Raw genomic sequence first — 56726 nt, forward strand, 5'->3', positions numbered from 1 at the left:
GGGCGGTCGTGCGCAGGGTGTCCAGTCTGTCGGGGGTGTCGGTTCCGGTGGCGGGCGCGTAGACGACGATGCGGAGGTCGGAGCCGGGGACCGTGAGGACGTCGAGGTCGAGAGTGAGGTCGCCGACCAGAGGGTGTTCGACGGTCTTGCGGTCGCCGGTGTGGAGGCCCGCGGTGCCGTTGGACCACAGGCGGGCGAAGCGGGGGCTGGTGTGCAGGAGCCGGTCGACGAGTAAGGAGAGACGGGCGTCCTCGGGGTGGGCCACCGCCGTGACCCGCAGGTCGGCCACCAGGGACTCCTCCTCGGCCTCGTCGCCGGCCCAGGACCGTACCGGCCAGGCGCCGATGGCGTCGACCCGGTGGCCGCCGGCGGAGCGGAACATCCCGGCGACGAGATTGCCCTGGTCCCAGCCGTAGGCACGGGGGTCCCCTATGACGGCGGTCCACATCCGGTTCCAGCTGAGCAGCGTCCAGTCGGCGGCGTAGACCGCGACCGGTGCGTCGCCCAGTTGCCGGACGAGCCGGTGGACCCTCGGCGGCACCTGCCGCGGCACCTCGCCGGTGGCGGGCGGGGTGAGCCTGGCGCACCGGAACAGGTGGTCGCGCTCCTCGGCGTCCAGGCGCAGGGCCCGGGACAGGGCGCCGACGACCTGGGCCGAGGGGTTGCGGGCGCGGCCCTGTTCGAGCCGCACCACGTAGTCGACGGACAGCCCGGCCAGCCGGGCCAGTTCCTCGCGGCGCAGACCCGGGATGCGCCGGTCCGCATCGGATGCCGGCTCGCCCGTCAGGGGTGAACGGCGCTCCCGCCAGCCGCGCAGGGCGATGCCGAAGTTGTTCGTCGTTGCCATGCGGGCATCATCGTTCGCCATTGTTTGGATGAGCCGCGCGCAGTGGAACTCTTGTGCCACATCTGGGTAAAGGCCTGCTTGTGGCGGCGGTCAGGACCCGAGGGCGGCCTCGGCGGAGGTCCGGGCGGCCGTCCAGTGGGCCCGAGTGAAGGCGGCGGCGGACTCCAGCGCCTCGTCGGCCTCGTCCAGCATGACCGCGAACGACTGGAAGACGTGCGGGACTTGGGGCCAGACCTGGAGGTCGACGCGGACGTCGGCGGCGGCGGCGCGGGCGGCCAGCCGCACGGCGTCGTCCAGCAGGATCTCGTGCGAGCCCACCTGGACGAGCAGCGGCGGCAGTCCCGTCAGGTCGGCGAAGACCGGGCTGGCCAGCGGTTCGGTGCCGGGCGTCGTACCGAGGTAGTCGCGGGCCCGGGTGCGCAGGGCCTGCGGGGTGAGCGCCGGGTCCAGGGCGGCCTTGCCACTCGCGCTGGCGCCGGACACCGTGAGGTCGGCCCAGGGCGAGAACACCGCGGCCGACGACGGCTGGGGCAGTCCTGCCTCCTTGAGCGCGACCAGCGTGGCGACGGCCAGGCCGCCGCCGGCGGACTCGCCGACGAAGGCGGTCCGGGCCGCGGGGACGCCCCGGTCGAGCAGTGCGCGGTACGCGGCCACGGCGTCCTCGACGGCCGCGGGGAACGGGTTATCGGGCGCCAGCCGGTACTCGACGCAGACGGCGCGGGCGCCGACCCGCCGGGACACGTCGGCGGCCAGGCCCGCCGCGTCGGCGGCGGATCCGATGGCGTAGGCGCCGCCGTGGAAGTACAGCACCACGTCGGACGGGTCGCCGCCGGGCGTCTCGACCGTGACGACGGGGACGCCGCCGAGCCGGCCGGGCGTGGTCGTGACATCGGGCGGCAGCGGTATCGAGGTCATCATCGTGTGGAAAGCCGCGCGCGCTTCCGCCACGTCGCCTCCGACGTCGAGCGGGGCGTGCCGGAGCATCTCGTCGAGGTCGCTGCGTTGCTGCCCGGACATGGCTGTGCCTTTCGTAGCTGGGCGGACGTGCCGGTGCCGACGCTCAGCGCGGCGGGCCGACGATGATCTGGCCGTACATGTCGGCCGCCTCGGCCATCAGGTCCTTGGATATCTCGAACCCCTTCGGCCGGGCAGTCGACAGGTCGCGCCCCGCGTGCCGGAACATGCCCTCGATGCCGCCCGGAGTGCAGATCATCAGCAGGTCGGCGGTGTCGGAGGTGATCCGGTAGCCGTGCGGGACGTTCTTGGGCAGGTAGACGATCCCGCCCTCCGACAGCTCCAGCTCCTGGTCGTCCGACCACACCAGCGCGGTGCCCTTGATCAGCATGAAGATCTCGTCCTCGCGGGTGTGCATGTGGTACGGCGGCGCCTCCCCCTTGGCGACGCTGAACCGTCCCACGGTCAGCTGTCCGTCGGTGGCCGCGCTGTCCAGGAGGACGGCGAACTGCCCGCCGTCGAGCCATTCGAGCTTCTGCTGCTGATCGGGCTGAGCGAGGTACATCATGCTCACGGCGACGTCCGTTCGGTGTGGGTGACCGGTGTGGGGTGACCATCCCGCGCCGATGATCCTCTTCCGGTACCGGCCGCCGCCAGATACGGGGGTGGGACCAGCAGTACCACCGGCAACATCACCGGCAGGGCCTCCGGCCGGCCTTTCGCATACGATTCAGATGCGTGGTCCGTTATGCGAGCATATGGGGAGCTCTGTCATGGACGGTCTTGCTGATCTGGGCGGCACACCGGGATGGGGCCCCGTGCACCCCCCGCCCCCTGACGAACCGGTCTTCGCGGAGCCCTGGCAGCGCCGGGCCTTCGCCCTCGCGATCCTCTCCAGCCGTGTCGCGTCCGGCGGCGTCAACACGGACGCCTTCCGGCACGCCCTGGAGCGCCTGGACCGGGCCGCCTACTTCGACGACGGCTACTACGGCCGCTGGCTCAACGGCGGGGAGCTGATGCTCGCCGACAGCTCGATCCTGGCGCCCGGCGCCATCGACGCCCGCGCCCGCAACCTGCGCGGCGAACACGTGCCCGAGCCGCCGGTCCCCGAGCCCGCCCGGCCCGACTACGCCCCGACCGCCCCCGGCTCCCTGCGCTCCCTGGACACCGCGCCCGCCTTCGCCGCGGGCGACCGCGTCCGGGCCCGGGCCACATCCGTCCCCGGGCACACCCGGCTGCCGCGCTACGCCCGCGGCCGCACCGGCGTCGTCCAGGCCGTGCGGCCCGCCTCCGTGCTCCCGGACACCAACGCCCACTTCCGGGGCGAGAACCCGCAGTACGTCTACTCGGTGCGGTTCGACTCCCGCGCACTGTGGGGCTCCGACGCCGAACCCTTCGCGATCACCGTGGAGATGTACGAGAGCTATCTGGAGGCCGCCGCATGACCACCGCCGGACCAGAGGAGCGCCTGCCCCCGGCCCTGCGCACCGAGGCGCTGGAGCAACTGCTCACCGAGCGGGGCCTGATCGACCCGAAGGTGATGAACGGGATCATCACCGAGTACGAGACCAACGTCGGCCCGCTCAACGGCGCGAAGGTCGTCGCCAAGGCGTGGACCGACCCGGAGTACCGGCGCCGGCTCCTCGACGACGGCACCGAGGCCATCCGGGAACTCGGCTTCTCGGGGCCGCAGGGCGAGCACATCGTCGTCGTGGAGAACACCCCGACCACCCATCACGTCGTCGTCTGCACGCTCTGCTCTTGCTACCCCTGGCCGGTGCTCGGCCTGCCGCCCGGCTGGTACAAGGACCCCGCCTACCGCGCCCGCGTGGTGAAGGAACCGCGTCCGGTGCTCGCCGAGATGGGCCTCGACCTGGACGACGACGTGCAGATCACCGTCCATGACTCCACCAGCGAGGTCCGCTGGCTGGTCCTGCCCGAACGCCCGGCGGGCACCGAACACCTCTCCGAGGAGGAACTCGTGCCCTTGGTGTCCCGGGACGCGATGGTCGGCGTGGCCAAGGTGGCGGCACCGTGACCGCGCCGCTGGAGGTCGAGGGCCCGGCCGCGCCACCGCGCTCCAACGGCGAACTGGTCTTCGCCGAGCCCTGGGAGAGCCGTGCGTTCGGCATGGCGGTCAGCCTGTACGAGGCGGGCGCGTTCAGCTGGCCGCAGTTCCAGGCCGCGCTGATCGCCAGGATCGCGGCGGCGCCGCGCGACGAGCCGTACCGCTACTACCGGTTGTGGCTGGCCGCGCTGGAAGACGTGCTGGTCGGCGTGGACGCGGTGTCGAGGGCCGAGATCGCCGCACGCGCCCAGGCCCTGGCGCGGCGCCCTCCGGGCCACGACCACGGGGTTACTGCTTGACGCCGTCCACGAAGGCGGACCAGGCCTCCGGCCGGAACGCGAGTGTCGGGCCGTGGGGGGCGGTTTTGGAGTCTCGGACGGGGATGAGGGTGGGGTGGGCGTGGGTGATTTCGAGGCAGTTGTCGCCGCCGCCACCGCTGTAGCTCGACTTGTGCCATATGGCCGCAGTCAGGTCGTGGTCAGGGATGTTCCTCATGGGTGTAATCCTGCGCCAACTCCTCGATCAGGACCAGAGACTTCTCCTGCGAGAGCGCCGAGGCCACCAGGAGATCGAACACGAACCTCAGTTGGGTGAGGGTGGCAGGGTCGTCCTCGAGCCTGCCTGTGCGTACCCCCTCGAAGTAGACCAGTGGAGGGGCGTCCTCAAAGTCCATCAGCTTCAGGGCGCCCTGCATCGCCGTGTGCCCACCCGCGCTGAATGGCAGCACCTGAACAATGACCCGGCTCTTGCGTGCCAGACGCGCGATGTGGAGCAGGGCCTCCGCCATCACCGCGCGGCCTCCGGTCTCCCGGCGCAACGCGGCTTCGTCGAGCACCGTCCACAACAGCGGTTTTGTTGGGTGGTCGAGCAGGTGGGTCCGCTCGATCCGGCCTTCCACCCACTCCTCCACAGTCTCCTCCGGTGTCGTCGGGTCGTATGCCCGGTTCACGGCCCGTGCGTACGCGGGAGTCTGTAGTAGTCCTGGGATCAGAAGCGGCGTGTACTCCCTGATCGCTGTGGCTTGGGCTTCCGACTCAGCCACTTCCGCGAAGTGTTCTGGATACCTCGACTTGGCCGCCGCCCTGCAGTTGCGCGTGAAAAAGCCCCCAGTCCCCAGGACTTCGTCCAGCATCCGCGCGATATCGGGCAGCATCCGCCGCGTCCCCGCCTCCAACTGCCCGATGAACGACCCGCTCACGAAGAGCCGTTGCCCCAGTTCCGTCTGGCTGAGGCCGGCCTTCTCGCGTGCGTGCCGTAACTCGGCCCCCAGCAGCGCTCGCGGTGACGACGACGGGTCCAGGTCCTTCGGTGCCGCCATGGGCAACCCCCTGTTCCACGGACGAGGTTGTTGGGATGTCGTATCTAGCCAGGTTAGAGCGATGGCCGACACGCTGTGTTGCGAATGGTGAACTCAGCGTGGAGGTGGGAAAGGTGCGGCCGACCGAAGAAGTCGTGGAGTCGTTGCGGATGGCCCTGAAGGGCGCCGGGGTCGTGCTGCCGTCGTTGTGCGTCGATCCGGTGACCGGTGCGAGTGACGAGCCCTTCGCCCTGGTCGAGCTGGGGCGCTGCAACGTCCGGGTGGCGGAGCGGCTGGCCTCGGTGGTGCGCGGTGAACGGCCCCCCGTCGGGACGCGTGTGACGGACGTACGGGACGGTCGGATCGGCGAGGTCATGGGGCACGTCGGCGGCAAAGTACAGCTGCGGCCCGTGGCCGGTGGGCGGGAGTGGGACTGTCCGGCGGAGTCGCTGGAGCTCACGCCGCCGGACGAGGTGCTGCGGGAGCAGGTGCGGTGGGCCAACCGGGCGCGGGGGATGCACTGTTGATGGCGGTCAGTTCGGTTTCGAGTCGCGTGTCTCGGAGAGCAGCTTCGCGGCCTGCCGACGGTGTCTGCGTCCGAGGGTGGCGTCACTGATGAGCTCGCTGAGGACTGTCCGTGCTCGCTGCGGGTCGATCTGTGAGAGCCACCGCGCGGCCTCCAGGCGCTGGGCGGCCTCCGTCACGGGGTCCCGGGCGATCCTCTCGTGCAGTGCGGTGGCCGTGTCGTGGTCGGCGTCGTGCAGCACCCATCCCACGGTGATGCGGTGGCTGATGGGCAAGGTGGTGTCGTCGGCGAGGGAGCGCAGCAGTGCGGCGTGGCCGGACCTCCCGTCGAGCATCTTCACGACGAGCACTGCCTGCGCCCGTTCGTGAAGCGGCGCACTGGCGTCGCGGGCGAGTTCGTGCAGTCGTCGGAGGGCGGCTCCCGGATCGAGTGGGGTCAGAGCCAGCGCCGCTTCCAACGCGTTGGACGGCTCTGCGCCGCCTGGCGTGTCCTGGGCGCGATCGCCGAGGAACCGGGTGGGTTCCGCCTGCGCGAGATCGGCGAACATGGTTGCCGCGATTGCTCGGATGTAACCGTCCGCGGTGGGGTCTTCGGCGAGTTCTCGGAGGGCTTCGTTGCGGGCCGTCGGGTCGACGTCGTTCATTACCGCGATCAAGCGCAAGCGGGTGAACGCGTTCAGCGACCGGTCGCCGCTGAGCCGACGGAGCACACTCACTGAGTCCTTGATCAGGCCTTCGGGCAGCGAGGTTCCCGAACGGGCCTGCTTGAGCAGGAACTCGTGGCCCGCGAGGCCCGCACGCCCCGAGGCGATCAGGGTGAGGAACCCGGTCTTGAGCGGATGGCCGTCGGGTGTGATGTCCAGGAGGAAGCCGCCGAACGGGTCGTGGTCGGGCGGCGTCCAGTGCTTGCCGAGCCGCCGCCGCGGCCGGGTCGTACGCAGGAACGTCTTCCGGAAGACGGCCTGGAGTCTCTTCTCGTCGCCGACGGCATGGCGGGCGGCGAAGTACTCCAGGAAGGTCTGGTGGGTGAAGACCAGGTCGTCCGAGCGCCGGGTCAGCAGTCCGGTGCCGGACAGGACCGACTCCAGGAACTCCCGCCAGCGTCTTTCCGGTACCGCCGCCGGCCGTTCGGCGCACTCGTGATCCTGCACGGCGTCGAGGACGGCCCGGCTTTCGTGTTCGTCGGCGAAGAGCAGCCGGTGGGCCAGGTCGGCGAGGATCGGCCGGAGGTTCTGGACGGTCCGTTCCGCCCCGGCCTCGGCGTCGGAGCCGTACTGCCGCAGGGCGGCCCGGGCCTGTTCCACGGCGCCGGCGGCGTACTGGCGCTCGTGCAGCAGGTCCACGAACCTGCGGTAGAGGTCGCCGCGCCCGCGAGGGGGCGGTTCTGCCGGGGCGTTGGCGCGGAGCTGGCAGAGCATGGACATGGTGAGGGGGACCCGGGCGAGATCGATCAGCCCCATCGCGTGAAGCGTGTCGAGGAACCCCCTTACGGTCTGATCGGGTTCGGTGACATCCAAGGCGCGGAACCAGCCGGTCGCGACGCGGTCCAGCTCGTCGGTGCGGAACGGTTCCAGCTCGTAGCAGGGGACCTGCGGATCGAGAACGCCCTGTTCGGCTTCGCGCACGGGGCGGGTGGCCACGACGAACGCGTACTGGTCGCCGGCGTGGGCCACGGTCCTGAGGACGTCCTCCCGGCCGGAGGCGCTCGTGATCTCGTCGAGGCCGTCGACCAGTACCAGCCAGCCGTGCCCCGGGGCCGGACGGTCTTCGAAGAAGGTGTCGGGGAGGGGGGACGTGAGGCCGTACTGCCGGAGTTGGGCGTTGACGGTGTCGGCGAGGGCTCTGCTGAGGGGAGCGCCGACCAGGGCGGCGGCCGGCACCAGGACCGGCGCGGGGCCCGGGTCGGCGGTGCCGTCGAGCCACTGTGTGGCGCCGTGGGTGAGGCGGGTGCGCAGCAGGCTCGACTTGCCGCCGCCCGGTCCCCCGACGACCAGACAGACTCCGTCACCGGTCAGGACCTCGTCGGCCGTCCGTGGCGGGGAGGCGGGGAGCAGGCCGCCCGCCATGAGAGCGGCGTTCCCTGCGCTCTCCTCGGTGGGCGAGTTCCGGCTCACGACCCGCTGGCGCACGTAGACGTGGGACAGCGGCGGCATGGTGCCGGGCACGACCCCGGGGTACGGGTGCTGGGTGGCGGCGAGCCGGGCGGCACGCAGATAGCGTTCCAGGTCCGTGCCGACCTGGCTCAGCCGGGGACGGCCGTCGCCGTGGCGGTCCAGTACGTCGGCGAAGCCGGGGTCGTCCACGAACGACCGGGCGGGACACGCGTGCAGCCGGCGGTTCCGGAACGCCTCGTCGTCGTGGATGACGACCCCGACGAGATGGTCCCGGCAGAAGACCGCGCTGCCGGAGGCGCCGGACCAGGCCTTGCCGCCGGCCCCGGGATCCGCTTCCGGTGCGGGGCCCTGGTCGAGGACGTACCGGTCCAGGTCGCCGGCGCCTCCGCCCAGCACGGGCAGCTCTCCCCGCAGGTGCTCGACGCCGTACTGCCCGTTGCTCGTCGTCGCCGCCGGGAAGCCGAGCGCCTCGTAGGGGAGGGGGTCGTTGCCGACCGGGCGGCCCCAGCGGACCGTGCCCGGTGCCTCGACGGACTCGTCGAGCAGGAGCAGGGCGACATCGCGACCGTCGGGGTGGGTCCAGCAGACCTGTGCCGCGCAGCGCCGTGTGTCCTCCTGGGGGTGCCCCACGCGTACGTCGATGCGTGGCCAGGCGGCTCCCGGGTGCTCCTCGACGACATGCCGGGCGGTCAGTACCAGGCGCGGTGCGATCAGGTACCCGCTGCCGATGCGGCGGAACCCGGTGTCCGCTCCGCCCCTGACCAGGGTGAGACGTCGGCGGTCCACCTCAGTCCTCGTCGTCCCAGGAGCCGGACCGCGAGCCGCCGATCTCGGGGCTGCCGCCGCCCGTCGCCCGGTCCCTGACCCGGAGCTTCAGCGTCAGCTTGTGCGACCGGGCCGACGAGTGTCCGGCGCCCGCGCCCGCCGTGGCCACCCCGAACTGGAGTTTGCCCTCGCCCTTGACGTCGTCGCGCAGTTCCAGCAGCAACTCCAACTGGGCTTCCTGGATCTCGAAGGCGAACTGTTCGTGCGTGCCTCGGTCCTGGGCCTCGTACAACTCCTGCCGCAACTCCTCGATGGCTGCCGCCAACCCGATCGTCGCCATGGCAACTCCCCCTGAATGCACGCCTCGTACCCGGAAGTGTGCCCTCACAGTGTCAGGGACCGCTGAAACTGGCCAACTTCCGTGTCGCGACTCTCTCCCGACCAGGCAGTGTTGACAATTTTGGCGGCAACTCACGGCGCGACAACGACCCCGGGGACTTCATCACGTGGATCGCGCAGGTGTCGGGTCACCGGCCCGCGAGCCGTCGGCGCTGAAACTCAGGTAGGTGGCCAGGAAGCCGACGGCGTAGCCGGTCAGCAGGCCGCCCGCGTAGACCGCCGCCGCCAGGGCCGGGCCCCTGTTCCCGGTCAGCAGGGGGAACAGGGCCCAGCCCGAGGGGCCGATGGCGGTGGCCCCGACGCGGTCACCGAGTACGGCGAAGAAGCCGACGAACGCCCCGCCCGCCGCGCCGCCCGCACAGGCGGTGAGGAAGGGCCGCCCGAGGGGCAGGGAGACGCCGTAGATCAGGGGTTCGCCGACCCCGAGCAGGCCGGCCGGGAGGGCGGACCTGATGGTCGTACGCAGTGAGGTGTCGTGGCGGAGGCGGACGTAGACGGCGAGGGCGGCGCCCACCTGTCCGGCACCGGCCATGGCCAGCAGCGGAAGCAGCACGGTGTAGCCCTGCTGCTGGATGAGGGTGGTGTGGATGGGGATCAGGGCCTGGTGGAGGCCCAGCATCACGAGGGGGAGGAAGAGGCCGCCGAGGACCAGGCCGGCGAGGGGGCCGGTGGTGGCGAGGAGCCAGTCGGCGGCGGTGCCGATGGCGGAGGAGACGACCCCGGCGGCGTACATCAGGCCGTACAGGGTGGCCAGCCCGGCGACGAGGACGGTGACGGTGGGGGTGAGGAGGACGTCGAGGGCGTCGGGGACGCGGCCCCTGCACCAGCGTTCGACGTGAGCGGCGAGCAGGGCGGCGGCCAGCGCGCCCAGCACCCCGCCCTGCCCCGGCGCGAGCGCCACCCCGAAGGCGGTCACCTTCGCGACGCCCGGATAGACGACGATCGCCGCGACCGCACCGCCGAGCACGGGCGTCCCGCCGAACACCTTCGCCGTGTTGTAGCCGACGAAGACGCTGATCAGAGCCATGAAGCCGGAGGCGATGGCGGCGAGGGCCGGGGTGAGCCAGGGCAGCATGCCGGCGTTGACGAGGAGCCCGTTGAGGCCGGCCAGCACCCCGCAGCCGATCAGGGCGGGGATGAGCGGAACGAAGACGTCGGCGATGCGGCGCAGGGCGGTCTTGAGGGGGGTCGCGTTGCGCCGGGCGCGGGCGGCGCGCAACTCGGCTCCCCGGGCGGCGAGCTGTTCGGCTCCGTGGGGGGCGGAGTGTCCGGCTCCGGGCCGTTCGGCTCCCCGGGCGGCGAGCTGTCCCGCTCCGTGGGGGGCGGCCTGCTCGGCTCCGTGGGTGGCGAGCTGCTCGGCACCTTGGGCGGCGGCCTGGCCGGCCGTCGCCGCCTTCTCCGTCGTCAGCAGTCGCTGGAACTCGGCGGTCACCGTCACCACCGCTCCCGGCCCCAGCACCACCTGGAGGCCGTCCCCGGCGGCCACCACGCCCAGCACCCCGGGCACCGCCCGCACCGCCTCTCCCGCCACGAGCGAGGGATCGTTCAGCCCCAGCCGCAGCCGGGTCATGCAGTGGGCGACGGAGCTGACGTTCGCGGGGCCGCCGACGAGGGGCAGCAGTGCGGCGGCGGTGTCGTACGGCGATCTCTGCACACCCCGAGCGTGCGGGTCAGCCGGCCGCCGTGGCGAGCGCGGCGCGCAGACGGCCGCCGGACTCCTCCAGAAGGCGGGTGGCGGTGGGCCCGTCGACACCGGCCAGGATCACCAGGATGGCGTCCTTCACCTCACCGTGGGTCGCGGTGAGGGCCTGCTCGATCTCCTCGTCCCCGGCGCCGGTCGCGAGGGCCACGATCCGTCTGGACCGGGCGCGCAGCTTCTCGTTCGAGGCCCGGACGTCGACCATCAGGTTCCCGTAGGTCTTGCCGAGCCGGATCATCGTGATCGTCGACAGCATGTTGAGGACGAGTTTCTGGGCGGTGCCAGCCTTCAGACGGGTGGAGCCGGTGAGCAACTCGGGGCCGACGACCACCTCGATGCCGTGCTCGGCGGCGGCCGCCAGCGCGCTGCCCGCGTTGCAGGAGAGGCCGACGGTCAGGGCGCCGAGGGCCCGGGCGTGCTCGACGGCGCCGACGGCGTAGGGGGTGCGGCCGGAGGCGGAGACACCGACGACCGAGTCGAGGACGTCCACCCCGAGGGCGTCGAGGTCCTTCCGGGCCAGCTCGGCCGAGTCCTCGGCGCCTTCCACGGACGTGACCATGGCCTCGGGGCCGCCCGCGATGACACCGACGACCTGACCGGGAGCGGTGTTGAAGGTGGGCGGGCACTCGGAGGCGTCGAGCACCCCCAGCCGCCCGGCGGTACCGGCACCGGCGTAGACGAGCCGGCCGCCTTCGGCCATACGGGCCGCGATCGCGTCGACGGCGGCGGCGATCTGGGGCAGCCGCAGCGCCACAGCGGCGGCGACCCCGGCGTCCTCGCCGTTCATGAGCCGTGCGATGTCGAGGGTGGGCAACGTGTCGATCTCGGCGAGCTCCGGCCGAAAGGCCTCGGTGGTGAGCGTTTCGAGTTCGGTGCGCAGAGCGCGGTCTTCGGTGGTCATTTCGGAAACGGCCCTTTTCAGCGCGGACGAGTGCATTAACCCAGGGGCGCGGTGCTGTATCGATGTGCGGCTCCGCCGCGTGGGCGCGACAAGCCACTGCGAACCGGCACGTCCCCGCGACGATCAAGCCCTACGGTCTATCGAGGCAAGTTACGGTGCCGATGGGCCAACGCCTCGTAAGACGCCGCCAACGCCGGAGCCGCCGCCTCGTACGTCCGCTGCGCAACCCCCACGAACAGGCAGTCCACCACCAGCAACTGACTGGTCCGCGAGGACATCGCGGCCGGCCGCAGCTCGCTCTCCCGCGCGGTCGAGGTCGTCAGCACATGGTCGGCGTACTGCGTCACCGAGGAATCCGGCCGCCCGGTGACGGCAACGGTCGTGGCCCCCCGCTCGAAGGCGACCCGCAACGGCTCTATGACATCCCCGGTGGACCCGGAGTGCGTGATGGCGATGGCCACGTCACCCGCCCGCAACTGCACCGCGTTGGTGACCGCCAGATGCGGATCGTTGTGCGCGTGCGCTATCAGCCCTATCCGCAGCAGCTTCTGCGTGAGGTCCTGGGCGACCAGCCCGGACGCCCCGATGCCGTAGACGTCGATCCGCCGTGCCCCGGCGAGCGCGCTCACCGCGGCCCCCAGCTGCACGGTGTCCAGGCCGGCGGCCGTGTCCGCGAGGGTCTGCTGCTCGTCGTAGGCGAGTTTCGCGACGACGTCGGCGATCGGGTCGTCGACGGCTATGTCGGTGGTGATCGCGGGCGCCCGCCCCGACTGCTGGTGCGCGGCGAGCCCGGCGAGGGCCAGCCGCAGATCGCGGTAGCCGGGATAACCGAGCAGCCGGGCGGTGCGCACGACGGTCGCCTCGCTGGTGCCGGTGCGCTCCGCGAGTCCGGTGACCGTGAGGGCCGCGCAGCCGGCGGGGTCGCCCGCGACGGCTTCGGCGACCCGCTGCATGGAGCGGGTCATGGAGGGGGCGAGAGTGCGCACCTTGGCCGCGAGGGCGGCCGGAGCAGGCGGCGCGCTCCCCGGGGCCGGGGTCCCGCCCGGACGGTTGCCGAAAATTTCCTTCACGTTCTCGGTCACCCCTGAAAGATATTTTCGTTTCGGGCACCCGGTCAAGACCGCGCACAATAGGACCATGGACCCCGTAAGCCCCCTGGAACAGGCGCTGCACGCAGCCCGCGCCCTGGTGCTCGCCGACCTGGTCGCGGGCGAGGTCGCCGAGGCGGACGTCGTCTCACTGGTCGAGGACTCCGTCGTACAGCGGCGCTGGTGGGTCGAGCAGTGGCCGGACGGGGCCGGGTACGTGGCGGGGCTGGTCGCCCAGGACGTACAGGACGCGCTTCTTGAGCGGTACGGCCGCTGGCCGCTGTGCCCGGTGTGCGGCACCGGCGACCCGCACGCCCTGGACGTCGAACCCGAGCTCGGCCCGGACCCGCACTGGGTGTGCCACAAGGCGGGCGTGAAGGTCGCCTCCGTCGGCTCCCTGGGCCGGGCGACAGGCGGGATGGCGTCCTCGTGACGGTGCTCTCATGAAGGTGCGCTCATGACGGTGTACATCGACCCGCCGACCTGGCCGGGCCACGGCCGCATGTGGTCCCACCTGGTCAGCGATGTCTCCTACGCCGAACTGCACGTCTTCGCCGAGGCGTTGGGCGTACCCCGGCGCGGCTTCGAACGCGACCACTACGACCTCCCGTCCGACCGCTACGCGGACGCGGTACAGGCGGGTGCGCTGGAGGTCAGCAGCCGCGAGGTGGTACGGCTGCTGCACGGGGCGGGGCTGCGCAGACGCAAGGGCGACGTGCCCCGGTAACGGCCTCTGCCGCGCCGAACTCGGCAACGGCCCCTACCGCGCCGCCCGCAGTTCGAAGGCGAGTCCCTCCCCGTCCTCGCTCACCTTGGTGAAGCCCGCGCGGGTGACGACCGCCTGGGAGGGGAGGTTGGCGGGCTCGATCGTGGCGAACAGGGAGCTCACGTCGGCGCGGGACAGGGCCCAGTCGGCCAGGGCGCGCAGCGCCTCCGTGGCGTAGCCGTGGCCGCGGGCGGACTCGGTCAGGTCGTAGCCGATCTCCACCCGGCCCTCCTCGTCCGGCGCGGAGTGGAAGCCCATGCCGCCCACCGCACGGCCGTCCTCCCGGCGCACCAGGGCGAAGACGCCGAACTCCGGTCGGTGCACGCCCCCTTCGTATGCCTTGAGCATGAAACCGGCCGCGTCCCGGGTGCCCTCGTACGGGCCGCCCTCGATCCACGTGAAGCCGCCGTCGCCGCCGAGGCGCAGGTCGCGGGCCTCGGCGGGGCGGATGCCGACGAGGTCGAGGCGGTCGGCGGGGATGACCAGGTTGTTGTGCCAGCGCCAGTCGGTGACCGGGGCGCGGCCGGGCAGTTCGCTGCGGCCGGTGGCCCACAGCAGGGTCTCCCAGGGCGTCGGACCGGGCTGGACGTGCGGGAAGAGCAGCGCCAGGACGGATTCGGCCAGTTCGTCGGACGGCCGGTAGGGAACCCCGAGGCCCGCCGCCATGTCGTGGGTGTGGAGCAGTACTTCGGCGATGCCCATCGCGGCGAAGCCGACCCGGTCCGCGCTGCGGAAGGGGTACGGGTGGAAGGCGCGGACCTCGGGCGGGGTGGTCCGGACGGTGGCGGCGAGCAGGGCGCCGGTCGTCTCGACGACGTGCAGCAGGCCGGAGTTGTCGGTGCCGTCGTCGAGCTTGAGCTCGAAGGGCACGTACGCGTCCTGGGCGCGTCCGGCCAGATTGGCGGCGTACGCGACGAGGTCGTCGGCGACGTGGACCGCCGTCTCGTGGCAGTTCCAGTCCAGGCGCCCTGCCTTCACCTCCGTCCAGTCCCGTGCCACCGCCGGCCGCAGCGCCGCGACACAGCCCGCGACGGCCTCTTCCACCTGATCCCCGCCCATTTCCCGCATGGGCCGCACCTTAGGACGCCGGATCCTGTGCGGTCGACAGCATTTCCAGCTCGGCTGCGAGGTTGTAGCGGGCGGTCGGCTCCCATTCCGCCTGGCCATGCGGGGTCCTGAAGAGCCTTGGCAGGTCGAGGAGTTGGCGGAGGATCGCGGAACGGCCGTCGCGGAAGGCGTCGTTCGGGACGAAGTGGTACTCCTCGCGCACCTCGGCGGTGTAGGCGGCGTACGCGGCGGGCGGGGCGGCGAGGATCGCCAGGTCGGCGTCGCACAGGACCTCGCCGTTGCGGTCGCCGGGGGCCGGGTCGTGGGTGACGGTGAGCCGGACCAGGCGGGCGACCTCGGCGGTCCCGGCGTCGGAGACCCCGGCCTCGGGCAGGGCGCGCTCGGCGAGCCGGGCCGAGCGCTCCTCGTTCTCCGACCGGTCCGGCAGGTACACCGCGTCGTGGAACCAGGCGGCGAGCCGCACCAGATCGGGGTCGTCCGCGTACTCCGTGAGTACGTCGATGTGGTCGAGGACCGCCGTGAGGTGGGCGACGGTGTGGTACCGGCGCTGGGGCTCCTGCCAGCGGTCCAGCAGGGCGGTGGCGTACGGATCGGGGTCGGGCAGGCCCGGGTCGTCGCCCCGAGCCATGAGGAGGGCGCGCCGCCAGCGCACGCGCAGTTCCTGGAGATCGGCCATGCCCCCATTCTCCCGCGCGCCACGGACATGCCCCTAGCGTGGAGGGCATGACTGCTGCTGCTGACGACGTACGTGACCCTTCGCTGCCCGGACGTCTGCTCGCCGTCGAGCGTGACGCGCTGCTCCCGCTCCTGCGCTCCCGGCCGGACGCGGACTTCGCGCTGCCGACCGCCTCGTGTCCGGGATGGACGGTGCGCGATGTGCTCGCCCACTGTTCGGCCGCGCTGGACCGGGTGGTGGAGGGCCGCTTCGAGAAGGGGGTGTTCTCGCCCGAGTCGAACGACCGGGACATCGCCGACCGCGCCGACTGGACGACCGCGCGGCTCCTCGACGAGCTGGAGCGCGGGATGACCGAGGCCGGGGAGGTGATCGCGGGGCGGGCCGACGGGGCCTGGGACGGGATCGCCTTCGGGGAGTGGGTGCACGCCGGGGACGTCCGCGACTGCCTCGGCGAGCCCGGCGCCTACACCGGCGCGGGACGGCCGTACGCGCTCTCGCTGCTGGCCCGGGTCACCCGGGACCGGGAGCGGCTGAGGCTGCAGGCCGACCTGGACGACGTGGACGACCCGCTGCACCTGGGCGTGCCGAGCGGGACACGGACCCCGGCCCGTTTCATCGGGGACTCGGCGACGCTCGTACGGCTGTACACGGGGCGGGCGGTCGACGGGGCGTCGTACGAGCTGACCGGGGCGGCGGCCGAGGAGCTGAATCTGTACGGGTGAGAGGAGCCGAATCCGCACGGTGAGCGGCCGGGGGCGGTCTCGCGGCCGTATACGGTCCCCCCGTACTCTTGGATTGGACTAGACCTCCTGCGGTCGGCCGGCCGGCTGATCGGCCGGGTGCGTCAGGGGTACACGGGGAACACCACGGAAGGGGCCCTATGAGCACGCGTGCAGTCCTGGAGGTGATCGCCCTCGACGCCGAGGACGCGGTCGCCGCCCAGGCCGGAGGCGCGGACCGCCTCGAACTGGTCACCGACATGGCGGCCGACGGGCTGACCCCGCCGCCCCGGACCTTCACCGCGATCCGGGCCGCCGTCGACATCGACCTGCGCGTGATGCTGAGGCTGGCGGACGGGTTCGCGGCGGGCGACGTCGACCGCCTGGTCGGGGTGGCCGGGGAGCTGCGGGCGGCGGGGGCCGACCAGTTCGTGCTCGGGTTCCTCGGCGCGGAAGGGGATGTGGACCTGGCGGCCGTGGAGCGCGTGGTGGCCGAACTGGCGGGCTGCCGCTGGACCTTCCACCGGGCCATCGACCGCGCCGCCGACCGCGACGCGCTGCGCAAGCAGCTCGCCGACCTTCCGGGCCTGGACACCTACCTCACCGCGGGTGCGGCGACGGGCGTCGACGAGGGCCTGCCCATCCTGCTGGCCGAGGCCCGGCGCCGCGGCGAGCCGGGGTACGGGCAGACGCTCCTGGTGGGGGGAGGTCTGCGCCTCGACCATGTGCCGGGGCTGCGGGATGCGGGCATCGACGCCTTCCACATCGGCGGCGCGGCCCGGCCGGGCGGCTGGGAAGGACCGGTGTCGGCGCCGGCCGTACGGGAGTGGCGACGGGTGCTGGACGAAGGGTAGGCATCCTCGGGGGCATGCCGCCGCCGTCGCCGAAGCCGCCGTGGGTCAGGTCCTGCCCTACGGCAACGACCCCTTCACCGAGCGCGCCCGGGGCAGGCTCGCCGAGATCTTCGAACGGGACGTCGACGTCTTCCCCGTCTCCACCGGATCCGCCGCCAACGGCCTCGCCCTGGCCGCCCTCACCCCGCCGTGGGGCAACGTCCTCGCCCACCAGGACAGCCACATCCACCACGACGAGTGCGGGCCCCCGAGTTCTTCACCGGCGGCGCCAAGCTCGTCCGACTCCCCGGTCTCGACAGCAAGATCGACCCCGAGGCGCTCCGGACGGCGGTGCGCCGCCGCGCCGGCGACGTCCACAGCGTGCAGCCGTCCGCGGTGAGCCCTCGCGTTACGCCTGGGGGAGGTGGGTCAAGGGTGGGCGCACGGGGGGTCGTAGGCATGATCGGGGACGTATCTGTGCCATAGCTCGGGAGTCAGCAGGTTTCCGGTGGAACGGCAGATGTAGTCGATGGCGGTCCGGGTAGTCGTGGGCAGGACGCGGACGCTGTAGTCGCCACCGCCGATGAACAGGTTGCCGCCGTCGGGGGAGAGCGCGGCAGCGTTCACGTAGTCGGTGATGCCCGTCACCGGTTCTCCGTGGGGTCGCGCTTGCGCCCGGTTCTGCGGGATGTCCCACAGCCGGACCGTGTGATCGGAAGTGCCGCCGCTGACCAGTCTGTGGCCGTCCTGGCTGAAGGCCAGGGTGGCAACGGCCCCCGCGTGACCCGTCAGTGCCTCACCCAGCTGCTTGGGCCGGGCGCGGTCAGCGAGATCCCACAAGCGGATCTCGGTGTCATCCCCCGAAGTCACGAGCGTGCGGCTGTCTGGACTGAAGGCGACCGAATCGAGTGGTTCTTCGCTGGCTGCCAGGCCTTTGCCCTGGGCTCTGGGATGCGTGGGATCGGTGATGTCCCATAGGCGGAGGTCGCCGAAGTCCGTTGCGGCGACGAGTGTGCGTCGGTCCGGGCTGATGGCCACCTGTTTGACCTGTTTGGAGCTGCCCATGTCCAGTGGCTGACCGAGGGGCTTCGGGTGTGATGGATCGGAGACGTTCCACAGGACGATCGTTCCGTCGAAGTTGCCGCCCGCCAAGGTATTGCCGTCCGGAGTGAACGCGATGCTCAGGAAGTCGCCGTCGGAGCTGGGCGCGCCGCCCAGGAGCCTGGGCTTGGCCGGTTCGGTCACGTCCCACAGCTGTACCTTCCGTCCGGTCGAGACTGCCAGCTCCTTTCCGCCGGGCCTGAAGGCGATAGCGCTGAAGTACGCGCTCACGCCTCGGATGGATGCGCTGAGCAGGCGGGGCTCGGCCGGGTTGCTGATGTCCCAGAGGCGCGCGGTCTTGTCCGCAGCGCTGGAGGCCAGCAGACGCCCGTCGCCGCTCACGGCCAGCGATCCGACGGATCCCGTGTGTCCGGTGCGGATCGTGTGCGGGATAGTCCACAGCCGGATGGTGCGGTCGGCGCCGGCGGTGGCCAGCACGGTGCCCCTGGGGTCGAATGCCAGTGTCTGTACCCGTCCGGTGTGGCCCGTCAGGGTCGGTGCGAGATCTCGGTAGTCCTTCGGGGACGCCACGTTCTCAAGCTGGACGGTGGTGTCATTGCCGGCATAGGCCAGGAGGTTGCCGTCGTGCGAGAACGCCACCGTGTTGACAGCGTCGTTACTGGTCGGGGAGTTGAGCGGGGCAGGCTTTGCGGGATTCGTGACGTCCCACAGGTGGGCCGTCAGGTCGCTGGCGGCCGCGGCCAGCGTTCGACTGTCCGGGCTGAAGGCGACCAAATAGGCATTGCCCGGGCTTCCGGACACGGAAATGGGGTCCGGTACCCGGCCGACGGCCGACGGATGCCGCGGGTCCGTCACCCGCCACAGGCGTACTGTCCCGTCGCTCCCGCCGGACGCCAGCAGCTTGCCGTCCGGACTGAAGGCGACGCCGTACACGTAGCCGTCGGCGCCGGTGAGCGGTTTCGCGAGCGGCTTCGGGCTCCGGGGGTCGGTGACGTCCCACAGGTGGATACGGCCATCCTGGCCCGCAGTCGCCAGCGAGTGCCCATCGGGACTCATGGCGAGCGTGTACAGGATGCCGCCGCCCGCCTTGATCGGGTCACCGATGCCGGTGGGGTGGCGGGGGTCCTGTACGTCCCACAGACGGATGGTGCCGTCCTCGCCGGCGGCGGCGAGGAAGTGTCTGTCGGGGCTGAAGGCCAGCCCCCACACCGTCTTCTTGAACCCGTGCAGCGGATCGCCCACCGGGGCCGGGTGGCCCGCGCGGGCGGTGTTCCACAGCCGGATCACGCCTTTGTCGTCCCCGCTGGCCAGCACGTGGCCGTCCGGACTGAATTCCACGCTGGCCACCTGACCCCGGTGGCCGGTGAGCACCGTGGACAGGGGCAGGTTCTGGGCGCTGAGCAGGTGGACCTCGGTCGAATCGGCTGGTTTCATCCGCTGTGCCACCAGATCCAGCTGGGCGGCGAGCGAGGAGTCTGATGTGCGCAGTTGGTTCGCATTGGCCCTGACCTCGCTCAGGACCTTGGTGTTGTGCTCCCGCTCGGCCGCGCCGCTCTGCAAGAACGCGACAACGGCCGACACCGCGACCAGCACGGCCAGCACGCTCAGGCAAGCGACAACCCCCTGCCGGATCCGGCGAGAGCGGTCCCGATGTCGTACCGAAGCGGCCAGGAACTCGGACGCGACCGGACCGAGCCCGCCCGCTCCCCCGTCGTCGTCCTCACCGTCGGCCCCCGCCAGGACCCGGGCCTCCTCCAGCCGACCGCCCCGATACAGCATTCCCGGATCCTGTCCGGCCTCCTGCCACGCGACCGCCGCGTCCTCCAATTGCTGCCGAGCCATGTACTGGACGCGGTGCTCCCTGATCCACTCCCGTAGCCGCGGCCAGGCCCGCAGCAGTACCTCGTGGGTGATGGTGACCGTGTCCTGCTCCCGGGTCAGCAGCCGGCCCTTGGTGAACTTCTCGATGACCTGGGCCGCCTCCCCGGGGCGTGTGCAGTGGTTCACGAGTTCGTCGTACGGCACCGGACGCCGCGTGTCCTTGGTTCCGCTGCCGCCGAACTTGATCAGGCGCAGGAACACGGACTGCGCGGTCTGCCGGGCAGCGGGATCCAGCCGGTCGAACCAACTGTCCGCCTCCGCGGTCACGCTGTTCGCGATGCCGCCGGTCGCCTCGTAGCCGTCGACGGTGAGGACATGGCCCGCGCGGCGCATCCAGGTGGCCCGCAGGGCGTGGGCGAGCAGGGGCAGCCGACCGATCTCGTAGGCACCGGTGTCGTCCGCTCCGTCTTCCGTCGCGCCCAGGTCGCGCAGAAGTACCGGCACCAGTCCGGGTTCGACGTCCAGCCCGACCGCGCGGGCGGGATACAGGATCGCCTCCCGTACGCCGGTCCGGGACAGGGGCCCCACCATCACCTGGTTGCGCTCCACCGCGTTCAGGAGGCCAGGGTGGGCCGTGCACTGGGAGTAGAAGTCCGAGCGCAGACCGAAGACGACCAGGCCGGGTGGGGGCTCGCTGCCCGGACCGGCTTCCGCGATGCCCAGGACCGCGTCGAGGAAGTCCCGCCGCTCCTGCTTGTCGGGGCACAGCGTGAACAGTTCCTCCAACTGGTCGACGACCAGGACCAGCCGGCGCTCCCCGGGGCCCTTCGCGAGTGCTCGGCGCAGTCGGTCCGGCCGCAGGGCAGGAGAACCGTCCGAACCGCTGCCCATGATCTCCCACAGATGGGTGCCGAGAGCCTCCATCGGATGGGGCGTCGGGTTCAGCCACACCTGCGGCCACCATGTCGAGCCAGGCAGCGCGCCCCGTGCCAGCTCGGCCAGGAGCCCCGCCCTCAGCAGCGAGGACTTCCCGGCACCGGACGGGGCGACGACCGCCAGCGCACCGCCCACCGCCAGGCAGGTGTCCAGCCGGACCAGCAACTTGGCCACCAGCGCGTCCCGGCCGAAGAACCACCGCGCCTGGTCGGCCCCGAACGCGGTCAGGCCGGGATACGGGCACTCGTCGGAGACTGAAGCGGTGATCGTCCGGCGCCTGTCGCGTACACCGTCCTCGAAGCGCAGGACGATGTCCCGTTCGGCGACCAACATGTCCCGGCGGGCCTGGTAGATCCTGGCCCGGTCCGAGGCGTGCGCCTGCATGCGGACTTCCTCACCACGGGGCATCTCCTCACTTCGGACGGGGGGTCCGCCGAGGCCGTGGGAGGGGTGTCTGCCGGCAGGGGTCATGGCCCGTGGATGATCTGGTCACGCCCGGCCTGGTAGACCCGGCCCTGCCCGGTGGCCTCGGCGTGGAACTCGTGGGTTCCGGTGCGGATCCCGGCCTCGTGATGCACGTGCGGGCGACTGTCCCGCTCCACCAGCCGGCGCAGCTCGTCCGCCAGCTCGCGGTTCTCCCCCAGCAGCTCGGCCAGCCGGTTCTCCCAGGCCTCGACCAGCTCCTGCTCCGCGGCCGTGTCCTGTTCCCGGCGGGCTGCCACTGCTCGGTCCCGGGAGTGCTCGAGTTCCGCGTCCACGCCGTCGGCCTGCTGGGGGCGGATGCGGCGCCACCAGCTGACGAGGGCCGTGTGTACGTCCTGCCAGGCGTCGGTGGCCATCGCCCCCACCAAGGTCGTGGCCGCCGACGCTATGATCGGATCCATCGTCATCAACCCCGTGAATTACCCCTATATGTTCATAATGTACTCACTTTGGGGTGTGCTGTCGCGTCAACGCGGTGGCGGTCAGGGCGCTTTGGTTGAACGGTGAAGGGCGGATTCAGGCCAGCTGGGGCGGGAGCGGGGCCGTGTGCGTCACGATCAGGCCGGAGACGGCCCGGGTGAGGGCGACGTAGAGGCGGCGCAGGCCGGTGCGTTCGTCGGGTTCGCCGTCGACGACCGCCTGCGGCTCGTCCAGGACCACGTAGTCGTACTCCAGGCCCTTCGCCAGTGACGCCGGGACCAGGGTGAGACGGGTCTCGGCCGTCGTCTCCTCGCCGGGGGCGAGATACCCGATGCCCGCCGCCGTCAGGGCCTCCGCGAGCGCCGGTACCCGCGCGTCCGCCGCGATCAGGCCCGTCGATCCCTCGTGGCGCAGCAACTCCTCGCAGGCCGCCACGGTTTCGGCGGTGCCGGCGATCGAACGCACCGCGAAGAAACCGGGGTTCTCACGGACCGACGCCACCGGGGTGAGGCCGGGGGCGATGTGCGGCAGGAGCCGGGAGGCGTACGTGATGACGTCCGTCGGGACGCGGAAACCCGCCGTCAGTTCCTCGATCACGCCGTCCGACTTGCCGAGGTGGGACAGGGCCTCGTCCCAGCTCCGGGTCGCCCAGGGCGTGGTGCCCTGCGCCAGGTCGCCGAGGACGGTCGCCGAGCCGGTGGTGCAGCGGCGGCCGACCGCGCGGTACTGCATGGGCGACAGGTCCTGCGCCTCGTCCAGGACCACATGGCCGAGGGAATGCGTCCGCTGGACGAGATCCGTCGTCTCGTCGATCAGCACGGCGTCCGCGGCCGACCACTTGGCCGACTTGACGCTGCGCACCGCCTTCGCCCAGACGATCGTCTTCTGCTCGTCGTCGGTGAGGACCCCCTCCGCGTGCACGGCGAGGAAGTCCGCGTCCGTGAGCAGACGCAGCACGAGTTTCGCCGGGTCGACCGGCGGCCAGATCTGTTTGACGGCCGCCTTCACCGCCGCGTTGCGGGCCACCGAGTCCTGCACCCGGTCGTCGGGAGCCTCTCCCGAGCGTTCCATCTGGACCAGCACGGCGTGTGCGATGCGCTGCGGCAGGGCCTCGCGCGCCGCGCCGTACCGGATGCCGCGGGCCAGCAACTCCCTGACGATGTCCTCCAGTTCGTACGCCGGGACGCGCCAGCGCCGGGAGCCGCGGACCACCACGACCGGTTCGCCGGGCATCGTGACGTGCGCGTACACGGCCCTGCGCAGCACCTCCGCCATCCGGGCGTCGCCCTTGATGACCGCGGCGGGCGCGGTGTCGGTGCCGCGCACCTCGACGCCGTTCGCCACCAGGTCGTCCACCGTGGCCTGCTGCACGGTCAACTCGCCCAGCGCCGGGAGCACCTGCTCGATGTAGTGGAGGAAGGAGCGGTTCGGGCCGATGACCAGGGTGCCGGTGCGGGCGAGGCGCTCCCGGTGGGCGTAGAGGAGGTACGCGACCCGGTGCAGGCCGACGGCGGTCTTGCCGGTCCCCGGACCGCCCTGCACGCACACGGTTCCGCCGAGCCCGCTGCGCACGATCTCGTCCTGCTCCGGCTGGATGGTCGCGACGATGTCCCGCATCGGGCCCACGCGCGGGCGCTCGATCTCCTGCTGGAGCAGCTTGCTGGTCCGGGCCGCCTCGCCCGGGTCGGACAGGTGCTCGTCCTCGTAGGCGGTGATGTCGCCGCGGGTGTACCCGAAGCGGCGGCGCAGTGCCACGTCCATCGGGTCCTTCTTGGACGCGCGGTAGAACGGCTGCGAGACCGGTGCCCGCCAGTCGATGACCATCGGGTCGCCGTCGTGGTCGTGGACGTGCCGGCGCCCGATGTAGAAGCGCTCGCCGTACGCCCCCTCGGCCTGGTCGGCGCCGGGGGCGTGCAGGTAGTCGAGGCGGCCGAAGAAGAGAGGCGTGTCGCTGAGGTCGGCCAGCGCCTTGATGCGCTCGTCGATCTGGCGGGCGAGGACCTCGGCGTTGACCCAGTTCGCGGTGACGTCGCGGATGTCCAGCGACTCGACGTCCTCCCGCATGGCCCGCAGAGCGGACCGGGAGCCGGCGAGGTGGGCGCGCTCACGGGAGAGGGGGTCGGTGGCTTCGGCGTGCGGGTCCGTGAGGGGGTCGTGGGCGGGCGTGGACAAGGGGGTGCCTCCGAAGGCCTGCGAGTGGGTGGCGCTCAGGTGTGAGTGGCGCACGGGGTGGCGATCAGCCGACCGGTTTCCGTCCGGGCGGCGGCACTCCGGGGAAGGAGGCGGGCAAGAGCGGAGATTGTAGTGAGGCGGGGGCGGGGGAGGCCAATGCATTTCCCTCGGCGTGCCGAGGGGGCTGGGGTGCCCAGGAGGGGGGAGCGTCCCCTAGGGGGAGCGTCCCTCGTGAGGTGGGGCGGAGGTAGGGGGTGGGGTCCATCGGCGGGTGGACCGGCGGAAGCCGGAAATTGGGCCCGTGGACCGATGCCGTACTCGTGTCCGAAGTTCCACCATTGAGGCATGAGCGCAGCAACCATCCATCCAGCCCCCAGCCGTCCGCCGGGCGCCACCGCCCTGGACGGCGTCCCGCACCCCCACCACCGTCTGGGCGACGCCCTGCGCGCCGTCAAGGTCTTCGTCGGCGCGGCGTTCAGCGTCGTCATACTCGGCGAATACGGCGAGGAAGCAGGCATACGCCGCAGGTGACGGCATAGTGTCGCCTCCGTGCCGAACCGGACGGTGACGTCATCTCCCCTGCCCTCCCTCACCCGCCCCCTCTCCCTGACCTCCCTCTCTCTTCTGGCGGTCTCCCTCTCCTCCTTCGTCGCCCTCTGCGTCCTGGTGCACGCCCCGATGGCCGATCTGCTGGTCTACCGGGCCGAGGGCGAAGCCCTGGTCCACGGCAGTGACCTGTATGGCTTCACGGTCACCGAGTGGCGGCTGCCGGCGACCTACCCGCCCTTCGCGGCGGTCCTGTTCGTCCCGGCGACCTGGATCCCCGTCCCGGGCCTGAAGGCGGCGTTCCTCGCGGGCAACGCGCTCCTGCTCGCCTGTCTCGTCGCCCTCTCCGCCCGCCTGGCCGGCCGCACGGCACCCCTCCCCGTGCTGTGCACGGCCACCGCCCTCGCCCTCTGGCTGGAGCCGGTCTTCCAGACCCTGCTCTTCGGCCAGATCAACCTGGCGATCGCCTGCCTGGTCCTCTGGGACCTCACCCGCCCGTCCGGCGCCCGCGCCAAGGGCCTGGCCCTGGGCATCGCGGCGGGCGTCAAACTCACCCCGGCGATCTTCATCGTCTACCTGTTCCTCACCGCACGCAGAAAGGAGGCAGGCGTTGCGACGGCGTCCTTCGCCGGTACGGCACTGCTCGGCGCCCTGTTCCTTCCCGCGGCGACCGCGGACTTCTGGACGCGGCGCCTGTTCGAGACCGGCCGGGTCGGCAAGGCCTGGATCGTCGACAACCAGTCGCTCCAGGGCCTGATCGCGAGGGTCACGGGCGCGGCTGCACCGGGCCTGGCCTGGGTGCTCCCGGCGGCCGTGCTCGGGGCAACGGGCCTGTGGCTGGCGACCCGCACCCACCGAGCCGACCTCACCCACCGAGCCGACCTCACCGCCCGCGCCGGCCTCACGCACCGTGCCGGCGGCGACCGCTGGGGCATCCTGCTCACCGGGTTCACGGCACTGCTGATCAGCCCGATCAGCTGGTCCCATCACTGGGTGTGGTGCGTCCCGCTGCTGGCGGTGCTGCTGGCGGAGGGCCGCACGCTCATCGCGGCCTCCGCGACGCTCGTGTTCACGGCCCGCACGATGTGGCTGCTGCCGCACGAGGGCGACCGGGACCTGCACCTGCCCTGGTGGCAGCAGCCGTTCGCGGCGCCCTACCCGCTCCTGGGGCTGGCGCTGCTGGCGGGCGCGGCCGTGGTCCTACGACGGCACAGCCACGCCCGGCCGGAGACTCAGCCCTCCGCGGCGTCCGTGCCCGCCGTGCCCTCGGCGAGGAGCTCGTCCGCGTCCACGATGCGGTAGGCGTAGCCCTGCTCCGCCAGGAACCGCTGCCGGTGGGCGGCGAAGTCCTGGTCGATCGTGTCGCGGGCGACGACGGAGTAGAAGTGGGCCTGGTGGCCGTCGGCCTTGGGGCGGAGCACCCGGCCGAGGCGCTGGGCCTCCTCCTGGCGGGAGCCGAAGGTGCCCGACACCTGGATCGCGACCGTGGCCTCCGGCAGGTCGATGGAGAAGTTGGCGACCTTCGACACCACCAGCACGCTGATCTCGCCCTCGCGGAAGGCGTCGAAGAGCTTCTCGCGCTGGGCGTTGGAGGTCTCGCCCTTGATGACCGGGGCGTTCAGGTGCTCGCCCAGCTCGTCGAGCTGGTCGATGTACTGGCCGATGACAAGGATCTGCTGGCCCGCGAAGCGCTTCACGATCGCCTCCGTGACCTTCCGCTTGGTCGCGGTGGTCGCACAGAAGCGGTACTTCTCCTCGGTCTCGGCGGTGGCGTAGGCGAGCCGCTCCGAGTCCGTGAGGTTCACCCGCACCTCGACACAGTCGGCGGGCGCGATATAGCCCTGCGCCTCGATCTCCTTCCACGGGGCGTCGAAGCGCTTGGGCCCGATGAGGGAGAACACGTCCGATTCCCGGCCGTCCTCGCGCACGAGGGTGGCCGTCAGCCCCAGCCGCCGGCGCGCCTGCAGATCGGCGGTGAACTTGAAGACAGGAGCCGGCAGCAGATGGACCTCGTCGTAGACGATCAGGCCCCAGTCACGGGAGTCGAAGAGTTCGAGGTGCGGGTAGACGCCCTTCCGCTTGGTCGTGAGCACCTGGTACGTGGCGATCGTGACGGGCCGGATCTCCTTCCGCGTCCCGCTGTACTCCCCGATCTCGTCCTCGGTGAGGCTCGTCCGCTTCACCAGCTCGTGCTTCCACTGGCGCGCGGAGACGGTGTTGGTGACGAGGATCAGGGTCGTCGACTTGGCCTGTGCCATGGACCCGGCACCGACCAGCGTCTTGCCCGCCCCGCAGGGCAGGACGACCACGCCGCTCCCGCCGTGCCAGAAGTTCTCCACCGCCTGCTTCTGGTACGGCCGCAGCGCCCAGCCGTCCTCGGCGAGCTCGATCGGGTGGGCCTCGCCGTCCACGTATCCGGCGAGGTCCTCGGCGGGCCAGCCCAGCTTCAGCAGCGTCTGCTTGATCTGCCCGCGCTCGGAGGGGTGCACGGCCACGGTGTCGGGGTCGATCCGGGCGCCGACCAGCGGGATGACCCGCTTGGAGCGCAGGATCTCCTCCAGGACCGGACGGTCGGTGGTGGTGAGCACCAGCCCGTGCGCCGGGTGCTTGGAGAGCGTCAGCCGGCCGTAGCGGTCCATCGTCTCGGCGATGTCGACCAGCAGCGCGTGCGGCACCGGGTAGCGGCTGTACTCCACCAGCGCGTCCACGACCTGCTCGGCGTCGTGCCCGGCCGCCCGCGCGTTCCACAGGCCCAGCGGGGTCACCCGGTAGGTGTGGATGTGCTCCGGCGCCCGCTCCAGCTCGGCGAAGGGCGCGATCGCCCGACGGCATTCGTCGGCCCGCTCATGGTCGACTTCCAGGAGCAGCGTCTTGTCGGACTGGACGATCAACGGACCATTCACGCGCGGCACCTTTCCCTTTCGGCCCATGCGGCCATCGCCATGGCGGCCATCGTCATGGGCCAAAGTTCCAGTGTGCCTCATGGGCGAGCGATCACCTGTGCCGCTCGGCAGAACGTGCCTTCCGAGGACGAGGGACGGCCCGATGCAACCTTGGGCCCGTTTCGGGTGTCATGTCCCAAGGGGGGAGCCGCGCAACGCGTGTGGTTCGGTGAGGAGGGGTGGGGTGACGTCCGTACGTATCTGGGGGCCAGGCGCAGGGGCGGTGGCGGTGCTGGTGGTGACGGCGGTGTGGGCGCACGGGTCCGCCGGGGTGGACGCCGGCCTGTGGACCGAGGTGCGCCCCGTCATAGAGGCCCGGCTCGTGGCGCAGGCCGCGGGAACCGGGGCGGGGGAGAGCGAGCCCGGTCTCCGGTCGCGGTGGTTCTGCCGGGCGGAGGCCCTGGACCTGACGGAGAGCGGGGGCCAGGTGCGGGCCGGGGTCGACACCCTGTGCCTGGAGTACGGCGAGCGCGCGGGCGCTCTGGTGGAGTGCGGCGGCGCACAGATACCGCAGGTGGTCCGGCTGAAGCGGGACGCGGCGCACGGCGGGTACCGCGTCGTCGCCGAGGAGGAGCCACCGGACGGCGAGGGCTACGGCGAGTGGACGGAGAACCACTTCAGCCGCCACGCCGAGTCCCGCCTCGACGAGGAGATGGAGTCCACCGCGCTGCAGACCGCGGCCCGCACCCACTTCGCCCTGCCGGCGGACGCACCGGTGCGGTACTGCTGAGCGCTTCGCGGTGAGCGCCGCGAGGGGCGGCCGTCGTTCGGTCGCGGCGCCGTCGAGGCCGGTCGCGCCCCGCGGCGGAGCCGCACGTTGACGTGGCGCCGCGCCCCTTCGGGCGCCTTCGCGGCGCTGCCGGACCGCGGCCGGCCTCGCCCGGCCGGCTCGCTCGCCCGCGCCGCTAATCGTCCGCGAGTTCCGCCACCCCCGTCACCCGGTGCAGGGGGTAGGTGCGTACCTCGTCGGCCGTGTGGTCGTACGCCGTGACGAAGCCGCCCTCCACGCGGATGGGGGCGATGACGCGCTGGCTGGCGGTGCCCTCGGCGTTGACGTAGCCGATCCACAGGGTGCCGCCGGTGAGGACGGCGGCCTGCATGGTGGCGAGGGTCTCGGCGGCGGTGGTGCGCGGGAGTTCGCCGCCCTGGACGTCGGTGCCGGCCGCCTTGCGCGGGGTGGTGGCGGCCAGATCGCCGGCGCGGATCGCGCGGATGGCGGCGGTCAGGAGGGTGCCGTCCGGCGGGGGCGGGCCGTCCGGGACCGGCTCGGGGGCGGTGCGCGGCGGGGTGCGGTGGGCGTGGGCGCGGGTGATCAGGACATCGCCCTCGGCGGACTCGGCCGCGGGCGCGTAGCCCATCGCGCGCAGGCCCTCCAGGAGGGTGGCCGGGTCAGCCTGGGTGGCGAGCACCGTCGGGGCCAGGCGGCGCAGGCGCAGGGCGGCGGCCCGCTTGTCGGCCATGATCTCGTTCAGGACGGTGTCGTCGTCGCAGCGGACGTACGCCGAGGCCGCCCCCACCCGCAGATGGCCGTGCTTGCGGGCCACGTCGTCGATCAGGTAGGCGAGCGGCTGCGGGACCGGGGTGCGGGAGTGGGTACTGAGGAAGGCTTGCAGGTCGGTGGCGGTGCGGCCGGCGTCCAGGGCGCGGCGGACCGAGGCGGGAGTGAAGCGATAGACGGTGGCGCCGCCCTTGGACTCGACGTCGGCGAGTACGCCCAGTGCGTCGGCGAGCGGGCGCTGCAGCGGGCCGGGGGCGACCGCCGTCAGGTCGGCCTGGAGCAGCACGTGGTCGAGGGGTTCGGGCAGCAGCGGGGCGAGGAGACGGGCGGCGGCCGCGGCGGCGACGGCCTGCTCGGGCGGGGAGAGGGGTTCGAGGACGACGGCGGGACGGTGGTGGTGCACGGGAAGCTTGTCGCCGGGTCCGGCGGCCTCCTGCTCCTTTTCCGCCGGCGGCTCCACCGGTGGCGCCCCGAGGAGCGCCCTGCCCTGCGCGGACAGCGCCCCGCGTCCGGTCACGCCCAGCAGCTCGGCCTCCGACAGGGTCCAGCGGGCCAGGCGGCCGCGCAGGTCGTCGCCCTGCTGCTGGGGGCCGCGCAGCGGGCGTTCCCAGCGCAGCCGGGCCAGTACCGAGGCGGCGGCCGGGGCGGTGCCCTCCGGGAGGCCGGCCAGCAGCGTCAGCACCCGGTGCCGTACCTCGGGTGCGGCCGAGCGGTCGAGGCCGGGGCCGAGCGCCGACAGCGCGCGCTCCTTGGCGTCCCGGCCGCCGACCAGGCCGGAGGCGCGGGTCGCGGTGAGCCAGGCCTGGGCGAGCTGGGACCAGCGTTCGGCCGGGGGGCGGTCCAGCCACTCGTCGTAGGCGGGGGTGGCCGCGTAGCGTTCGTCGGCCTCGCCGTCGGAGGCGAGCAGTCCGGCCGCGTACGCCAGCTCGACCCAGAAGGCGGCGATCGGCTCGGGCAGGTCCAGGGCCACGGCGGTGCGCTTCAGGTCCCGGACGCTGAGCCCGCCGGCCCGCAGCACGGTCGGCCCGCCCTCGTCCCAGTCCTTCAGCAGCTCCTCGACGGTGGCGAGCGCGGTGTAGGCCTGCCCGGCCGCCGTGGTGTCCACAACCTGTGGACGGTGCGTCGCCGTCGGCTCGACCGCGGGCGGCACCGGCTCCGGCTCGCGGTGCGCCCGGCCCTCGCGCAGGTGCAGGGCGACCTCGCGGGGGAGGACGACCGTGCCCGGCGCGGTCGGCAGCAGCAGGCCGCGGTCGAGGAGCCAGCGCAGATGGGCGGCCGGTTCCGGGGTGACCTGACCGTACGGAGGTCCCCAGACCAGCCGGGAGAGGACCTCGCGGGACTCGGCGGGCGCGGCGGCGAGCAGCTTCGCCATCTTCTTGCGGTGGCCGAACAGCTTGCCGAGCGCGTCCGCCGCGGACACCGAGTCGTGTGTGGAGGGCAGCCCGGCGGTGGTGACGATCTCCTGGATCCGGCCCGGCGACATGCCCGAGGTGGCCTCCCGCACGGTCGGGCCCAGCCCGGTCGGCGAGGGGTACTGCGGGGACGGGGCGAGCACCTCGCGCGCGGTGCGCACCAGCCGCAGCCGGTCGTCGTCGCCCCACACCAGCGCCTGGTCGCGGAGCGTGGTGACGGCGCGCGGCAGGGCGGCGGCGACCGACGGGTCCCCGCCGTCGCCGGCCATCAGGCCCAGCAGTTCCCGGTACGACGCCGGGTCGCCGGCCACCGCGAGCGCCTCCGCGGTCTGCAGGGCGAAGCGGTCCAGGCGTTCCAGGGCGCGCAGCACCGAGGCGCGGGTGCCGGCCCGGGTGGCCAGCTGGGTGAGATCGGTGGGGACGGGGGTGATGAGGTCGGGGCGGGCGCGCAGCAGTACGGCCAGGGAGGCGTCGTCCCTGGCGCGAAGCGCCTCCGCGAGGGAGCGCGGCGGGGTGGCCGGGTTGCTCATCCGACCCACGGTAGCGGGTGCGGGGCGGGGACCGGGATGACCTGTCCCCGGCCTCTTCTGTGGATTGGGCGACCACTGGGCGAACGGAACGTTTCACAGACGTCCCGCACGGCACTTCGTGCCCTTCGTCGTCGGCACCGGCCCGTCCCGGGTGCCGGTGGGCGACCGGCCCGTGGGGGTCGACCTGGGCCCGAGCCGCCTCGCGGTGGTGTCCGGCGGCACGAAGACCGACTCCGGCGAACCGCCCGCCGGCACGGGTACGGCAACCGCCGCCGCCCGGAGACGCGTTGCCCACTGGTGTGCCCGCCGACATAAGCCGTGACCTGCGCTACCGTCGTTCCGACGGGTTATCCAACGCGGCGGCCCCGGAGGGGACTTCGTGGGTATCGAGAGTGATCAGGTCGTCTACGAGTATCTGAGCCGGGTCGGGGACATCGCGCACCAGCGCCAGTTGTCGTCGGCGGACCGCATGCGGCTGGTGTCGGGGCTGCGCAACGAGATCGACCGGCACCGGGCGAAGGCGGCCGTCGACAGTCCCGCCGCCGTGCGCCGCATCCTCGACCGGCTGGGCTCGCCCGACGAGGTCGTCGAGGCGGCGGGGGGCACGACGCAGACCGCGCCGTCACCGTCACCGCCGTCGGCGGTTCCCACCCAGCGGGAGGCCGGGGCGCCCGCCGGGGGCGAGGAGCTGCGGCGCGTCGTACCGCGGCCGCGGCCCGCCGAGCCGGCGGACGGACAGATGCCGCCCGACTGGTGGCGGGTGGACAGCAGCCCGTTCGGGGACGGCGACAGCGTGCCGGGGTTCGTGGGCGGCGTGGAGATCCCGGAGCTGCTCAGGAAGCCGCGCCCGCGCAGGGAAGCGGAGCCGGACGAGGCCGCCGGGGAACCGGTGGAGGCGGCCGGGCCGGCCCCCGGGGTCGAGGCGGCCGAAGCCGTGCCGACCGTCCGCCGGCGCCTCCGCGTCGTCCCCCGGCCCGCCGTCGGCTGGAGCAACCCGCTGCTGCTGCTCGCCGCCGCCGCGCTGGTCGTGGGCGCGGTGCTCGGCAACTGGTTCGCGCTGCTTCTCGGCTGGCTCATCGCCTACGGCTCCCGGCGGCTCACCCCGGCGGAGACCAAGCTGGCCGTGATGTGGGTACCGGGACTGTCCGTCACGGCCGGGCTGGTCTGGCTGTGGGGCCGCAGCGCGGGCCGCTGGGGCGAACCGATAGCCCAGGGCCACATGAGCGACGCGGTGGGCGAGACCTGGCCGTGGGTGGTCCGGGGCGCGGCGGTGGCATCGGCGCTGTATCTGGTGTGGCGGTCGCAGAGAGCGCGGTAGGGGGGGCGCCGGGTCCGGTTGTCGGTCGGCTGCGGGCCGGTGGGGGTCGTTCGCGTCCACGCGGCGGAGCCGCATATCGGGCACAGCCCCGCGCCCCCAAGAAGGTGGGTCCGCTGGTCCCCCATCAAGGGGCGCGGGGAACTGCGCGACAAGCCCCCACGCACCCGCGGCCGGACGACAACCGGAACCCGGCGCCTTCGGCGCCACCGGCACAATGGCCCATATGACTTCTCGCGCCCTCACCGTCGGCTTCGATCTCGACATGACCCTCATCGACTCCCGGCCCGGGATCCACGCCTGCTACACGGCCCTGGCCGAGCGGACGGGGACCTTCATCGATGCCGATCTGGCGATCACCCGGCTGGGGCCGCCGCTCGCCGAGGAGTTGATCAACTGGTTTCCGGCCGAGCGGGTCGCGGAGATGAGTGATCTGTACCGGGCCATGTATCCGGAGATCGCGATCACCGCGACACCCGCCATGCCGGGCGCGCGGGAGGCGGTCGCGGCGGTCCAGGGCGCGGGCGGCAAGGCCGTCGTGGTCACCGCGAAGTACGAGCCCAATGCGAAGCTGCATCTAGGCCACCTCGGCATAGTCCCCGACGCGGTGGTCGGTGATCTCTGGGCCGAGCAGAAGGCCGTCGCGCTGCGCGAGCACGGCGCGGGCGTGTACGTCGGCGACCACGTCGGCGACGTGCGCGGGGCACGTACCGCCGGAGCGCTGTCCGTCGCCGTGGCCACCGGGCCGTGCGACGCGGACGAACTGCTCGCGGCGGGCGCCGACGTGGTTCTCGGGGACCTCACCGAACTCCCGGCCTGGCTGTCGGCCTACCGCGAGGACGCCTCCCGGGCCTGACGGCGCCCCGCCGCGATCGACTGGAGCACTCCGGCACCGGCGACCAGGAAGCCGACGCCCATGAGCATGCTCAGCACGTACATGTAGGTCGGAAAAGGCTTCGCACCGAGGAACAGCGGTATCACGGTGACGAGAGTGGCCATCGTACCGATGAAGAAGAGCACGGCACCGGCGCGGATCAGTCGGTCACCGGGCCCGGTGGAATTCGCTTGGGTTTTGTCACGCACTCGACCAGGGTAGTTCCCTGCCCGAAGGAACAACCGGGCGACGTCTTGTCACGCGCCCGAAGACCATTAGCCTTGGTACCGGCGGGTCGTGGTCGACCCGCCCGAGTGCTATCAAGGCCCGTTCCAGAGCTGTTGCATTCAGAAGTTTTCCGAGCAGTTTCCGACGAGATACGAGGACGAGGACAGACGTGCCTACCGGCAAGGTCAAGTGGTTCAACAGCGAGAAGGGCTTCGGCTTTCTCTCCCGCGACGACGGCGGTGACGTCTTCGTCCATTCCTCGGTTCTCCCCGACGGGGTCGACGCACTCAAGCCCGGACAGCGCGTGGAGTTCGGCGTCGTCGCCGGTCAACGCGGTGATCAGGCACTGTCGGTGGTCCTGCTCGACCCCACCCCGTCGGTCGCCGCCGCCCAGCGCAAGAAGCCGGACGAACTGGCCTCGATCGTGCAGGACCTGACGACCCTGCTCGAAAACATCACGCCGATGCTGGAGCGCGGCCGTTACCCCGACAAGGCGGCCGGCGCGAAGATCGCCGGGCTGCTGCGCGCGGTCGCGGACCAGCTTGACGTGTAAGCGCGTAAGAGACAGGCAAGTCGCGTAAGCGTGCAAGTCCCGTAAGCGCTTTTACGGGAAATCGAGTGCGTGCGGACCGAGGGGCGGGACGAGTCCCTCGGCCGCCGCCCTGGTGAGCAGTCCGCGTACCGCCGCGTAGCCGTCCTCGCCGAGTTCCGAGGTGAACTCGTTGACGTAGAGCCCGATGTGCTGGTCGGCGACGGCCGGGTCCATCTCCTGGGCGTGCGCCATGACGTAGGGCCGGGAGGCCTCGGGGTCGTCCCAGGCCGCGTGGACGGACGTGCGGATCGACTCGGCGAGGCGGGTGAGCGTCTCCGCGCCCAGGGACCGCTTGGCGATGATCGCGCCGAGCGGGATGGGCAGGCCCGTGGTGGTCTCCCAGTGCTCGCCCATGTCGGCGAGCTTGTGCAGCCCGTAGTTCTGGTAGGTGAAGCGTGCCTCGTGGATCACCAGCCCCGCGTCGACCTTCCCGTCCCGTACGGCCGGCATGATCTCGTGGAAGGGCATGACCACGATCTCGCCGACCCCGCCGGGGAGCGTGTCCGCCGCCCAGAGGCGGAACAGCAGGTACGCCGTCGACCTCTCGCTCGGTACGGCGACCGTACGGCCCGTGAGGTCCGTCCCGGCCTCCCTGGTCAGCACCAGTGGCCCGCAGCCCCGGCCCAGCGCGCCCCCGCAGGGCAGCAGCGCGTACTCGTCGAGGACGTACGGCAGCACGGCGTACGACACCTTCAGCGCGTCGGACTCGCCGCGCTCGGCCATGCCGTTGGTGATGTCGATGTCCGCGAAGGTCACGTCGAGCGCGGGCGCGCCCTCGACACGGCTGTGGGCGAGGGCGTCGAAGACGAAGGTGTCGTTCGGGCAGGGCGAGTACGCGATGCGCAACGAGTCAGCGGTGGTCATGTGGGTTCCAACCCTCCAAGGCGGGCGCGAGCTTCCCGAAGGCCCCGGTCAGGGCGGCCAGGGCGTCCGCGATGCGCCAGGCGGCTCGGTCGCGGGGGCCGACGGGGTTGGAGACCGCGCGTATCTCCAGTACGGGCACGCCGTGCGCGGCGGCCGCCTCGGCAACGCCGAAGCCCTCCATGGCCTCGGCGAGGGCGTGCGGATGCCGGGCGCGCAGTTCGGCCGCGCGGTCGGCGGAGCCGGTCACGGTGGACACGGTGAGTACCGCTCCGGGGCGGGCACCGGTCGCCTCGGCGGTGGCTCGTACGAGTGAATCCGGCGGACGGTGGCTGACGGTACCGAACCCCAGTTCGGTGACCGGCACGAACCCGTCGGCCGTCTCGGCGCCCAGGTCCGCCGCGACGATCTCGTCGGCGACGACCAGGGAGCCCACGGGTGCCGCCGGCCGGAAACCGCCGGCGATCCCGGCGGAGACGACCAGGGCGTAGGGCCGGCCGTCCAGGGCGGCGGCGGTGAGGGCGGTCGCGGTGCCCGCGGCGGCCAGGGCCGGTCCGACTCCGGCGGCGAGCAGGTCGTACTCCGCGCGTCCGGCGCGCGTGCGGTGCAGCAGAACCGAGCCGGGCAGCCGTACCTCGGTCGTCCCGGCCGTGAACGCCCCCGCCACCGCGTCCCGTTCGGCCGGGACCGCGGTGGTCACGAGGATGCGTACGGCGGACGTGGTCAGGCGTCCTTCTTGAGCTTGAAGGACCACAGGCCCAGCACCGACTTGTCGCCCTCCTTGATGGAGACGAGGGTCGAGTTGCCGGAGGCGCCGTACTGGGCGTTGAAGAACACGCTGCCCGGGATCGTGCGGTAGGTCTTCTTGCTGGAGTCGGTGAGCGCCTGACCGTTCATCAGGATCGTCCAGCCGTTGTCCGCGATCTTCGGGTCGACGCCGAAGCGGACCGTGTCGTCCGGGTCCACCTTGATGGACTTGATCCCGGTGTCCTTGAGGCAGTTCGCGAGGGAGGCCGTGTTCAGGGCCTTGCCGTCGTTGTAACAGGTGGCCTCGGAGCTGACCGAGGACGTACCGACGGTGATCGTGGCGATGGGCGTCGGCTTGTCACAGGCCGACAGGACGAGCAGTCCGGCGGAAACGGCGCCGGCGGCGGCGACGACGCGGCGGCGTCGCGAGCGGGATTGCAGCGTGGTCATGGCCGAAGGCTATCGGGACCTCCCGGCCCGCTCCCCATGTGGGGTACGGCGTGCCCGGTTCGTTACGCCAGCCGCGTTCCTCAGGCCACCCTCGCCCTGCCACGGGAGCCGTGCCGGGCGGAGCCGATCAGGCCGCGCAGGGTGGCCAGCCAGCCGGCCGCCACGATCACGGCGGCCACCACCAGCCCCAGAGTGCCGTTCAGCGGCATCACGATGCCCACCGCCCCGCCGAACACCCAGGCCATCTGGAGCAGCGTCTCCGACCGGGCGAAGGCCGAGGTGCGCACCGCCTCCGGCACGTCCCGCTGGATCAGCGCGTCCAGGCACAGCTTGGCCAGCGCCTGGGCGAATCCGGCCACCGCGGCGAGGACGGCGACCAGGAAGGCGCCGAAGAACAGGGCCGCTACGACCGCCGTCCCCAGCACCACGGCGACCACCGTCACGATGATGATCTCCGGTGCCCGGGAGCGCAGCCAGGCCCCCACCGCCGTACCGAGCGCGTTGCCCGCGCCCGCCGCGACGCCCACTATCCCCAGCGACACCGCCGCGCTCTCGCCGGTCAGCGGGTGCTCGCGGAGCAGGAACGCCAGGAAGAAGATCAGGAAGCCGGAGAGGCAGCGCAGGGCCGCGTTCGCGCCGAGCGCGTGCGTGACGGCCGGCCCCACCGTCCGCAGTCCCGGCCGCTTCGCCTCCTTGCGGAGCGGGCCGTGCAGATGCTCCTCGTCGGCGGCGAGCAGCGCCACGTCCTCGCCCTTGGCCGAGTCGACCTTCGCGGGGAGCGTGAAGGAGAGAAACGTCCCGGCAACGAAGATCACGAAGGCGCCGTACAGCGGCCAGGGGTCGCCGACGGCATGCAGCCCGGCCCCGATCGGGGCGGCCACGCCGGTGGCGAGCAGCCCGGCGAGGGTGACCCGTGAATTGGCCTTCACGAGGGAGAACCGAGGCGGCAGCAGCCGGGGCACGACGGCACTGCGCACCACGCCGTACGCCTTCGAGGCGACCAGCACCCCGAGCGCGGCCGGATACAGCTCCAGACTGCCGCCGGCCACCGCCCCCGAGATGATCAGCGCGAGCAGCGCCCGGGCGAGCATCGCGCCGGCCATCGCGGCGCGGCGGCCGTGCGGGAGGCGGTCGAGGAGAGGGCCGATGACCGGCGCGAGAACGGTGAAGGGCGCCATGGTGATGGCGAGATAGAGCGCGACCCGCCCCCGGGCCTCGTCGGTGGGCACGGAGAAGAACACGGTGGAGGCGAGGGCGACGGTGATCATGACATCGCCCGCGCCGTTGACCGCGTGCAGCTCGATCAGCTTGCCGAGACCGGACTCACCGGCGCCGTGCGCGTGCGTGGCCTTGCGGATACCCCGGGCGGTACCGGTCACCGGGAGGTGCAGGGCACGCCCGACGGAGCGGACGGCACCGCGCACGCGGCCCGCGCCGCTACCGACCCCGACGGTGTGTTGGGGGGATTTCGCGGTTGCCACGTCGTTCATAGTGCCCTGAGACGACAGTTCCTAGTGCACTTTGTGACCAAGCGAGTCGGAGAGGGCGCGCGGTACGGCTGCCCGCGGTTACGGCGCCCCGAAGGGGCGCGGGGCTGCGCGCCCAGCCCCCGCCCGCCCGCACCCGCCGTCGGACCTGACCCGGCACCCCCCACCGCCTTCGGCCCTCCGCCGCCGCGCAGGCATCGCGGCGGACTGTCCCCCACTACCGGCGACGGGGTAGCGTGCGTATCTCAGCCATAAAGCACAATGGATGGCAGAGGTGCGCCCGAGAGCGATCGGACGCGGACGTCGATGCGGCCCACAGGTCCGCTCCGTCCGCCCCACCGCCGGAGGCAGCCGCACTCGTGAGACGGCGTAGGAGAGAAGCGATACCTGTGAGCGCAGCGACAACGCGAAGCCGCACCCCCGACCGTCTGTGCGCCGAGGCGGTCGACCTCGCCCGGACCGCCGCCGAGGAGGCCGCCGCACCCGGAGTGGTGGGCGAGCACGCCGGAGCGGTGGCGGAGGGCGACCGCGTCGTCACGCACTACTTCGAGTGCAAGGAACTCGGGTACCGCGGCTGGCGCTGGGCGGTGACGGTGGCCCGCGCCTCCCGCGCCAAGCTCGTCACGCTGGACGAGGTCGTCCTCCTCCCCGGCTCCGACGCCCTCCTCGCCCCCGAGTGGGTGCCCTGGAGCGAGCGGCTGCGCCCCGGCGACATGGGCCCCGGCGACCTGCTCCCCACCGAGGCCGAGGACCTCCGCCTGGAGCCCGGCTACACCGGCGAGGACGGACCGGAGCCGAACTCCCCGGTCTCGGCGGAGATGGAGGAGCTGGCGGAGGCGGAGGACGCCGAGGTCACCGCGGGCACGCCCGCGCACCTGCCCACGGTCCCTTCCCGGGGCACGATCGCGTCGGTCGCCGAGGAACTGGGCATGCGCCGCGCCCGCGTGCTGTCCCGCTACGGCCTGCACATCGCCGCCGACCGCTGGGAGGAGTCGTTCGGCGCGAAGACCCCGATGGCCCAGGCGGCCCCCGCGACCTGCGTCAGCTGCGGCTTCCTCACCCCCATCGGCGGCTCCCTGGGCCAGGCCTTCGGCGTCTGCGCCAACGAGTTCTCCCCGGCCGACGGCCGGGTCGTCTCCTTCTCCTACGGCTGCGGCGGCCACTCGGAGGCCGCGGTCATGCCGAAACCTCCGGTGGTGGCACCCCCGGTGATCGACGAGACCCGCGTGGACCCCTTCCCGCTCCGCCCCGCCGCCGACTCCGGCTCGGTGCCGGCGACGCAGGACGAGACGTCGGCGGAGCTGGGCCACTCGTAGTCCCGCTCCCTGCCGGAGTGACGGCCGGTCAGCCCCGGCAGCAGGGCGCCACGGCGCGGCCGGCCACCGCCGGTGCCGGGCCGGGGCACGGGCTTCCGCTTCTTGGCTGAGCGGGGCGGGTAGGCGGACGGGTGGGCTCTCGGCGCGCGGTACCTTCGTCCTCACGCCGATGAGGAGAGTGAACGTGAGCAAGTTCGTGCGGCCCGCCGCCGAGGGCGCCGACCCCTTCGGCACCGCCCGCCTGCGCCGCGGTGTCCTCGACGCCTGGGCCACCAGCCCCGCCCGGTTCCGTGAGGACGCCAACGCCGAGGAGGACCTGGTCCTCGGCGGCTACCGGGACCGGCTCGTCGTGGAGCTCGCCCAGAACGCCGCCGACGCGGCCGCCCGCGCCGGGGTCCCCGGCCGGTTCCGGCTCACCCTCCGCGACGGCGTCCTGTTCGCCGCCAACACCGGTGCGCCGCTGGACGCGGCCGGCGTCGAGTCCCTCTCCACCCTGCGTGCCTCCGCGAAGCGGGAGGAGACCGAGAGCGCCGTCGGGCGGTTCGGGGTCGGCTTCGCCGCCGTGCTGGCGGTGACGGACGAGCCCGCGGTGGTCGGCCGGCACGGCGGCGTGCGGTGGTCGCTCGCCGAGGCGCGGCAGCTGGCCGAGGAGACCGCCCGGCAGAGCACCGGGCTCGGGGACGAAATCCGTCGCCGGGACGGCCATGTGCCGCTGCTCCGGCTCCCGTTCGCCGCCGAGGGCACCGCCCCGGACCCGTACGACACGGTCGTGATCCTGCCGCTGAGGGACATCGCTGCCACCGATCTCGCCGAACGCCTCCTCGCCGCCGTCGACGACGCGCTGCTGCTCGCCCTGCCGGGGCTGGAAGAGGTCGTGATCGAGAGCGGCGACACCGTACGCACCCTGCGCCGCGGCACCGACGGCCCGCTCACCGTCGTGGACGACTCCCAGGAGGGCACGACCCGCTGGCGTACCGTCTCCGCGCACGGCCCGCTCACCCCGGAGCTGCTGGCCGGCCGGCCGGTGGAGGAGCGGCTGCGGCCGCACTGGTCGCTGACCTGGGCCGTGCCCACGGACGGCGAGGGCGCCCCCGACCGACCGCGCACCGCCGCCGTGCTGCACGCCCCCACCCCCAGCGACGAGCCGCTCGGCGTCCCCGCCCTGCTCATCGCGTCCTTCCCCCTCGACACCACCCGCCGGCACGCCGCCCCCGGCCCGCTCACCGACTTCCTGGTGCAGCGCGCGGCCGACGCGTACGCCGAACTCCTCGCCGGCTGGCGGCCGGTGGGGGAGGGGATCATCCATCTGGTGCCCGGCCCGCTCGGCAAGGGCGAGCTGGACGGCGCGCTGCGCCAGGCGATCCTGGAGCGGCTGCCGCGCACCGCGTTCCTGCCGCCCGCCGTCGAGGCCGGCGACGACAGCGAGCTCCCCGAGGCGCTGCGGCCGCGGGACGCCGAGATCGTGGAGGGGGCGGGCGCGGACACGGTCCGGGTGCTCGCCGAGGTGCTCCCCACACTGCTGCCCGCCGGTCTCGAACGCCGGGTGGAACTGCGGACGTTGTCCGTCAGCCGCCTCCCGCTCGCCGACGCCGTCGACCGCTTGGCCGGCCTCGAGAAGGACCCGGACTGGTGGTGGCGGCTCTACGACAGCCTCGCGGGCGTCGACCCGGAGCGGCTGTCCGGGCTGCCCGTGCCGCTCGCCGACGGGCGGACCGCCATCGGCCCGCGCCAGATCCTGCTCCCCACCCCGGACGCGGTCATCCACCCCGAGGTCCTGGCCCGGCTCGGCCTCAAGGTCGCCCACCAGGACGCCGCCCACCCCCTCCTGGAGAAGCTCGGCGCGCTGCCCGCGACCCCGCGCGCGGTCCTCACCACCCCGCAGGTACGGGCCGCCGTGGCCGCCTCCCTGGACGACGAGGGAGGCCTGAACTGGGAGGAGGACACCCCCGACGCGGAGGAGCTGGCGGACACCGTCCTCGCCCTGGTCCGGGACGCCGGCCTGGAACCCGGCGACGAGCCCTGGCTGGGCGCCCTCGCCCTGCCCGACGAGGACGGTGAACTGGCCCCCGCCGGTGAACTCGTCCTTCCCGGCAGCCCGTTCGCCCGGGTGATCAGGGAGGGTGAACTCGCCGCCGTGGACGCCGAACTGGCGCAGAAGTGGGGCGAACAGCCGCTGGCCGCCTGCGGGGTGCTGGCGAACTTCGCCCTCGTCCGCGCCACCGACGTCGTCCTGGACCCGGACGAACTGGAGCCCCGCGAAGGCGACTTCGCCGAACCCGACGACGCCGGTCTGCTTGACGCCGTGGACGTCTGGTGCGAGGACATCCTGGACCGCTTCCCGGACACCCCTGTGCCCCCGGTCGCCACCGAGCTGGTCGCCGTCCGCGACCTCGACCTCGTCGACGAGGACCACTGGCCCGAGGCCCTCGCGCTGCTCGCCCGGCCGCCGCTGCGCGACGCCCTCACCCAGCCGGTGCGCATCCTGCTGCCGGACGGCACCCACGAGGTCGTACGGCCGTACACGGCCTGGTGGCTGCGTGGCCACCCGGTGCTCGACGGCCGCCGCCCCGCCGGTCTGCTGGCCTCCGGCGGCGACCTGCTGCTGCGCGGCCTCTACGAGGAGGCCGACGCGACCGGCTTCGAGGACGAGCAGGTGCTCCGGGCGCTGGGGGTGCGGACCTCGGTCGCCGCCCTCCTCGACGAACCGGGTGGCGCCGCCGAACTCCTGGATCGCCTCGCCGACCCGGACCGCTCGGTCACCGGGGCCCAACTGCACGCCCTGTACGGCGCGTTGGCGGACCTGGACCCCGAGCGGGTGACCCTCCCCGACGAGCTGCGGGCGGTGGTCGACGGCCGGGTGGAGGTGGTGGACGCGGCGGACGCGGTGGTCGTCGACTCGCCGGACCTGCTGCCGTTCACGACCGGCGTCCCGCTGCTCCCGGTACGGCCCGCCCGCGCCGCCGAACTCGCCGAACTGTTCCAGGTGCGGCGGCTGAGCCAGTCGGTGACGGGGGCGGTCGACTCGGAGGGGACCGAACACGACGTCCCCGAGCCGGTCCACGTCCTGCTCGGCCCGCGCACCCCGGGGACCTACGTCGAACACGAGGAGCTGGTGGTCGACGGCGTCGAGATCGACTGGCGGCTCACCGGGGACGGCGTCCTGCACGCGGCCACCCTGGAGGGCGTCGCCGCCGGTCTCGCCTGGGCGGCCGGCCAGTGGCCGCGCCGCTTCGAGGTGGCCGCGCTGCTGGAGGACCCGTCCCGCACGGAGGAACTGGCCCGGGACCGCTGGTTCGACTGAGGGTCGAAAAGGCGAGGGCCCGGGACCCCGGCAGGGGCCCCGGGCCAGGTCAGGCCGGTCAGACCGAACCAGACTGGATTGGCCCGATCAGGCCGAATCGGGCCGATCAGGCCGAATCGGGCCGGTCGGACCGGTCAGGCCTCCACTTCCAGGAAGTACTCGAAGCGGTCCAGGTCGAGGGCCATGCCGGTCAGCCGGTGGAAACCGTCCGCGTGCTCCGGCCCCAGCGGATACACGTCGGTGAGCCGGTCCGCGGGCATCGCCAGCAGCCCCGCGAACGCGTCCGCGCCCACGGACGAGACATCGGTGACCGACTCGGGGGTGTCCTCGTCCTTGGCGTAGCGGGCGACGAGGTATTTCATGGGGTCACCTTCCGGGTTCCGTCCGCGGGCTTGGTCTGGGCACCAGTATCGGGGTCGAACTCCCCGAGGTGCTTGCCCCGCTTGTTGTACTTCTCGACCGTCCCGTGCTGGGAGTCCCACTCGTAGATCTCCCCGGTGCCCGGGTCCTTCCACCGCTTGCGCAGGCCCCCGCCGCCCTGCACGGGCGTCTTCGGCTTGGCACGGGCGGCCTTGGGGAAGCCCGGCAGGCTGCTCGGCGCCGGCTTCGGGCCCGGCTGGACGACCTTGTTGACGTTGCTCTTGCTCTGCGCCTCGCGCAGCGCCTGGCCCAGGCCGTCGTTGAACCGGCCCACGCCGTCGGCGGTGGTGAAGCCCCCCGAGACGACCAGCGTCGTACTCGCGGCGATGGCCGGGGCACCCGCGAGACAGCCGATGCCGGTGATGCACAGCGCACCGCCGCCGATGTCCCCGGTGCCGCCGACGCCCATCATCACGACGCCCGCGCCGGTCTCGGCCAGACCCGCCCAGACGTCCTCGTTGGTGAGGATCGCCTCGCCGTAGGTGAGGACGGTGTCCGCCGTGTCCTCCAGCCAGTCCGGGACCCAGTCGCTGCCGGAGTCCTCGTCCGGCGCGTCCTGGGTCTGCGCCTTGCGCCAGGCCTCCTCCGTCCTGCGGTACTCGGCCTCCTCCTGCTTCTGCTTGGTGACCGCGGTCCGGAAGGCGTCCTCGAACGCCTTGCCGGCGGCCACCGAGTCCTTGCCCGCGGCCGTCGCCGACGCGCGGGCGTCCTGGGCCGCGCTCCACGCCTCGTCGGCCGAGCCCTGGGCCCAGTTCGCCGACGCCTGCGCCTGGGTGGCCGACTCGACGGCCCGGGCCGCCGCCGCGTGGGCGTCGTTCTCCGCGGCCCGCGCGGTCCTGGCCGAGGCCGCCGCGTTCGCCGCCGACGTCTCCGCGTCCTTGGCGGACTCGAGGGCGTCGTCGGCGTACCCCTTGGCGGCCTTCGCCGAGGCGTCGGCCTGCTTGGCGTACTCCTTGGCCTCGGCCGCGGCCTTGCGCGCCGTGGCGGCGACCTTGCCGGCCTCGGCGGCGTTCTTCTGGGCGGTGGCGGCCACCGACGCGGCCTCGGAGATCAACTGCTGGACCAGGGCGACATGGCCGGCCGCGAGCTGGTCCTTGCGCTGCGCCTGGTACTGGCCGTGCTGGATGAACGCGTGCAGCAGCGGCGCGGGCCCCTCCAGCGCGATCCTGGCCGCCGCCTTGACCTCGGGGCCGCCGCTGTCGACGAGCTGTGCCGCGCGGACCCGCTCGTCCTCGGTGCGGGCCTGGTACTGGCCGTCGGTGACGAAGGTGCGGTAGCGGTCCACGGAACCGGAGTTCAGCGCCGCGCGGCCCGCCTCCTGGACGCCGGGACCCCCGGTGGAGACGACCCGCGCGATGTAGACGCGCAGGTCGTCGGCCATCGCCTGGTACTGGCCGTCCTTCAGGAAGGTGCTGATCCGGGCCGTGTCGCCGGCCAGGGCCTGCTCGGCTCCGCCGCGCACGCCGGACGACGGCGAATCCAGGGCCAGCGTCTCCACCCTGGCCCGTTCGTCCGCCTGGGCCGCCTCGACCCGGGCGGTACGGACGTACGACACCACCTCGGCGGCGTCACCGGAGAGCGCGTCCCCCGCCGCCGAACGGCTCCAGGGCCCACGGGACTTCAAGGTGCGCAACGCCAGGTCACGACCGTCGTCGGCGATCTTCTGGAGGTCGGCGCCGGGTGCGGAGGCAGCCGTGCTCAGCTGCCGGGCGTCGGCTTCGAGGGCCGTGGAGGCCTGTGCCGCGCGGTTCTGCGCCGCCTGCCGCTGCTCCTCCTGTGCCTTGAGCTCCCGGGCCCGCGCGACGGCCTCGTTCGTCCGGGCGGTCAGCTCCTCGGCCTCGATTTGACGGGCCAGGGTGAACACCGACTTGGCCTTGGCCACGGCCGCGCTCGCGACGTCCGCCGCCTCCTTGGCCGACTTGGCGTGGGCGGTCGCCTGGGCCGCCGCGTTGGCGGCGTCCGTGGCGTGGTCGGCGGCCGCGTCGGCCGCCTTGGCCGCGTTCTCGGCGTGCGTGGCCGCGGAGTTGGCCGCGTCCCGTGCCTCGTTGGCGGCGGTCGCCGCCTTGCGGGCCAGGCTCTCCGCGGCGTTCGCGGCGCGGGTGGCCTCCGCGGCCTGGGCGCGTGCCGCCGAAGCCGCCGCGTCGGCCTCCGCGGAGTGCACGCCTGCCTGGTCCGCGTAGGCGCTGGCGTCGCTCGCGGCACTCGCGGCCGCGTCGGCGTTGCCGCCCGCGCTCGCCGCCGCCTTCGCCGCGTCCCCGGCCGCGGTCGCGGCGACCCCGGCCTGGTTGGCCGCGTCCGCCGCGAGCCGGGCACCCTTGGCCGCGGTACGGGCGTCGTCGGCGGCCTTGCGGGCGGTGCTCGCCTTGGTGGCGTCCGTGGCGGCGTCGGCCGCCGCCCCGCGGGCCCGGCTCGCGGCCTGGGCGGCACCGGTCGCGGCTGCCGCGGCCTGGGTGGCCGCGTTGGCCGCCGTGCGGGCCGAGTTGTTGGCGGCCCGGGCCGCGTCGATGGCCTGCTGGGCCGCCTTGGCGGCCTGGCCCGCGGCCGTGGCCGCGCGGGAGGCGGCGGACGCGGCACGCACCGAGTCCTTGCGGGCCGCCTCCGTCTCCTTCGCCGCCTTCTGCGCGGCCTCCTTGGCCAGCGCCGAGGCCGCGACGGCCCGCGCCGAGGCGTCCTTGGCCGCCTCCGTCTCCGCCTTCGCCTGGCGTCCCGCCTCCTTCGCCTGGGCGGCGAGCTGGGCGACCGTGGCGCGTTCCTGGTCCCGTGACCGGGCGACGTACTGGCCGACCTGGAGGAACTCGCGGATGTCGGCCGCGGTGCCGTCCAGCGCGACCCGGCCCGCGGCCCGGACGTTGGGTCCGCCCGTGCTCACGATCTGCACGAGCTGGACCCGCTCGTCCTGCTCGCGCTCCGTGAACTGGCCCTCGTCGAGGAAGGCGGTCATGTCGGCGGTGGTGCCGTTGAGCGCGGCCCGGCCGGCGTCCTGCACGCCGGGCCCGCCCGCGTCGACGATCTGCGCGATGCGGACCCGCTGGTCCTGCTCCAGCGGTGCCTTCCAGCCGTCCTTCAGGAAGGCCGTCAGGTCGTCCTGCGACCCGGCCAGCGCCTTGCGGGCGGCCTCCTGCAGCCCCCGTCCGCCGATGCTCGCGACCTGCGCGGTCTGGACGCGGTCGTCCTGGTAGGCGGCCTCGGACGCGACGTCGTCGAGGAAGTGCCGTACGTCGGTGTCCGCACCGGTGAGGGCGACCTCCGCGGCGGCCCGCAGTCCGGGCCCGCCCGCCTGCCACAGCTCCAGGACCCGGCCGCGGTCGGTGTACGCCCCGCTCGCCGGGTCGGAGTCGCCGGCGGGAGAGCCGGCGGCCTGGGCGGCCGGGGCGGGGCCGAGCAGTCCGGCGGCGATCGCCAGGGGCAGCAGGCCCAGTGCCGTTCTGCGTATCAGACGTGTGGCGTTTCCAGCGGTATCGAACTGGTCAGTTCTTCGATTCACTGAGTACCTGTCTCGGTAATCGGCGACGACCCCCGAAAAGCGAGTCGCCGAATGGTCGACGGGTAAGCATAGTCATCGTTTTCCCGAGGGGTACGTGAATAGGATGTCGGCGGTGCGACGAAAGCATCGGCCCGCTTATACCGGACAATGGGGATCTTCTGGAGTGGCGTGTCGTGGTGGCGGGCCGGGTGTGGAGCCGAGGTTGACGAAACGGCGAGCCTTTGCTTACTCTGTGCCTCGACTTTACGTTCGAGGTAATCGGGCCCGACCAGCCTGCGATGCCGCGGACCTGTATTCACACGGGGATGAAGGGGGGACCGGTTGCGCCTGCGCGCAACCGGCTGATCTGGGCATCTGGCGGCCGTGAACGGCTGCTGCCCACGCATGTCTGTATTTTCTCATCGCATCCTGGCGGGGGTCTCTCGATGCGAGGATCCACGCCGGAAGGGAATCTTCGGTGCCTTTCCGTGCCCGAAATCTCGTCGTTTCCGGAATAGCGGTCGCGTGTGCCACGCTCGCCGGAATTTCCGTGGCATCGGCCGACGACCCACCGCAATCCCCGTCGGATTCGACCCCGCCCGTGGCGGTCGAGGACTACGGTTATCCCGGTGCCGACCACGTGCTCGCCGAAAAGGGAATCCGGCTGAAGAAGGGTGACGGGCACATTCTGCTGGCGGACTGCGACCAGGGCGCCCAGCAGATCCGGGTGCTGACCCGCAAGGACGACTCCGTGGGCCGGGCCGGCACCTACTGTTTCCAGGCCACCGCGAAGACCGGCCGCCTCACGCTGGAACTCCCGCAGGTCTTCATGGTGGAGGCGGGCGCCGACCACCCGGTCCGCGCCGACCTGACCAGCAACGGCCAGACCACCTCGGTCAGCGTCCCCAAGGGCGGCTTCCAGTCCGTCGGCGAGGGCACCGGCGGCGCACCGTCGGTCCTCGTCGAACTGCTGGTGACCGGCTGAGCACCACCGACGCACCGACCTCCGCGGTGCGCTGAGCGCCGCCTTCCGCGGGGTTCCGGCCTGCGCCGAGAGCGCCGAGACCGGGGGCTCCGAGTCCTGTAGGCCCGGAGTTCCCTGGCTTCCGAGTCCTGTTGGCCCGGAGCTCCGTGGGTTTTCGTCGAACACCGGGCGCCGTGTTGCCCCGGGTGCCGTCTGTGCCGCAGGTGCCGAGGCCACTCCGCTACCCCTGCCCTTCCACATGCTTCTCCGCTTCCCCCGCGCCCTGCGCGCCCTGGGGAAGCCCGCCTTCCGATTCGAGGGAAACGTGAAAGACGTCCGTCCGCGCAGCGCGCGCATGGTGTGGGCCGCCGGTCTCGCGGCCGCCGGTCTGACGACCGGTCTGCTGACCGCGGCCCCGGCCCAGTCCGTCGTCGGTGACCAGGTCGCGGACGGCGCCGACCAGTACACGGTCAAGCTCCACATCGCCGGCGGCACCGACAACGAACGCGGCTGCTCCGGCACCCTGGTCGACCCGCAGTGGGTCCTCACCGCCGCAAGCTGCTTCGCCCCGGATCCCCGGCAGGCGGCCGTACTCACCCGGGGCGCGCCGCCCCTGCCCACCCTCGTGACCGCCGACGGCAACGCGCCGACGCCGACGGCCGAGCTGAAGCAGCGGGTGCGCGAGATCGTGCCGTACCCGGGCCGCGACCTGGTCATGGCGCGTCTGGAGGACCCGACCACCGCCACCGACCCGCTGGACGGACCGTTCCCCGACATCGCCTCCGCCGACGTCAGCGGCGCCACCCCGGCCCAGGGCGACCAGCTCACGGCGACCGGCTACGGCCGCACGAAGCTGGAGTGGGTTCCCGCGCGGGCCCACACCGGATCCTTCGGTGTGGACCTGGTCAACCCCACCAGCCTGGCGATCTCGCCCGCCGCGTCCGGCGGCGCCCTGTGCAAGGGTGACGCCGGCGGTCCGGTGCTCAACGCCGGCGGCAGGGTCGTCGGCGTGGTCAGTGCCGCCTGGGACGGCGGCTGCTTCAACTCGCGGGAGACCCGCACCGGGGCCGTCGCCACCCGGGTCGACGACATCGCCGACTGGGTACAGAAGGTGCTGCTGACGAACCGCCAGAAGTACGTCACCGACGTCATGACCGCGGCCGACTTCGACGGCGACGGCCGTACCGACATCGCCGCGCTGCTCACCAACGGCACGGCCCAGGTCTTCCAGGGCCGTGCCGACGGCACCCTGGAGTACGGCTCCTTCCTGAAGGTCGTCGGACGCGGCAACCAGAAGGAACTCGTCGCCGGGGACTTCGACACCACCCCCGGGCCCGAGCTGATCTCGGCCGACACCGAGGGCGACCTCACCCTGTTCAGCAAGCGCTCGTGGGTCCCGGACCTCTACAGCCGCAGCCAGCTGTGGACCGACGCCGGCTGGAAGAACGGCCTGCCCGTGGCTGCTTTGCGGACCGGGAAGGCGGGCCGCGACACCCTGCTCTTCCAGTGGTCCGACGGCTCCCTCTACAGCTACAAGCGGGACGCCGACGGCAACCTCGTGAACCAGAAGAAGTCGATGTGGCCCGACAAGACCTGGAAGAAGAAGCACATCGCCACCGCCGACTTCACCGGTGACGGGCGGGACGACATCGCCGCCGTCGCCTCCGACGGGGCGCTGCACCTCTACCCGGGCAAGGCCGACGGCACCTTCGACAAGGCCCGTTCGATGTGGTCCGACAAGAGCTGGAGCACCATGCGGGCCGTGGTCGGCGGCGACTTCGACGGGGACGGCAAGGCGGACCTGGCCGCGCTGTGGGCCAACGGCGACCTGAAGTGGTACGCGGGCGACGGCAAGGGCGGACTGGCGGCGGGCAGGACCATGTGGCCGACGGTCTGAGCGACCGCGGGAAGAACGTCTCACACGACTTCTGATTTATCGCACAACCTTTTCCCTCCCCTGCGGATCTGATCGGGCGAGTCAACAGACTCCCCGGTCACTTCCATGCAGGGGAACCTATGCGCATACGCGCCACCGTGGTCGCCGTCTCCGGCGTCCTGGCCCTCTCCGCCCTCGCCGTGCCGTCCGCACAGGCCGCCGGCGGTTCTTCCTACAGCCCCTCCGGCCTGGCGAAGCTCGCCCAGGCGCACCAGGGCACCGCCGGCCGGTCGGCGTACACCGCCTCGACCGCGGACGACGCGGGCGACCCCTACGCGCTGGACCTGTCCTTCTCCAACGTCCAGGTCAACAAGGGCAAGCCGATCGTCGCGGGCACCACCACCCACGGGACGTTCCCGGTCACCTACACGGTGACGCACGGCGCCGACGTCGACATCCACGCGGACGACTTCCTGATGGACGTCGAGATCTACCGCGGCGCCACCTTCGACGACCCGGCGAACGAGCTGTTCGGCGTGGACTGGCCGTCCTGCACGGACACCTCGACGACCACCGCCAGCTGCAAGGGCACCATCGACGTCTACGCGGACGAGGAACTCTCCAACGCCGACGCCACCACCTGGAAGGCGTTCGGCGTCGCGGTCGCCCTCAACGGGCAGGACCCGACCGGCGACGACTGGAGCAAGATCGGCGTCGCCGAGCAGGACAAGCTGGCCACCACCAAGCTCCAGCGCCTGTCGAAGCTGACGGTGAACGCCGCCCCGGAGCCGGTGACGAAGGGCAAGACCATCACGGTCACCGGCAAGCTGTCCCGCGCCAACTGGGACGACGGCAAGTACCACGGCTACGCCACCCAGTCCGTGCGGCTGCAGTTCCGCAAGAAGAACTCCAGCACCTACACGAACGTCAAGGGCATCAAGTCGTCCTCGACCGGCACGCTCAAGACGACCACCACGGCGACGGTGGACGGCTACTACCGCTTCTCCTTCGTGGGCACCTCCACGACCCCGGCGGTCAACGCGACGGGCGACTACGTCGACGTGAAGTAATCCCATGGGGACGTAATCCGGTCGCAAAGGAATCAAAATCTGACCGGATTACGTCTCGCACGTACAACCACTCCCGCCTCTCGTGGATCTGATCACCGAGTCAACAGACTCCCTAGATCACTTGGGCCCCGTGCCCACTGTTCTCCACTTGGGGAATCCATGCGCATTCGTGCCACTGTGGCCGCCGTCTCCGGCGCCCTGGCCCTCTCCGCCCTCGCAGTCCCGGCCGCACAGGCCGCCGGTGACTCGGGCACCCCGTACACGCTGAACGCCAGCTTCTCGGACCTGTCGATCGCCAAGGCGGTCAAGGTCGGCACCTCCGCCGAGGTCAGCGTCAAGTACACGTACACGCTGACGCACGGCGCCGACGTGGACATCACCGCGAAGGACTTCTACACGGACGCCTTCCTGTACAAGGGCTCCTACAGCGACACGGCCCCCGAGCTGTACGGCGACGCCGACTCGGCGACCTGCACCGCCACCTCCGCGACCACCGCCACCTGCTCGGGCTACGTCAACATCTACCCGGCCGACGGCGACCTGAAGAGCGTCTGGGCCGGCAGCTGGAGCGTCGCCGCCGAGGCCGTCGCCTTCAACGGCCAGAGCCCGACCAACCCCGACCTGAGCAAGGTCGGCTACAAGGACCAGAGCGGCCTCGCCACCACCCTGGTCCAGCGCAACTCGCAGCTGACGGCCAACGCGGGCCCCGAGCCGGTCGCGAAGGGCAAGACCCTCACGGTCACCGGCAAGCTCTCCCGCGCCAACTGGGATGACAACCTGTACCACGGCTACGCCGGCCAGCCGGTCAAGCTCCAGTTCCGCAAGGCGGGTACGAGCACCTACACCACCGTCAAGACGGTGAACACGGACTCGACCGGCAACCTGAAGACCACCACCACCGCCAACTACGACGGCTACTGGCGCTTCAGCTTCGCCGGCACCTCGACCACCCCGGCGGTCAGCGCCACGGGCGACTACGTCGACGTGAAGTAAACCCTGTCAGTGCGGCTCCGCCGCGAGGGCATCCAGCCCTCGCGGCGGAGCCGCACTGTTCTATTCGGGGAAGCGGCGCTCCACCCACTTCCACAGAACCTCCAGCACCGCCGACGCCACCACCGCCACGCCGACGGCAGTCCACGGCATCGCCACCCCCACCAGCTTCAGCGCGAAGAAGCTCTGCAGTGCCGGTACCGCGAGGACGAAGACGAAGGCCACGCCCATCGAGACCACCAGCGCCACCCGCCACCAGGTGTACGGGCGGGCGATGATCGCCAGGACCCACATAGAGATCAGGAACAGCGTCAGGGTCGCCGCACTGGTCTCCGCGTCCAGGGAGCCCGGACCCGTGTAGTAGTGGCGGGCGAGCAGATACGTCACGAAGGTCGCGACGCCGGCCAGCACCCCGCCCGGGATCGAGTAGCGCATCACACGGCGCACGAAGTGCGGTCTGGCGCGTTCCTTGTTGGGGGCGAGGGCCAGGAAGAAGGCCGGGATGCCGATGGTGAGGGTGGACAGCAGAGTCAGGTGCCGGGGCAGGAAGGGGTATTCGACCTGCCAGCACACCACGAGCACCGCGAGCAGGACCGAGTAGACCGTCTTGACCAGGAACAGGGTGGCGACCCGGGTGATGTTGCCGATCACCCGGCGTCCCTCGGCGACCACCGAGGGCAGCGTGGCGAAACTGTTGTTGAGCAGGACGATCTGCGCGACCGCCCGGGTGGCCTCGGAGCCCGAGCCCATCGAGACGCCGATGTCCGCGTCCTTCAGGGCGAGTACGTCGTTCACGCCGTCCCCGGTCATCGCGACCGTGTGCCCCCGGGACTGCAACGCCCCCACCATGTCCCGCTTCTGCTGCGGGGTGACCCGGCCGAAGACGGTGCCCCCGTCCAGGGCCTCGGCCATCTCACGGGGCTCCGCGGGCAGCCGGCGCGCGTCCACCGTCGTACCGCTCAGGCCGAGCTTCGCGGCCACCGCACCGACGGACACCGCGTTGTCGCCGGAGATCACCTTCGCCCGGACCTCCTGGTCGGCGAAGTAGCGGAGCGTGTCGGCGGCGTCGGGGCGCAGCCGCTGCTCCAGGACCACCAGCGCGGTGGGGCGGGCGCCCTCGGCCACCTTCGCGTGGTCGAGGTCCCGGGTGGCGCGGGCGAGCAGCAGCACCCGCAGCCCTTCCTCGTTGAGGCGTACGGTTTCGGCCAACGCCGGGTCGCCGTCGTCGAGCAGTACGTCCGGCGCCCCCAGCAGCCAGGTGCTCAGCTCCCCGTCGCCCTCGCTGAAGGTGGCCCCGCTGTACTTGCGGGCGGAGGAGAAGGGCAGCGACTCCACGCACCGCCAGTCCTCGCTGTCCGGGTAGGCGTCGATGATCGCCTGGAGGGAGGCGTTCGGACGGGGGTCCGACTCGCCGAGCGAGCCCAGCACCTTGCGTACGTACGGCTCGGCGGCCCCGTCCAGCGCCCGCAGCTCGGTGACGTCCATGCCGCCCTCGGTGAGCGTGCCGGTCTTGTCGAGGCAGACGGTGTCGACGCGGGCGAGGCCCTCGATCGCGGGGAGTTCCTGGACCAGGCACTGCTGGCGGCCCAGCCGGATCACGCCGATCGCGAAGGCGACGGAGGTGAGCAGGACGAGACCCTCGGGGACCATCGGGACGATGCCGCCGACCGTGCGGGCGACGGCGTCCTTGATGCCGTTGTTCTTGACGACCAGTTGGGTGGCGACCAGGCCGATGGCGGCCGGGACCATCATCCACGTCACGTACTTGAGGATGGTCGAGATACCGGAGCGCAGCTCGGAGTGGACCAGCGTGAAGCGGGAGGCCTCCTCGGCGAGCTGGGCCGCATAGGCCTCCCGGCCGACCTTCGTGGCCGCGAAGGCGCCACCACCGGCCACCACGAAACTCCCCGACATCACCTGGTCGCCGCGGCGTTTGACGACCGGGTCGGCCTCACCGGTGAGCAGCGACTCGTCGATCTCCAGGCCGTCGGCCTCGGCGCACACCCCGTCCACCACGATCTTGTCGCCGGGGCCGATCTCTATGAGGTCGTCGAGCACGATCTCGCTCGTGCCCACTTCCACCGCGGCCCCGTCGCGACGCACGGTCGGCCGCGCCTCGCCGATCACCGCGAGCGAGTCCAGGGTCTTCTTCGCCCGCCACTCCTGCACGATGCCGATGCCCGTGTTGGCAAGGATCACGAAGCCGAACAGGCTGTCCTGGATCGGCGCCACCACGAGCATGACCACCCACAGCACACCGATGATCGCGTTGAACCGGGTGAAGACGTTCGCGCGCACGATCTCGCCGAACGAGCGGCTGCTGCGCACCGGAACGTCGTTCACCTGGCCGCGCGCGATCCGCTCCGCGACCTCGGCGGCGGTCAGCCCGCTCGTCCGGGCCGGGGCCGGCAGCGGAACCGGATGCACAGGGTCGAGTTCCGCGCCCGCGTCGATGTGCGTCATACGTCCGACGGTACGTGCGGATTTGCGCGTTCACCTGCCGAGTGCCCGGAAGATCCGACCAGCGGAGGAGCGAAGTCGTGCCCTGGTTGTAGAGCGGCCCCGGGGGGTCTCCCCTACAGGGAGCGTGCGGCCTGCGCCCGCTTGATGGCGGCGTCCCGCTTCCGCACGTACCAGATGCCGATCAGCCCGAGGCCGCCGCCGGCCAGGCAGGTCCACACCCACCAGGTGTGGCCGTGGTCGGAGAACCAGCCGTAGAAGGGGAGCTGGGCCAGGAAGAGGACGAACCAGACGATCGTGCCGCCGATGATCGTCGGCACCACGGGCCCCTCCAGGGGTTCCGGTGCCTCGTGCTGGGGGGTCCACTTCGCCATGGTGCTCAGCTTACGCATTCCTGCGGTCTACGCGCGGAGATAGCGATCTGGTTCTCATACGTTCATACTGAAACCGTTTGTGTCTGACTACTTCTGATCGTAGGAACATCCAATGTCGACCCCGGCTTCCACGCAGGCCCCCGCCCCCGAACAGCCGGGTGCGACCCCCGCCTACGGCGCGCTCGATCGTTACTTCAAGATCTCCGAGCGGGGCAGCACCCTCGCCCGCGAGGTGCGCGGCGGCTTCGCCACGTTCTTCGCGATGGCGTACATCATCGTGCTGAACCCGATCATCCTCGGCAGCGCGAAGGACATGTACGGCCACCACCTCGACAACGGTCAGCTGGTCACGGCCACCGTGGTCACCGCGGCCTTCACCACGCTGCTCATGGGCGTCATCGGCAACGTCCCGATCGCGCTCGCCGCCGGCCTCGGTGTGAACTCCGTCGTCGCCCTCCAGCTGGCGCCCCGGATGTCCTGGCCGGACGCCATGGGCATGGTGGTGCTGGCCGGCTTCGTCGTGATGCTGCTGGTCGCCAGCGGTCTGCGCGAGCGCGTCATGAACGCGGTGCCCTACAGCCTGCGCAAGGCGATCTCGATCGGAATCGGCCTGTTCATCATGCTGATCGGTCTGGTGGACTCCGGCTTCGTCACCCGGATCCCGGACGTCGCCCAGACCACCGTCCCGCTCCAGCTCGGCGTCGACGGTCACCTCAACGGCTGGCCGGTCCTGGTCTTCGTGCTCGGCGTGCTGCTGACCCTCGGGCTGATCGTCCGCAAGGTCTCCGGCGCGATCCTGATCTCCATCGTCGCGATGACCGTGCTCGCGCTGATCATCAACTCAGTCGCCCACGTGACGACCTGGGGCCTGACCGTCCCGAAGTGGCCCGGCAACCCCGTCTCCACCCCGGACTTCGGCCTGCTGGGCAAGGTCAGCCTGTTCGGCGGCTTCGACAAGGTCGGCGTGCTGACCGGCGTCCTCTTCGTCTTCACCGTCCTGCTGTCCTGCTTCTTCGACGCCATGGGCACGATCATGGGCGTCAGCGACGAGGCCAAGCTGACCGACGCCCAGGGTTATATGCCGGGCATCAACAAGGTCCTCTTCATCGACGGTGTCGCGGTCGCCGCCGGCGGTGCCAGCTCCTCCTCGGCCACCACCTGCTTCGTGGAGTCGACGGCGGGCGTCGGCGAGGGTGCGCGCACCGGCTTCGCCAACGTCGTCACCGGCGCGCTGTTCGCCGTGGCGCTGTTCCTGACCCCGATCGCCACGATGGTCCCCTCGCAGGCGGCCACCCCCGCGCTGCTCGCGGTGGGCTTCCTGATCCTGGCTGGCTCGATCAAGGAGATCGACTGGGCCGACTACACCGTCGCGATCCCGGCCTTCGTGACCATGGTGATGATGCCGTTCACCTACTCGATCACGAACGGCATCGGCATGGGCTTCATCACCTTCGTGGTGCTGCGGCTGACCGCCGGCCGGGCCAAGGAGATCCCGGCCGCGATGTACGTGGTCGCGGCCGTGTTCGCCTTCTACTACCTGATGCCGGCCCTGGGTCTCACCTGATCCCGGTCCCGAGCCTGATCGCGGTCATCCCGAACCCGATCGCGATCCCGCACCCCATCCCGATCCGGCCGGGGTCTCATGTGACCTTGACCTGATCGCCGTAGAACCGCTCCGTCTCCTCGACGGCGGCCGAGAACCGCTCGTCGAAGTCGTCGCGAATGAGCGTCCGGACCACGTAGTCCTGGACGCTCATTCCCCTTTTCGCCGCATGGTGCCGGAGCCGGTCGAGCAGCTCTTTGTCTATCCGCAGGCTGAGCACACTGGTCCCCATGCATATGAGGGCGCCACATCCGGGCGCCCGATGCGTCACTTTCCGGATTCGGCTCACCCGTAAGGGTGACGCGATGTTTTCCGGGGGGACACCGCCGGCTCCCCGGATCCAGTGGCCGAGGTCACGGGCCTCCGGCGCGTCCCAGGTGTCCTTAGGCAGGGTAATGAGTTACTCTAAAGAACATGCCGGACCTTACCCATGGCGACGACGTGGCCGCCGTGAACTCCCTCCGCTCCGCCGTGATGCGACTCTCGCGACGGTTGAAGCACCAGCGGGTCGACGAGTCACTGAGCCCCACCGAGATGTCGGTGCTGGGCACCCTCTCCAACTGCGGCCAGGCCACCCCCGGTGAGCTGGCCCGCAAGGAGCATGTGCAGCCGCCCTCGATGACCCGCATCGTGGCGCTGCTCGAAGCCAAGGGACTGGTCCGTCTGGAGCCGCATCCCGAGGACCGGCGCCAGAAGGTCGTCACCAGGACCGAGCAGGCCGAGGCGATGCTCGAAGAGAGCCGCCGCAAGCGCAACGCGTTCCTGGCCGGTCTGGTCGACGGCCTCGACGAGGACGAGTGGGCCAAGCTCCGCGCCGCCGCCCCCGTCCTGGAGAAACTCGCACACCTGTAAGCCCTTGCCCCGCGAGTGAGCTGAAGGGCGCGCCGGTGCCGGGAGAGCGATCGCGCGGAGGCCCGAAGGGGTGAGCACGATCGCTCTCCCGACACCGGCTGGAACGCCCCGGAGGCGAACGAGCCAGAGAAAGAGGAGGCGAACCCACTTTGAGTACGGGATCCGGAGCACCTTCCGCCCCCGCACCGACCACCCCTACTACCCCCGCATCACGCAGCAGGTCCTCGATGTTCGGTTCGCTGAAGGTCAGGAACTACCGCCTGTTCTTCGCGGGCCAGGTCGTCTCGAACATCGGCACCTGGATGCAGCGCATCGCCCAGGACTGGCTGGTCCTCAGCCTCACCGGCTCCGCGACCGCCGTCGGCGTCACCACCGCCCTGCAGTTCCTGCCGATGCTGCTCTTCGGCCTCTACGGCGGAGTCCTCGTCGACCGGCTGAACAAGCGGCGCGCACTCTTCGTCACCCAGACGTCCATGGCCCTCACCGGTATCGCGCTGGCGCTGCTGACCCTCTCCGGCCATGTCCACGTCTGGCACGTCTACCTCGCCGCCTTCGTCGTCGGCCTCGCCACGGTCGTCGACAACCCGGCCCGCCAGTCCTTCGTCTCCGAGATGGTCGGCCCGGACCAGCTGCAGAACGCGGTCAGCCTCAACTCCGCGAACTTCCAGTCGGCCCGCCTGGTCGGCCCGGCGGTCGCCGGCCTGATGATCACCGGCGTCGGTACCGGCTATGCCTTCCTCTTCAACGGCCTGTCCTTCGTCGCCCCCATCGTCGGCCTGCTGCTGATGCGCGCGCGTGACCTGCACGTCGTGCAGCGGGCGCCGAGAGGCAAGGGCCAGCTGCGGGAGGGCCTGCACTATGTGGCCGGCCGCCCCGACCTGACGTGGACGATCATCCTGGTCGGCTTCGTCGGCACGTTCGGCTTCAACTTCCCGGTCTACC

The 56726-nt window shown here is 72.0% G+C and carries 51 protein-coding genes (2 of these 51 running past the window's edge); 24 read left to right on the forward strand and 27 right to left on the reverse strand.

Going from position 1 to position 56726, the window contains the following annotated elements:
* From ACZ4N4_RS34255 to ACZ4N4_RS34265, 3 genes are all read right to left on the reverse strand, one after another.
* A protein-coding gene (locus tag ACZ4N4_RS34255; RefSeq protein ID WP_453572556.1) for a helix-turn-helix domain-containing protein crosses the window boundary here: on the reverse strand, window positions 1–847 show its 5' portion. Its footprint begins 17 nt before the window's first position; the window shows 847 of its 864 coding nt (coding positions 1–847); it begins with the start codon at window positions 845–847; the stop codon falls past the left edge of the window.
* 90 nt (window positions 848–937) lie between these two features.
* Window positions 938–1864, reverse strand: coding sequence for an alpha/beta hydrolase (locus ACZ4N4_RS34260; protein ID WP_467596124.1), 927 nt, complete (start codon window positions 1862–1864; stop codon window positions 938–940).
* A gap of 43 nt (window positions 1865–1907) precedes the next feature.
* Window positions 1908–2369, reverse strand: coding sequence for a cupin domain-containing protein (locus ACZ4N4_RS34265; protein ID WP_453572718.1), 462 nt, complete (start codon window positions 2367–2369; stop codon window positions 1908–1910).
* 205 nt (window positions 2370–2574) lie between these two features.
* On the opposite strand from ACZ4N4_RS34265, the gene nthB reads away from it, so the two are divergent.
* The 3 genes from nthB to ACZ4N4_RS34280 are packed head-to-tail and all read left to right on the forward strand — an operon-like array spanning window position 2575 to window position 4168.
* Entirely contained in the window at window positions 2575–3246 is a 672-nt protein-coding gene (gene nthB / locus ACZ4N4_RS34270) for a nitrile hydratase subunit beta (protein ID WP_467596127.1), read from the forward strand.
* Entirely contained in the window at window positions 3243–3839 is a 597-nt protein-coding gene (gene nthA, locus ACZ4N4_RS34275; RefSeq protein WP_467596130.1) for a nitrile hydratase subunit alpha, read from the forward strand. The genes nthB and nthA overlap by 4 nt, the downstream gene beginning before the upstream one ends.
* Complete coding sequence (locus ACZ4N4_RS34280; RefSeq protein ID WP_453572564.1) at window positions 3836–4168, forward strand: nitrile hydratase accessory protein; 333 nt, start codon at window positions 3836–3838, stop codon at window positions 4166–4168. The genes nthA and ACZ4N4_RS34280 overlap by 4 nt, the downstream gene beginning before the upstream one ends.
* On the opposite strand, the gene ACZ4N4_RS34285 is transcribed toward ACZ4N4_RS34280, so the two are convergent.
* Together ACZ4N4_RS34285 and ACZ4N4_RS34290 are read right to left on the reverse strand one after the other, a co-directional pair.
* The gene (locus ACZ4N4_RS34285) at window positions 4158–4364 is read right to left on the reverse strand and encodes a DUF397 domain-containing protein (protein ID WP_467596134.1); all 207 of its coding nucleotides are present in this window, start codon (window positions 4362–4364) and stop codon (window positions 4158–4160) included. The two genes, ACZ4N4_RS34280 and ACZ4N4_RS34285, sit on opposite strands and share 11 nt — an antisense overlap.
* The gene (locus ACZ4N4_RS34290; protein ID WP_467596137.1) at window positions 4348–5187 is read right to left on the reverse strand and encodes a helix-turn-helix domain-containing protein; all 840 of its coding nucleotides are present in this window, start codon (window positions 5185–5187) and stop codon (window positions 4348–4350) included. Before ACZ4N4_RS34290 ends, ACZ4N4_RS34285 begins: the two co-directional genes overlap by 17 nt.
* Window positions 5188–5300: 113 nt before the next feature.
* On the opposite strand from ACZ4N4_RS34290, the gene ACZ4N4_RS34295 reads away from it, so the two are divergent.
* Window positions 5301–5693, forward strand: a complete 393-nt coding sequence (locus tag ACZ4N4_RS34295; RefSeq protein ID WP_467596485.1) for a hypothetical protein — start codon at window positions 5301–5303, stop codon at window positions 5691–5693.
* Between the two features lie 6 nt (window positions 5694–5699).
* Here ACZ4N4_RS34295 and ACZ4N4_RS34300 read toward each other — a convergent pair whose 3' ends face one another.
* The 5 genes from ACZ4N4_RS34300 to ACZ4N4_RS34320 all read right to left on the reverse strand — a co-directional run bounded on the left by ACZ4N4_RS34300 (window position 5700) and on the right by ACZ4N4_RS34320 (window position 12651).
* On the reverse strand, window positions 5700–8591 hold the full coding sequence (locus tag ACZ4N4_RS34300) for a trypsin-like peptidase domain-containing protein (protein WP_467596140.1): 2892 nt from the start codon (window positions 8589–8591) through the stop codon (window positions 5700–5702).
* A gap of 1 nt (window position 8592) precedes the next feature.
* The gene (locus ACZ4N4_RS34305) at window positions 8593–8910 is read right to left on the reverse strand and encodes a trypco2 family protein (RefSeq protein WP_453572576.1); all 318 of its coding nucleotides are present in this window, start codon (window positions 8908–8910) and stop codon (window positions 8593–8595) included.
* Window positions 8911–9072: 162 nt separating this feature from the next.
* Entirely contained in the window at window positions 9073–10623 is a 1551-nt protein-coding gene (locus ACZ4N4_RS34310) for a PTS transporter subunit EIIC (protein WP_467596142.1), read from the reverse strand.
* Window positions 10624–10639: 16 nt separating this feature from the next.
* Window positions 10640–11569, reverse strand: coding sequence for an N-acetylmuramic acid 6-phosphate etherase (murQ, locus tag ACZ4N4_RS34315; protein WP_467596145.1), 930 nt, complete (start codon window positions 11567–11569; stop codon window positions 10640–10642).
* Between the two features lie 137 nt (window positions 11570–11706).
* Window positions 11707–12651, reverse strand: coding sequence for a MurR/RpiR family transcriptional regulator (locus ACZ4N4_RS34320; RefSeq protein ID WP_453572585.1), 945 nt, complete (start codon window positions 12649–12651; stop codon window positions 11707–11709).
* 55 nt (window positions 12652–12706) lie between these two features.
* Here ACZ4N4_RS34320 and ACZ4N4_RS34325 point away from each other — a divergent pair, with 55 nt between their 5' ends.
* Together ACZ4N4_RS34325 and ACZ4N4_RS34330 are read left to right on the forward strand one after the other, a co-directional pair.
* On the forward strand, window positions 12707–13090 hold the full coding sequence (locus tag ACZ4N4_RS34325; protein ID WP_360485709.1) for a hypothetical protein: 384 nt from the start codon (window positions 12707–12709) through the stop codon (window positions 13088–13090).
* A 24-nt stretch (window positions 13091–13114) separates the two neighbouring features.
* Window positions 13115–13384, forward strand: a complete 270-nt coding sequence (locus ACZ4N4_RS34330) for a DUF4031 domain-containing protein (protein WP_453572590.1) — start codon at window positions 13115–13117, stop codon at window positions 13382–13384.
* Window positions 13385–13417: 33 nt separating this feature from the next.
* On the opposite strand, the gene ACZ4N4_RS34335 is transcribed toward ACZ4N4_RS34330, so the two are convergent.
* Window positions 13418–14491: a GNAT family N-acetyltransferase gene (locus tag ACZ4N4_RS34335; RefSeq protein ID WP_467596148.1), complete on the reverse strand. Its 1074-nt coding sequence runs from the start codon at window positions 14489–14491 to the stop codon at window positions 13418–13420.
* A 10-nt stretch (window positions 14492–14501) separates the two neighbouring features.
* Window positions 14502–15167 (reverse strand): HD domain-containing protein, encoded by a 666-nt coding sequence (locus ACZ4N4_RS34340; RefSeq protein WP_467596150.1) that lies wholly within the window; start codon window positions 15165–15167, stop codon window positions 14502–14504.
* Window positions 15168–15214: 47 nt separating this feature from the next.
* On the opposite strand from ACZ4N4_RS34340, the gene ACZ4N4_RS34345 reads away from it, so the two are divergent.
* The 3 genes from ACZ4N4_RS34345 to ACZ4N4_RS34355 all read left to right on the forward strand — a co-directional run bounded on the left by ACZ4N4_RS34345 (window position 15215) and on the right by ACZ4N4_RS34355 (window position 17119).
* A complete protein-coding gene (locus ACZ4N4_RS34345) occupies window positions 15215–15889 on the forward strand; it encodes a maleylpyruvate isomerase family mycothiol-dependent enzyme (RefSeq protein WP_467596153.1) in 675 nt (224 codons plus the stop codon).
* Between the two features lie 158 nt (window positions 15890–16047).
* Window positions 16048–16740, forward strand: coding sequence for a copper homeostasis protein CutC (locus ACZ4N4_RS34350; RefSeq protein ID WP_467596156.1), 693 nt, complete (start codon window positions 16048–16050; stop codon window positions 16738–16740).
* Between the two features lie 40 nt (window positions 16741–16780).
* Window positions 16781–17119 carry a beta-eliminating lyase-related protein gene (locus ACZ4N4_RS34355; RefSeq protein ID WP_467596159.1) on the forward strand — a complete coding sequence of 113 codons (339 nt, stop codon included), beginning with the start codon at window positions 16781–16783 and terminating at the stop codon, window positions 17117–17119.
* Between the two features lie 29 nt (window positions 17120–17148).
* On the opposite strand, the gene ACZ4N4_RS34360 is transcribed toward ACZ4N4_RS34355, so the two are convergent.
* The 3 genes from ACZ4N4_RS34360 to ACZ4N4_RS34370 form a co-directional block, all read right to left on the reverse strand.
* Window positions 17149–20922, reverse strand: a complete 3774-nt coding sequence (locus tag ACZ4N4_RS34360; RefSeq protein WP_467596161.1) for an NACHT and WD repeat domain-containing protein — start codon at window positions 20920–20922, stop codon at window positions 17149–17151.
* 83 nt (window positions 20923–21005) lie between these two features.
* Window positions 21006–21422 (reverse strand): hypothetical protein, encoded by a 417-nt coding sequence (locus ACZ4N4_RS34365; RefSeq protein ID WP_467596162.1) that lies wholly within the window; start codon window positions 21420–21422, stop codon window positions 21006–21008.
* A gap of 115 nt (window positions 21423–21537) precedes the next feature.
* Window positions 21538–23613, reverse strand: coding sequence for a HelD family protein (locus ACZ4N4_RS34370; protein WP_467596488.1), 2076 nt, complete (start codon window positions 23611–23613; stop codon window positions 21538–21540).
* Window positions 23614–23958: 345 nt separating this feature from the next.
* On the opposite strand from ACZ4N4_RS34370, the gene ACZ4N4_RS34375 reads away from it, so the two are divergent.
* Together ACZ4N4_RS34375 and ACZ4N4_RS34380 are read left to right on the forward strand one after the other, a co-directional pair.
* Window positions 23959–24144 carry a hypothetical protein gene (locus ACZ4N4_RS34375; protein ID WP_467596165.1) on the forward strand — a complete coding sequence of 62 codons (186 nt, stop codon included), beginning with the start codon at window positions 23959–23961 and terminating at the stop codon, window positions 24142–24144.
* A 147-nt stretch (window positions 24145–24291) separates the two neighbouring features.
* Entirely contained in the window at window positions 24292–25461 is a 1170-nt protein-coding gene (locus tag ACZ4N4_RS34380) for a glycosyltransferase 87 family protein (RefSeq protein WP_467596490.1), read from the forward strand.
* Here ACZ4N4_RS34380 and ACZ4N4_RS34385 read toward each other — a convergent pair.
* Window positions 25392–27062 carry a DNA repair helicase XPB gene (locus ACZ4N4_RS34385; protein ID WP_450762319.1) on the reverse strand — a complete coding sequence of 557 codons (1671 nt, stop codon included), beginning with the start codon at window positions 27060–27062 and terminating at the stop codon, window positions 25392–25394. The genes ACZ4N4_RS34380 and ACZ4N4_RS34385 overlap by 70 nt on opposite strands.
* A gap of 223 nt (window positions 27063–27285) precedes the next feature.
* Between ACZ4N4_RS34385 and ACZ4N4_RS34390 the strand changes: the two genes are divergently transcribed.
* On the forward strand, window positions 27286–27831 hold the full coding sequence (locus tag ACZ4N4_RS34390) for a hypothetical protein (RefSeq protein ID WP_467596168.1): 546 nt from the start codon (window positions 27286–27288) through the stop codon (window positions 27829–27831).
* Between the two features lie 175 nt (window positions 27832–28006).
* On the opposite strand, the gene ACZ4N4_RS34395 is transcribed toward ACZ4N4_RS34390, so the two are convergent.
* Window positions 28007–30541 carry a helicase-associated domain-containing protein gene (locus tag ACZ4N4_RS34395; RefSeq protein WP_467596171.1) on the reverse strand — a complete coding sequence of 845 codons (2535 nt, stop codon included), beginning with the start codon at window positions 30539–30541 and terminating at the stop codon, window positions 28007–28009.
* Window positions 30542–30920: 379 nt separating this feature from the next.
* Between ACZ4N4_RS34395 and ACZ4N4_RS34400 the strand changes: the two genes are divergently transcribed.
* Window positions 30921–31859, forward strand: a complete 939-nt coding sequence (locus ACZ4N4_RS34400; protein WP_467596173.1) for a hypothetical protein — start codon at window positions 30921–30923, stop codon at window positions 31857–31859.
* A 214-nt stretch (window positions 31860–32073) separates the two neighbouring features.
* Entirely contained in the window at window positions 32074–32712 is a 639-nt protein-coding gene (locus ACZ4N4_RS34405; protein ID WP_453572662.1) for an HAD family hydrolase, read from the forward strand.
* On the opposite strand, the gene ACZ4N4_RS34410 is transcribed toward ACZ4N4_RS34405, so the two are convergent.
* Window positions 32685–32939 (reverse strand): hypothetical protein, encoded by a 255-nt coding sequence (locus ACZ4N4_RS34410; protein ID WP_467596176.1) that lies wholly within the window; start codon window positions 32937–32939, stop codon window positions 32685–32687. The two genes, ACZ4N4_RS34405 and ACZ4N4_RS34410, sit on opposite strands and share 28 nt — an antisense overlap.
* A 188-nt stretch (window positions 32940–33127) precedes the next feature.
* Between ACZ4N4_RS34410 and ACZ4N4_RS34415 the strand changes: the two genes are divergently transcribed.
* Window positions 33128–33511, forward strand: coding sequence for a cold-shock protein (locus ACZ4N4_RS34415; protein WP_093501504.1), 384 nt, complete (start codon window positions 33128–33130; stop codon window positions 33509–33511).
* A gap of 51 nt (window positions 33512–33562) precedes the next feature.
* Here ACZ4N4_RS34415 and ACZ4N4_RS34420 read toward each other — a convergent pair whose 3' ends face one another.
* The 4 genes from ACZ4N4_RS34420 to ACZ4N4_RS34435 all read right to left on the reverse strand — a co-directional run bounded on the left by ACZ4N4_RS34420 (window position 33563) and on the right by ACZ4N4_RS34435 (window position 37089).
* Entirely contained in the window at window positions 33563–34414 is an 852-nt protein-coding gene (locus tag ACZ4N4_RS34420; RefSeq protein ID WP_453572665.1) for a 1,4-dihydroxy-6-naphthoate synthase, read from the reverse strand.
* Window positions 34401–35111, reverse strand: coding sequence for a futalosine hydrolase (locus ACZ4N4_RS34425; protein WP_453572668.1), 711 nt, complete (start codon window positions 35109–35111; stop codon window positions 34401–34403). Before ACZ4N4_RS34425 ends, ACZ4N4_RS34420 begins: the two co-directional genes overlap by 14 nt.
* A gap of 23 nt (window positions 35112–35134) precedes the next feature.
* A complete protein-coding gene (locus ACZ4N4_RS34430) occupies window positions 35135–35608 on the reverse strand; it encodes a DUF2771 domain-containing protein (protein WP_453572670.1) in 474 nt (157 codons plus the stop codon).
* Window positions 35609–35688: 80 nt separating this feature from the next.
* On the reverse strand, window positions 35689–37089 hold the full coding sequence (locus ACZ4N4_RS34435; protein WP_467596179.1) for an MFS transporter: 1401 nt from the start codon (window positions 37087–37089) through the stop codon (window positions 35689–35691).
* Between the two features lie 395 nt (window positions 37090–37484).
* On the opposite strand from ACZ4N4_RS34435, the gene ACZ4N4_RS34440 reads away from it, so the two are divergent.
* Together ACZ4N4_RS34440 and ACZ4N4_RS34445 are read left to right on the forward strand one after the other, a co-directional pair.
* A complete protein-coding gene (locus ACZ4N4_RS34440) occupies window positions 37485–38411 on the forward strand; it encodes a DUF3027 domain-containing protein (protein WP_453572676.1) in 927 nt (308 codons plus the stop codon).
* Window positions 38412–38595: 184 nt separating this feature from the next.
* Window positions 38596–41712 (forward strand): sacsin N-terminal ATP-binding-like domain-containing protein, encoded by a 3117-nt coding sequence (locus ACZ4N4_RS34445; protein ID WP_467596182.1) that lies wholly within the window; start codon window positions 38596–38598, stop codon window positions 41710–41712.
* Window positions 41713–41846: 134 nt separating this feature from the next.
* Here ACZ4N4_RS34445 and ACZ4N4_RS34450 read toward each other — a convergent pair whose 3' ends face one another.
* Together ACZ4N4_RS34450 and ACZ4N4_RS34455 are read right to left on the reverse strand one after the other, a co-directional pair.
* Window positions 41847–42074, reverse strand: coding sequence for a DUF7683 domain-containing protein (locus tag ACZ4N4_RS34450; RefSeq protein WP_360485648.1), 228 nt, complete (start codon window positions 42072–42074; stop codon window positions 41847–41849).
* Window positions 42071–45616: a colicin E3/pyocin S6 family cytotoxin gene (locus tag ACZ4N4_RS34455; protein WP_467596185.1), complete on the reverse strand. Its 3546-nt coding sequence runs from the start codon at window positions 45614–45616 to the stop codon at window positions 42071–42073. Before ACZ4N4_RS34455 ends, ACZ4N4_RS34450 begins: the two co-directional genes overlap by 4 nt.
* Before the next feature lie 580 nt (window positions 45617–46196).
* On the opposite strand from ACZ4N4_RS34455, the gene ACZ4N4_RS34460 reads away from it, so the two are divergent.
* The 4 genes from ACZ4N4_RS34460 to ACZ4N4_RS34475 all read left to right on the forward strand — a co-directional run bounded on the left by ACZ4N4_RS34460 (window position 46197) and on the right by ACZ4N4_RS34475 (window position 50498).
* Window positions 46197–46580 (forward strand): hypothetical protein, encoded by a 384-nt coding sequence (locus tag ACZ4N4_RS34460; RefSeq protein ID WP_467596187.1) that lies wholly within the window; start codon window positions 46197–46199, stop codon window positions 46578–46580.
* A 304-nt stretch (window positions 46581–46884) separates the two neighbouring features.
* Window positions 46885–48456 carry a trypsin-like serine protease gene (locus ACZ4N4_RS34465; RefSeq protein WP_467596190.1) on the forward strand — a complete coding sequence of 524 codons (1572 nt, stop codon included), beginning with the start codon at window positions 46885–46887 and terminating at the stop codon, window positions 48454–48456.
* A 119-nt stretch (window positions 48457–48575) separates the two neighbouring features.
* A complete protein-coding gene (locus tag ACZ4N4_RS34470; protein WP_467596192.1) occupies window positions 48576–49505 on the forward strand; it encodes a hypothetical protein in 930 nt (309 codons plus the stop codon).
* 159 nt (window positions 49506–49664) lie between these two features.
* Window positions 49665–50498 (forward strand): hypothetical protein, encoded by an 834-nt coding sequence (locus ACZ4N4_RS34475; RefSeq protein ID WP_467596195.1) that lies wholly within the window; start codon window positions 49665–49667, stop codon window positions 50496–50498.
* 60 nt (window positions 50499–50558) lie between these two features.
* Here ACZ4N4_RS34475 and ACZ4N4_RS34480 read toward each other — a convergent pair whose 3' ends face one another.
* Both ACZ4N4_RS34480 and ACZ4N4_RS34485 read right to left on the reverse strand, forming a co-directional pair.
* A complete protein-coding gene (locus tag ACZ4N4_RS34480; protein ID WP_467596197.1) occupies window positions 50559–52958 on the reverse strand; it encodes an HAD-IC family P-type ATPase in 2400 nt (799 codons plus the stop codon).
* Window positions 52959–53071: 113 nt separating this feature from the next.
* Window positions 53072–53329, reverse strand: coding sequence for a DUF2530 domain-containing protein (locus ACZ4N4_RS34485; RefSeq protein WP_450762347.1), 258 nt, complete (start codon window positions 53327–53329; stop codon window positions 53072–53074).
* Between the two features lie 112 nt (window positions 53330–53441).
* Here ACZ4N4_RS34485 and ACZ4N4_RS34490 point away from each other — a divergent pair, with 112 nt between their 5' ends.
* Window positions 53442–54893: an NCS2 family permease gene (locus ACZ4N4_RS34490; protein ID WP_453565559.1), complete on the forward strand. Its 1452-nt coding sequence runs from the start codon at window positions 53442–53444 to the stop codon at window positions 54891–54893.
* A 76-nt stretch (window positions 54894–54969) separates the two neighbouring features.
* Here ACZ4N4_RS34490 and ACZ4N4_RS34495 read toward each other — a convergent pair whose 3' ends face one another.
* Window positions 54970–55164, reverse strand: a complete 195-nt coding sequence (locus ACZ4N4_RS34495; protein ID WP_351737173.1) for a ribbon-helix-helix protein, CopG family — start codon at window positions 55162–55164, stop codon at window positions 54970–54972.
* Between the two features lie 182 nt (window positions 55165–55346).
* On the opposite strand from ACZ4N4_RS34495, the gene ACZ4N4_RS34500 reads away from it, so the two are divergent.
* Both ACZ4N4_RS34500 and ACZ4N4_RS34505 read left to right on the forward strand, forming a co-directional pair.
* Window positions 55347–55784, forward strand: coding sequence for a MarR family winged helix-turn-helix transcriptional regulator (locus ACZ4N4_RS34500; RefSeq protein ID WP_453565556.1), 438 nt, complete (start codon window positions 55347–55349; stop codon window positions 55782–55784).
* Between the two features lie 149 nt (window positions 55785–55933).
* Window positions 55934–56726, forward strand: partial view of an MFS transporter gene (locus ACZ4N4_RS34505; protein WP_467596203.1) — the 5' portion only. 569 nt of this gene lie beyond the right edge of the window; 793 of the gene's 1362 nt are visible here — the first part of the coding sequence; its start codon is at window positions 55934–55936; its stop codon lies beyond the right edge, outside the window.

The sequence above is a fragment of the Streptomyces sp. NPDC026538 genome (genome assembly GCF_055567535.1).

Coding starts and splice junctions, on each gene's coding strand:
- ACZ4N4_RS34260 (WP_467596124.1), bottom strand. CDS start 1,864: ATGTCCGGGCAGCAACGCAGCGACCTCGACGAGATGCTCCGGCACGCC.
- ACZ4N4_RS34265 (WP_453572718.1), bottom strand. CDS start 2,369: ATGATGTACCTCGCTCAGCCCGATCAGCAGCAGAAGCTCGAATGGCTC.
- nthB (WP_467596127.1), top strand. CDS start 2,575: ATGGACGGTCTTGCTGATCTGGGCGGCACACCGGGATGGGGCCCCGTG.
- nthA (WP_467596130.1), top strand. CDS start 3,243: ATGACCACCGCCGGACCAGAGGAGCGCCTGCCCCCGGCCCTGCGCACC.
- ACZ4N4_RS34285 (WP_467596134.1), bottom strand. CDS start 4,364: ATGAGGAACATCCCTGACCACGACCTGACTGCGGCCATATGGCACAAG.
- ACZ4N4_RS34290 (WP_467596137.1), bottom strand. CDS start 5,187: ATGGCGGCACCGAAGGACCTGGACCCGTCGTCGTCACCGCGAGCGCTG.
- ACZ4N4_RS34305 (WP_453572576.1), bottom strand. CDS start 8,910: ATGGCGACGATCGGGTTGGCGGCAGCCATCGAGGAGTTGCGGCAGGAG.
- murQ (WP_467596145.1), bottom strand. CDS start 11,569: ATGACCACCGAAGACCGCGCTCTGCGCACCGAACTCGAAACGCTCACC.
- ACZ4N4_RS34325 (WP_360485709.1), top strand. CDS start 12,707: ATGGACCCCGTAAGCCCCCTGGAACAGGCGCTGCACGCAGCCCGCGCC.
- ACZ4N4_RS34330 (WP_453572590.1), top strand. CDS start 13,115: ATGACGGTGTACATCGACCCGCCGACCTGGCCGGGCCACGGCCGCATG.
- ACZ4N4_RS34335 (WP_467596148.1), bottom strand. CDS start 14,491: ATGCGGGAAATGGGCGGGGATCAGGTGGAAGAGGCCGTCGCGGGCTGT.
- ACZ4N4_RS34340 (WP_467596150.1), bottom strand. CDS start 15,167: ATGGCCGATCTCCAGGAACTGCGCGTGCGCTGGCGGCGCGCCCTCCTC.
- ACZ4N4_RS34345 (WP_467596153.1), top strand. CDS start 15,215: ATGACTGCTGCTGCTGACGACGTACGTGACCCTTCGCTGCCCGGACGT.
- ACZ4N4_RS34350 (WP_467596156.1), top strand. CDS start 16,048: ATGAGCACGCGTGCAGTCCTGGAGGTGATCGCCCTCGACGCCGAGGAC.
- ACZ4N4_RS34360 (WP_467596161.1), bottom strand. CDS start 20,922: ATGCAGGCGCACGCCTCGGACCGGGCCAGGATCTACCAGGCCCGCCGG.
- ACZ4N4_RS34365 (WP_467596162.1), bottom strand. CDS start 21,422: ATGGATCCGATCATAGCGTCGGCGGCCACGACCTTGGTGGGGGCGATG.
- ACZ4N4_RS34375 (WP_467596165.1), top strand. CDS start 23,959: ATGAGCGCAGCAACCATCCATCCAGCCCCCAGCCGTCCGCCGGGCGCC.
- ACZ4N4_RS34380 (WP_467596490.1), top strand. CDS start 24,292: ATGGCCGATCTGCTGGTCTACCGGGCCGAGGGCGAAGCCCTGGTCCAC.
- ACZ4N4_RS34395 (WP_467596171.1), bottom strand. CDS start 30,541: ATGAGCAACCCGGCCACCCCGCCGCGCTCCCTCGCGGAGGCGCTTCGC.
- ACZ4N4_RS34405 (WP_453572662.1), top strand. CDS start 32,074: ATGGCCCATATGACTTCTCGCGCCCTCACCGTCGGCTTCGATCTCGAC.
- ACZ4N4_RS34420 (WP_453572665.1), bottom strand. CDS start 34,414: ATGACCACCGCTGACTCGTTGCGCATCGCGTACTCGCCCTGCCCGAAC.
- ACZ4N4_RS34430 (WP_453572670.1), bottom strand. CDS start 35,608: ATGACCACGCTGCAATCCCGCTCGCGACGCCGCCGCGTCGTCGCCGCC.
- ACZ4N4_RS34450 (WP_360485648.1), bottom strand. CDS start 42,074: ATGAAATACCTCGTCGCCCGCTACGCCAAGGACGAGGACACCCCCGAG.
- ACZ4N4_RS34470 (WP_467596192.1), top strand. CDS start 48,576: ATGCGCATACGCGCCACCGTGGTCGCCGTCTCCGGCGTCCTGGCCCTC.
- ACZ4N4_RS34475 (WP_467596195.1), top strand. CDS start 49,665: ATGCGCATTCGTGCCACTGTGGCCGCCGTCTCCGGCGCCCTGGCCCTC.
- ACZ4N4_RS34480 (WP_467596197.1), bottom strand. CDS start 52,958: ATGACGCACATCGACGCGGGCGCGGAACTCGACCCTGTGCATCCGGTT.
- ACZ4N4_RS34485 (WP_450762347.1), bottom strand. CDS start 53,329: ATGGCGAAGTGGACCCCCCAGCACGAGGCACCGGAACCCCTGGAGGGG.
- ACZ4N4_RS34490 (WP_453565559.1), top strand. CDS start 53,442: ATGTCGACCCCGGCTTCCACGCAGGCCCCCGCCCCCGAACAGCCGGGT.
- ACZ4N4_RS34495 (WP_351737173.1), bottom strand. CDS start 55,164: ATGGGGACCAGTGTGCTCAGCCTGCGGATAGACAAAGAGCTGCTCGAC.
- ACZ4N4_RS34500 (WP_453565556.1), top strand. CDS start 55,347: ATGCCGGACCTTACCCATGGCGACGACGTGGCCGCCGTGAACTCCCTC.